The sequence below is a fragment of the Alkalimonas cellulosilytica genome, from assembly GCF_036325985.1.
GTDB lineage: Bacteria > Pseudomonadota > Gammaproteobacteria > Enterobacterales > Alteromonadaceae > Alkalimonas > Alkalimonas cellulosilytica.
Genome location: NZ_JAUHLI010000022.1, coordinates 1 through 48,807 on the forward strand (window position 1 = coordinate 1; position 48,807 = coordinate 48,807).

Annotated in this window: 42 protein-coding genes and 7 tRNA genes; 26 read left to right on the forward strand and 23 right to left on the reverse strand. The window is 51.2% G+C overall.

Annotated features, from left to right (window positions below; all coding sequences use genetic code 11):
* Window positions 1-76 precede the first annotated feature (76 nt).
* The 7 genes from QWY20_RS16690 (at window position 77) to QWY20_RS16720 (ending at window position 9,671) form a co-directional block, all read left to right on the forward strand.
* Complete coding sequence (locus QWY20_RS16690; RefSeq protein ID WP_330130148.1) at window positions 77-1,396, forward strand: PqiA/YebS family transporter subunit; 1,320 nt, start codon at window positions 77-79, stop codon at window positions 1,394-1,396.
* Window positions 1,393-3,036, forward strand: coding sequence for an intermembrane transport protein PqiB (gene pqiB, locus QWY20_RS16695; RefSeq protein WP_330130149.1), 1,644 nt, complete (start codon window positions 1,393-1,395; stop codon window positions 3,034-3,036). The genes QWY20_RS16690 and pqiB overlap by 4 nt, the downstream gene beginning before the upstream one ends.
* Window positions 3,033-3,593 (forward strand): PqiC family protein, encoded by a 561-nt coding sequence (locus QWY20_RS16700; RefSeq protein WP_330130150.1) that lies wholly within the window; start codon window positions 3,033-3,035, stop codon window positions 3,591-3,593. The genes pqiB and QWY20_RS16700 overlap by 4 nt, the downstream gene beginning before the upstream one ends.
* Before the next feature lie 277 nt (window positions 3,594-3,870).
* Entirely contained in the window at window positions 3,871-4,116 is a 246-nt protein-coding gene (locus QWY20_RS16705) for an OadG family protein (protein WP_330130151.1), read from the forward strand.
* 12 nt (window positions 4,117-4,128) lie between these two features.
* The gene (oadA, locus tag QWY20_RS16710) at window positions 4,129-5,907 is read left to right on the forward strand and encodes a sodium-extruding oxaloacetate decarboxylase subunit alpha (protein ID WP_330130152.1); all 1,779 of its coding nucleotides are present in this window, start codon (window positions 4,129-4,131) and stop codon (window positions 5,905-5,907) included.
* Between the two features lie 11 nt (window positions 5,908-5,918).
* Window positions 5,919-7,049 carry a sodium ion-translocating decarboxylase subunit beta gene (locus tag QWY20_RS16715; protein ID WP_330130153.1) on the forward strand — a complete coding sequence of 377 codons (1,131 nt, stop codon included), beginning with the start codon at window positions 5,919-5,921 and terminating at the stop codon, window positions 7,047-7,049.
* Window positions 7,050-7,151: 102 nt separating this feature from the next.
* Window positions 7,152-9,671, forward strand: coding sequence for a protein kinase domain-containing protein (locus tag QWY20_RS16720; protein ID WP_330130154.1), 2,520 nt, complete (start codon window positions 7,152-7,154; stop codon window positions 9,669-9,671).
* Window positions 9,672-9,694: 23 nt separating this feature from the next.
* Here the strand turns inward: QWY20_RS16720 and QWY20_RS16725 are convergent, their stop codons facing one another.
* The 3 genes from QWY20_RS16725 to QWY20_RS16735 all read right to left on the reverse strand — a co-directional run bounded on the left by QWY20_RS16725 (window position 9,695) and on the right by QWY20_RS16735 (window position 12,571).
* A complete protein-coding gene (locus tag QWY20_RS16725; protein ID WP_330130155.1) occupies window positions 9,695-10,075 on the reverse strand; it encodes a hypothetical protein in 381 nt (126 codons plus the stop codon).
* Between the two features lie 84 nt (window positions 10,076-10,159).
* The gene (locus QWY20_RS16730) at window positions 10,160-11,251 is read right to left on the reverse strand and encodes an anhydro-N-acetylmuramic acid kinase (protein ID WP_330130156.1); all 1,092 of its coding nucleotides are present in this window, start codon (window positions 11,249-11,251) and stop codon (window positions 10,160-10,162) included.
* Complete coding sequence (locus QWY20_RS16735; protein ID WP_407935441.1) at window positions 11,252-12,571, reverse strand: peptidoglycan DD-metalloendopeptidase family protein; 1,320 nt, start codon at window positions 12,569-12,571, stop codon at window positions 11,252-11,254.
* Between the two features lie 149 nt (window positions 12,572-12,720).
* On the opposite strand from QWY20_RS16735, the gene tyrS reads away from it, so the two are divergent.
* On the forward strand, window positions 12,721-13,923 hold the full coding sequence (tyrS, locus tag QWY20_RS16740; protein ID WP_330130158.1) for a tyrosine--tRNA ligase: 1,203 nt from the start codon (window positions 12,721-12,723) through the stop codon (window positions 13,921-13,923).
* Window positions 13,924-13,993: 70 nt separating this feature from the next.
* Here the strand turns inward: tyrS and QWY20_RS16745 are convergent, their stop codons facing one another.
* The 7 genes from QWY20_RS16745 to aguB all read right to left on the reverse strand — a co-directional run bounded on the left by QWY20_RS16745 (window position 13,994) and on the right by aguB (window position 19,460).
* The gene (locus tag QWY20_RS16745) at window positions 13,994-14,395 is read right to left on the reverse strand and encodes a hypothetical protein (protein WP_330130159.1); all 402 of its coding nucleotides are present in this window, start codon (window positions 14,393-14,395) and stop codon (window positions 13,994-13,996) included.
* A 2-nt stretch (window positions 14,396-14,397) separates the two neighbouring features.
* Window positions 14,398-14,691: a hypothetical protein gene (locus QWY20_RS16750; RefSeq protein WP_330130160.1), complete on the reverse strand. Its 294-nt coding sequence runs from the start codon at window positions 14,689-14,691 to the stop codon at window positions 14,398-14,400.
* A gap of 154 nt (window positions 14,692-14,845) precedes the next feature.
* A complete protein-coding gene (locus QWY20_RS16755) occupies window positions 14,846-16,138 on the reverse strand; it encodes a mechanosensitive ion channel family protein (protein ID WP_330130161.1) in 1,293 nt (430 codons plus the stop codon).
* A gap of 19 nt (window positions 16,139-16,157) precedes the next feature.
* Window positions 16,158-17,075 (reverse strand): AEC family transporter, encoded by a 918-nt coding sequence (locus QWY20_RS16760; protein ID WP_330130162.1) that lies wholly within the window; start codon window positions 17,073-17,075, stop codon window positions 16,158-16,160.
* A gap of 33 nt (window positions 17,076-17,108) precedes the next feature.
* The gene (locus tag QWY20_RS16765) at window positions 17,109-17,402 is read right to left on the reverse strand and encodes a GIY-YIG nuclease family protein (protein ID WP_330130163.1); all 294 of its coding nucleotides are present in this window, start codon (window positions 17,400-17,402) and stop codon (window positions 17,109-17,111) included.
* Between the two features lie 56 nt (window positions 17,403-17,458).
* Window positions 17,459-18,574, reverse strand: coding sequence for an agmatine deiminase (gene aguA / locus QWY20_RS16770; RefSeq protein WP_330130164.1), 1,116 nt, complete (start codon window positions 18,572-18,574; stop codon window positions 17,459-17,461).
* A gap of 1 nt (window position 18,575) precedes the next feature.
* Window positions 18,576-19,460: an N-carbamoylputrescine amidase gene (gene aguB, locus QWY20_RS16775; protein WP_330130165.1), complete on the reverse strand. Its 885-nt coding sequence runs from the start codon at window positions 19,458-19,460 to the stop codon at window positions 18,576-18,578.
* A gap of 53 nt (window positions 19,461-19,513) precedes the next feature.
* On the opposite strand from aguB, the gene QWY20_RS16780 reads away from it, so the two are divergent.
* Window positions 19,514-19,711 carry a hypothetical protein gene (locus tag QWY20_RS16780; RefSeq protein WP_330130166.1) on the forward strand — a complete coding sequence of 66 codons (198 nt, stop codon included), beginning with the start codon at window positions 19,514-19,516 and terminating at the stop codon, window positions 19,709-19,711.
* Window positions 19,699-20,850 carry an FAD-dependent oxidoreductase gene (locus QWY20_RS16785; RefSeq protein WP_330130167.1) on the forward strand — a complete coding sequence of 384 codons (1,152 nt, stop codon included), beginning with the start codon at window positions 19,699-19,701 and terminating at the stop codon, window positions 20,848-20,850. Before QWY20_RS16780 ends, QWY20_RS16785 begins: the two co-directional genes overlap by 13 nt.
* A 51-nt stretch (window positions 20,851-20,901) precedes the next feature.
* Here QWY20_RS16785 and QWY20_RS16790 read toward each other — a convergent pair.
* From QWY20_RS16790 to lolB, 10 genes are all read right to left on the reverse strand, one after another.
* A tRNA-Gln gene (locus QWY20_RS16790) sits at window positions 20,902-20,976 on the reverse strand.
* Between the two features lie 30 nt (window positions 20,977-21,006).
* A tRNA-Gln gene (locus QWY20_RS16795) sits at window positions 21,007-21,081 on the reverse strand.
* A gap of 27 nt (window positions 21,082-21,108) precedes the next feature.
* Window positions 21,109-21,193 (reverse strand) — tRNA-Leu (locus QWY20_RS16800).
* Between the two features lie 21 nt (window positions 21,194-21,214).
* Window positions 21,215-21,291: transfer RNA gene (locus QWY20_RS16805), tRNA-Met, on the reverse strand.
* A gap of 151 nt (window positions 21,292-21,442) precedes the next feature.
* Window positions 21,443-22,534 carry a redox-regulated ATPase YchF gene (gene ychF / locus QWY20_RS16810; protein WP_330130168.1) on the reverse strand — a complete coding sequence of 364 codons (1,092 nt, stop codon included), beginning with the start codon at window positions 22,532-22,534 and terminating at the stop codon, window positions 21,443-21,445.
* 37 nt (window positions 22,535-22,571) lie between these two features.
* Entirely contained in the window at window positions 22,572-23,168 is a 597-nt protein-coding gene (gene pth / locus QWY20_RS16815) for an aminoacyl-tRNA hydrolase (protein ID WP_330130169.1), read from the reverse strand.
* Window positions 23,168-23,791 carry a 50S ribosomal protein L25/general stress protein Ctc gene (locus QWY20_RS16820; RefSeq protein ID WP_330130170.1) on the reverse strand — a complete coding sequence of 208 codons (624 nt, stop codon included), beginning with the start codon at window positions 23,789-23,791 and terminating at the stop codon, window positions 23,168-23,170. The genes pth and QWY20_RS16820 overlap by 1 nt, the downstream gene beginning before the upstream one ends.
* A 154-nt stretch (window positions 23,792-23,945) precedes the next feature.
* On the reverse strand, window positions 23,946-24,890 hold the full coding sequence (locus QWY20_RS16825) for a ribose-phosphate pyrophosphokinase (protein ID WP_330130171.1): 945 nt from the start codon (window positions 24,888-24,890) through the stop codon (window positions 23,946-23,948).
* Window positions 24,891-24,973: 83 nt separating this feature from the next.
* Window positions 24,974-25,822 (reverse strand): 4-(cytidine 5'-diphospho)-2-C-methyl-D-erythritol kinase, encoded by an 849-nt coding sequence (ispE, locus tag QWY20_RS16830; RefSeq protein ID WP_330130172.1) that lies wholly within the window; start codon window positions 25,820-25,822, stop codon window positions 24,974-24,976.
* On the reverse strand, window positions 25,819-26,421 hold the full coding sequence (lolB, locus tag QWY20_RS16835; protein WP_330130173.1) for a lipoprotein insertase outer membrane protein LolB: 603 nt from the start codon (window positions 26,419-26,421) through the stop codon (window positions 25,819-25,821). The genes ispE and lolB overlap by 4 nt, the downstream gene beginning before the upstream one ends.
* An 82-nt stretch (window positions 26,422-26,503) precedes the next feature.
* Between lolB and hemA the strand changes: the two genes are divergently transcribed.
* The 5 genes from hemA (at window position 26,504) to kdsA (ending at window position 32,446) form a co-directional block, all read left to right on the forward strand.
* On the forward strand, window positions 26,504-27,751 hold the full coding sequence (gene hemA / locus QWY20_RS16840) for a glutamyl-tRNA reductase (RefSeq protein ID WP_330130174.1): 1,248 nt from the start codon (window positions 26,504-26,506) through the stop codon (window positions 27,749-27,751).
* Between the two features lie 36 nt (window positions 27,752-27,787).
* Window positions 27,788-28,876, forward strand: coding sequence for a peptide chain release factor 1 (gene prfA / locus QWY20_RS16845; RefSeq protein ID WP_330130175.1), 1,089 nt, complete (start codon window positions 27,788-27,790; stop codon window positions 28,874-28,876).
* A gap of 20 nt (window positions 28,877-28,896) precedes the next feature.
* Window positions 28,897-29,751: a peptide chain release factor N(5)-glutamine methyltransferase gene (gene prmC, locus QWY20_RS16850; protein WP_330130176.1), complete on the forward strand. Its 855-nt coding sequence runs from the start codon at window positions 28,897-28,899 to the stop codon at window positions 29,749-29,751.
* 83 nt (window positions 29,752-29,834) lie between these two features.
* A complete protein-coding gene (locus QWY20_RS16855; protein WP_330130177.1) occupies window positions 29,835-31,415 on the forward strand; it encodes a DUF3369 domain-containing protein in 1,581 nt (526 codons plus the stop codon).
* A gap of 182 nt (window positions 31,416-31,597) precedes the next feature.
* Window positions 31,598-32,446, forward strand: a complete 849-nt coding sequence (gene kdsA / locus QWY20_RS16860; protein ID WP_330130178.1) for a 3-deoxy-8-phosphooctulonate synthase — start codon at window positions 31,598-31,600, stop codon at window positions 32,444-32,446.
* A gap of 62 nt (window positions 32,447-32,508) precedes the next feature.
* Here kdsA and QWY20_RS16865 read toward each other — a convergent pair whose 3' ends face one another.
* Window positions 32,509-34,950 (reverse strand): hybrid sensor histidine kinase/response regulator, encoded by a 2,442-nt coding sequence (locus QWY20_RS16865; RefSeq protein WP_330130179.1) that lies wholly within the window; start codon window positions 34,948-34,950, stop codon window positions 32,509-32,511.
* Between the two features lie 205 nt (window positions 34,951-35,155).
* On the opposite strand from QWY20_RS16865, the gene QWY20_RS16870 reads away from it, so the two are divergent.
* The 5 genes from QWY20_RS16870 (at window position 35,156) to gpt (ending at window position 37,952) form a co-directional block, all read left to right on the forward strand.
* A tRNA-Phe gene (locus QWY20_RS16870) sits at window positions 35,156-35,231 on the forward strand.
* Between the two features lie 64 nt (window positions 35,232-35,295).
* Window positions 35,296-35,371, forward strand: a tRNA-Phe gene (locus QWY20_RS16875).
* A gap of 167 nt (window positions 35,372-35,538) precedes the next feature.
* Window positions 35,539-36,753 (forward strand): phosphopentomutase, encoded by a 1,215-nt coding sequence (locus QWY20_RS16880; protein ID WP_330130189.1) that lies wholly within the window; start codon window positions 35,539-35,541, stop codon window positions 36,751-36,753.
* A gap of 12 nt (window positions 36,754-36,765) precedes the next feature.
* The gene (gene deoD / locus QWY20_RS16885) at window positions 36,766-37,470 is read left to right on the forward strand and encodes a purine-nucleoside phosphorylase (protein ID WP_330130180.1); all 705 of its coding nucleotides are present in this window, start codon (window positions 36,766-36,768) and stop codon (window positions 37,468-37,470) included.
* A gap of 5 nt (window positions 37,471-37,475) precedes the next feature.
* Window positions 37,476-37,952, forward strand: coding sequence for a xanthine phosphoribosyltransferase (gene gpt, locus QWY20_RS16890; protein ID WP_330130181.1), 477 nt, complete (start codon window positions 37,476-37,478; stop codon window positions 37,950-37,952).
* 5 nt (window positions 37,953-37,957) lie between these two features.
* Here gpt and QWY20_RS16895 read toward each other — a convergent pair whose 3' ends face one another.
* Entirely contained in the window at window positions 37,958-39,073 is a 1,116-nt protein-coding gene (locus tag QWY20_RS16895) for an endonuclease/exonuclease/phosphatase family protein (RefSeq protein ID WP_330130182.1), read from the reverse strand.
* 373 nt (window positions 39,074-39,446) lie between these two features.
* Between QWY20_RS16895 and QWY20_RS16900 the strand changes: the two genes are divergently transcribed.
* The 5 genes from QWY20_RS16900 to QWY20_RS16920 all read left to right on the forward strand — a co-directional run bounded on the left by QWY20_RS16900 (window position 39,447) and on the right by QWY20_RS16920 (window position 45,796).
* Window positions 39,447-42,653: a TonB-dependent receptor gene (locus tag QWY20_RS16900; RefSeq protein WP_330130183.1), complete on the forward strand. Its 3,207-nt coding sequence runs from the start codon at window positions 39,447-39,449 to the stop codon at window positions 42,651-42,653.
* Between the two features lie 105 nt (window positions 42,654-42,758).
* A complete protein-coding gene (gene udk, locus QWY20_RS16905; RefSeq protein ID WP_330130184.1) occupies window positions 42,759-43,391 on the forward strand; it encodes a uridine kinase in 633 nt (210 codons plus the stop codon).
* An 18-nt stretch (window positions 43,392-43,409) separates the two neighbouring features.
* Complete coding sequence (locus QWY20_RS16910; RefSeq protein WP_330130185.1) at window positions 43,410-44,618, forward strand: NupC/NupG family nucleoside CNT transporter; 1,209 nt, start codon at window positions 43,410-43,412, stop codon at window positions 44,616-44,618.
* Between the two features lie 16 nt (window positions 44,619-44,634).
* Window positions 44,635-45,585, forward strand: coding sequence for an isopenicillin N synthase family dioxygenase (locus QWY20_RS16915; RefSeq protein WP_330130186.1), 951 nt, complete (start codon window positions 44,635-44,637; stop codon window positions 45,583-45,585).
* 124 nt (window positions 45,586-45,709) lie between these two features.
* A tRNA-Leu gene (locus QWY20_RS16920) sits at window positions 45,710-45,796 on the forward strand.
* Between the two features lie 111 nt (window positions 45,797-45,907).
* Here QWY20_RS16920 and QWY20_RS16925 read toward each other — a convergent pair.
* Window positions 45,908-47,374: a RimK family protein gene (locus QWY20_RS16925; RefSeq protein WP_330130187.1), complete on the reverse strand. Its 1,467-nt coding sequence runs from the start codon at window positions 47,372-47,374 to the stop codon at window positions 45,908-45,910.
* Window positions 47,375-47,531: 157 nt separating this feature from the next.
* Here QWY20_RS16925 and QWY20_RS16930 point away from each other — a divergent pair, with 157 nt between their 5' ends.
* Complete coding sequence (locus tag QWY20_RS16930) at window positions 47,532-48,659, forward strand: GNAT family N-acetyltransferase/peptidase C39 family protein (protein WP_330130188.1); 1,128 nt, start codon at window positions 47,532-47,534, stop codon at window positions 48,657-48,659.
* The last annotated feature ends 148 nt before the right edge of the window (window positions 48,660-48,807 follow it).

A 48,807-nucleotide genomic window follows, 5' to 3' on the forward strand; every position in this document is an offset into this window, starting at 1 on the left:
TCGCCTTCCCTTTACGATTTGCATCCTTAGTTGCCGCATGCTATTAGATCCTCTCTAAGTGAAGGATCCCAATGCTATGGCAAGCAGCCATTATCAACTGAATGCGCTAGGTGAACTGCAGCCAGCCGATGCAGATGGCGAATTGGTACTATGCCGTTATTGCGACTTACTGCAACACTTGCCGGAGCTGCAGCCGGGCGAAGAAGCTCACTGCAGCCAGTGTGGCCATCTGCTGGATAGCCGCCATCCGCAGCCTGTGCTTCGACCCGTGCTATTTGCTGGTAGTGCCCTTTTTATGTTGGTGCTTGCCAATCTGTTTCCCTTTATCAGCATTTATGCCGCCGGTAGCCAGCAGCAAATGAGCTTTCTGGATACCTCGTCCGTGCTCTTTACTGTGCACCATCCCGCCCTTGCTGTGTTGGTGTGGCTGTTTATACAGGCGATCCCCGCCTTTTGTATGGCCGCAGTGATTTATCTGAAACTGGGGATGCTCTGGCCGTTACCGGCTCGCATGTGGGTAGCCCGGGTGTTGTTTATGCTCAAGCCCTGGAGCATGGTGGATATCTTTCTGATTGGTTTATTGGTCAGCTTTGTCAAGCTAGCCAGTCATGGTGATTTGGCTTTGGGGTTTAGTTTCTGGGCATTTTGCTTGTTCTGCTTGTTGCACCTGCGTACCTTTCAGGTGATTGACCGCCGTGAAATGTGGTCTCGTATTGCTCCTAACCCCAAACCCCTGTTTATGGCTCAGCCCGGGTATGCTGGGCTCAGCCAGCAGTTGAAGGTCTGTGGTTGTTGTACTGCCCTGGTTCCGCTTAACGCAACCCATTGCAATCGTTGTGGTGATCGAGTACACAGGCGGATCCCTGCCAGTATTCAGAAAACGCTGGCTCTGACCGCAACGGCAGCCATCCTGTACCTGCCGGCCAATATTTATCCCATCATGGTGACTGTTTCGATGGGGCAAGAAACCCAATCGACGATTCTGAGCGGGATCCGTTTGCTGTGGCAAGATGGCGCTTATCCTGTTGCGGTGATTATTGCCCTGGCCAGTGTGGTGATACCTGTGCTGAAGATTCTGATACTCTTTGGATTATGCTATCTTGTGATGCAATCACAAAGCTATCGGCAAAAGGTCTCCACTACAGTGTTTCGCTGGGTCGATTGGATAGGTCGCTGGTCCATGGTGGATGTATTGGTGGTGGCCATCCTGGCAGCTTTGGTGCGTTTTGATTTGTTGATGAGTGTGTATCCAGGGCCTGCGGCGGTCACTTTTGCCGCTGTGGTGATTATCACTATGTTGGCTGCCCTGAGTTTTGATCCGCGCTTGTTGTGGGACCGCGTTGCACAGCCAGAAAATCCAGAATCAGTAAATTCAATGACGGAGCAGACTTCGTGACAACACCCGTTCAACGTCAGGCCAGTATTCAGCCTATAAAGCAATGGTCACCCATCTGGATCGTGCCTTTAGCCGCAATTGGTATTGGCATTTGGATGCTGTACTACAGTTATCAGAATCAGGGGCCGGTGGTCACTTTAATTGCCCCTCACGCTGAAGGGCTGGTGGCTGGGAAAACCCCGGTGAAAAGTCGCAGCGTCGATGTGGGCCAGGTGGTCTCTGTCGATTTAACGGCTGATCTGAAACAAGTTGAAATTAAAGTCCGGATGCGGCCAGACACAGAGCCCTTACTCAATGCCGAGTCGCAGTTTTGGGTGGTACGGCCACAGGTCAGCCGCTCTGGTATTACCGGGTTAAATACCTTGTTATCAGGGGCCTATATTGAACTGCAACCTGGAGACTCCGATCAGATCGTCTTGCACCATAATTTGCTGGAAACACCTCCGGTCGCTTCTGCGGAAGCGGCGGGGATCCGCATTCGTTTGCGCAGTGAAGACACAGGGGTGCTATCGGTGGGAGATCCGGTGCTGTACCGTGGTTACGAAGTGGGGACAGTAGAGCAAAGCCTGTTTGATATGGACGAGCGCCAGATGCTGTACCAGCTGTTTATTCGGGCTCCTTATGACAGCTTGGTGACTGAGAATGTACGCTTTTGGCAGGCCAGTGGCGTTAGCTTTGAGCTGACCCCGGATGGGGTGAGAGTGGATGTGGCATCGATTGCCAGTTTGATCAGCGGTGGGGTTAGTTTTGATGTCTTAGAAGGGTGGCCTGCAGGTGAACGGGTGCTATCCGACACCGAGTTTGCATTGTTTCCCAATAGAAATAGCATCCACGAAGGCATGTACAGTCAATTCGTCGAGTACTTACTTTTTTTTGAAGAGTCGGTACGAGGCCTTAAGGCCGGGGCTCCGGTGGAGTACCGCGGTGTAAGGGTCGGTACTGTGGTCAGTGTGCCATTCTTTTTCTCCATGTCGCATCCCCTGGAGACCTCTTTTGATAAAGGCGTGCCGGTATTGATCCGCATTGAAACCGGTCGTTTGTATGAAAACATCAGTACCGAACAAGTCAAGCAGCAACTAGCTCGAGGCGCAGAGCAGGGGCTTAGGGCTATCCTTAAAACCAGCAGCTTGTTGACGGGGGGCTTGTATATTGATCTGGATATGGTCGATGAGCTGGAACAACCCTGGCAAGCGATGGAGTACGCTGGCTATGCCGTACTACCGACCGCTCGTGGAGGCTTGAGTAATATAGAGCAGAAGGTTCTGATGGCGCTGGAGAAAATGATCCAGCTACCGGTAGAGCCCTTGCTGCAAGAGGGCACGCAAACGTTGGCGCAGGCGACTACTGTGATGGCAGAAATGGAGTTGGTGATGCGACAACTGGATAGCTATCTGGCTCAGCCTGCACTACAACAAGCGCCCGAACAGCTGAGTCAAAGCCTGGTGCAACTGGAGCAATTGCTGCAGGCTTTTGGCCCCGGGTCACAAACGCATCAACGCCTTAATAGCAATTTGCAGCAATTTGAGCAACTGCAGCGTGATTTACAGCCTTTGCTGCATACGCTTAACCAGCGGAGCAATGCGCTGATCTTTCAGGCTTCCCCTGCAGCTGATCCAGAACCAAAGAGAGCCCAACCATGAGATCACTCCTTTGTGCCACTTTTTTGCTATTGATCATGGCGTGCTCACAACAAAGTGTTCAGATTCAGTATTATCAGTTCCCCTATCCGGAGGTATTGCCGAAGGTAGAGGTTGCATCCCAGCCTGAGCGGGTACTTGTGCTGGAGGGGATTCAACTGGCACCTTTTCTGCAACAGCGGGGTATTGCCTTTCAGCAGAGTCCGACAGAACTGAACGTTGCCAGGCAGCATTTGTGGGCGGATGATCTGGCCACCCAGCTAAGCCGGCATTTGCTGTTGAACCTGGATGCACAGGCCCGCGGCTGGCAGTTGCAAAAGCAAGCGGATAAAACGGCGGTGCAGCTGCATATTCAACTGGACCGGATGGTGGGAACTACGGATGGTTATGCGCTGCTTAGTGGTGAGTACCGGCTATCACGGCAGCAGCACAGTCATCGACAGCGATTTTTGATTCAGCAGCCAATGCAAAGTGATGGCTACCCAGCCCTGGTACAAGCCATGGCCGAAGGTTGGCAGCAGCTGAGCCATGACATTGCCCGGCAATTGGAAACCTTTTAACTTGCGACTTGAGAAAAATGAGTGGTTTTGCATAAAAATGACAAAAATCAGCTTACTTTTGCATCGCAAGGCCTTAGAATTAATTTGGATGTCTGGACGTAAAAGTGTTTATACGTTTGCAGATTCATGCTATCTATAGCTGCTATCACAGGACTGAATTGTCGGTTCGAGGCAGAATCCGGATAATGAAGCTCCTGGCAACAAAGGTTTGCAGATGAAACTGTTGCGTATGGTGAAGCGGCAGATGACAACAGCAAGGGTTCGGTAAGGGGGAGTTATGGCAGTCAGCACCATGCTGCAACAGGCAGCGGAATTAATGGCTATCGGGATGGCTACGGTCTTTGTTTTCCTGACGGTACTGGTGATAATTATTCAGCTGATGAGCTTGAGTATACGGCGCTTTTTCCCAACCAAAAAGACAACAGCAACGACGGTGGAAGTGGTGGAGTCGGATGCGATTTCTCCCCGGGTAGTGGCTGCCATTAGTGCAGCCATTCATCAACACCGGCAGCAACAACATTAAAAGAGGACTGTTATGAGTAAGCCATTGTTATTAACCGAGCTGGTACTCAGAGATGCCCATCAATCCCTGTTGGCAACCCGGATGCGTCTGGAAGACATGCTGCCTATTGCTGAAAAATTGGATAAGGTCGGCTACTGGTCGATGGAGTCCTGGGGTGGAGCTACCTTCGATGCCTGCATTCGTTACCTGGGGGAGGATCCCTGGCACCGGATCCGGGCACTGAAAAAAGCCATGCCAAATACCAAGCAACAGATGTTGCTGCGAGGCCAGAATTTGTTGGGCTACCGGCATTATGCGGATGATGTGGTCGAAGCCTTTGTCGATCGGGCGGTTGAGAACGGGGTGGATGTGTTCCGCATTTTCGACGCCATGAATGATATTCGTAATTTGCAGACAGCTATTCAGGCCGCGGTCAAAGCCAATGCTCATGCTCAGGGCACCATGTCCTATACCGTTAGCCCGGTGCATACCATTGATATGTGGGTCGATATGGCGATCCAGCTGGAAGACATGGGCTGTCACTCCATTTGCATCAAAGACATGGCGGGCTTGCTCAAGCCCTACGTGGCCGAAGAGCTGATTACCCGTATCAAAGAAGCGGTGAAAATCCCACTGGCGATGCAATGCCACGCTACCACAGGGCTGAGTACGGCAACCTACCAGAAAGCCATCGATGCTGGCATTGATATGCTGGATACTGCGATTTCCTCGATGAGTATGACCTACGGTCATAGTGCGACAGAAACCATGGTCGCCATTACCGAAGGCACCGAGCGTGATACCGGACTGGATTTGGTGTTGTTGGCAGAAATTGCGGCTTATTTCCGTGAAGTACGGAAAAAATACGCCAAATTTGAAGGCTCATTAAAAGGCGTTGATGCCCGCATTTTGCTGGCGCAGGTGCCGGGAGGGATGCTGACCAATATGGAAAGCCAGCTCAAGGAGCAGGATGCGCTGGATAAGCTGGATACGGTATTAAAAGAGATCCCCAAAGTTCGCGAAGACTTAGGCTTTATTCCCTTAGTCACGCCAACCTCGCAGATTGTTGGCACTCAGGCGGTGCTGAATGTATTGACCGGTGAGCGCTATAAGACCATCACCAAAGAAACAGCTGGTGTACTGAAAGGCGAGTACGGTGCGACGCCTGCTGAGGTCGATGCTGAACTGCAGCAAAGAGTATTGGATGGCAGCGATGCCATCACCTGCCGCCCTGCCGATTTGCTGGAACCGGAGATGGAGCGATTAAGCAAAGAGCTGCAGGAAATCGCTAAAAAAGAAAGCATCAGCCTGGCCGATGCTCAGGTAGATGATGTGCTGACCTATGCCTTGTTCCCGCAAGTGGGCTTGAAATTCCTGAAAAACCGCAACAACCCGGCAGCTTTTGAACCGGTACCGGAGGCGCCTTCTGAAACCAGCAGCAGTGCAAGCACAGCGGTGACGGTAACTGGTGGCGTTGCGGCTTACAGCGTACGGGTCGATGGCAAGGTGTATGAAGTTGAGGTAGCGCCTAGCGGCGAGCTCAGTAGCATCAAGCCAGTGGTTGAAGAAAACATTCCTGGCCGCGCTTCTGTAACGGGTAGCGGAACTTTAACCGCGCCATTAGCCGGCAATATCTGGAAAGTGGTGACCAAGGAAGGCGCCCAGGTGAAGAAGGGCGATGTGGTGATCATTATGGAAGCGATGAAAATGGAAACCGAAGTGCGTGCTGCAGTGGATGGTAGTATTCAGAAGATCCATGTCAGTGCTGGTGATGCAGTCAGCAATGGCGATGTGTTGATCACCTACGCCTGAGGGATGTTTTGATGGACGCTTTTCAAACCTTGTTGCAATCGACCGGTGTATTGAACTTCACCGGGGGGCAGGTGGTGATGCTGCTGGTGGGTATCGGCTTGTTGTACCTGGCCATTGCGAAAAACTTTGAACCCTTACTGCTGTTGCCCATTGGCTTTGGTGCCATTTTGACCAATATTCCTCTGGCTGGCATGGGGGAAGTCGGTGGCTTGCTGCATATGTTTTATGAAGTGGGCGTGGGCACCGGCTTATTCCCCTTACTGATTTTCCTTGGCGTAGGTGCCATGACGGATTTCGGTGCCTTAATTGCTTATCCGAGGATGTTGTTTTTAGGGGCTGCAGCGCAGTTTGGTATTTTTGCGACCTTGCTGGGTGCCATTGCGTTGAACTGGATCCCCGGCATGAGCTTTACCTTTCGCGAGGCGGCAGCCATTGCCATTATTGGTGGTGCTGATGGTCCCACGGCCATCTTCCTGGCATCGCAATTGGCGCCTGAGTTGCTGGGGGCCATTGCCGTAGCGGCCTACTCCTACATGGCGCTGGTACCCATGATCCAGCCGCCCATTATGAAAGCACTGACCAGTCAGAAAGAGCGCGAAATTCAGATGACGCAGCTGCGCACGGTCAGTAAAAAAGAAAAGATACTGTTTCCACTTATTTTACTGATGCTGACTATTCTGTTCCTGCCTACGGCAGCCCCACTGATTGGGATGCTCTGCCTGGGCAACTTGATGCGTGAAGCGGGCGTCGTCGACCGGCTCAGCAAAACGGCGCAAAACGAGCTGATTAATATCGTCACCATTTTTCTGGGCTTGGCGGTAGGTTCAAGGTTAAGTGCCGAGCACTTCTTAACCACCCAGACGTTGGGTATTTTGATCCTGGGCATGGTGGCTTTTGCTATTGGCACGGCTTCCGGCGTAATTATGGCGAAAGTGATGAATAAGTTGTCCAAGCAGCCGATCAACCCACTGGTTGGTGCAGCAGGGGTTTCTGCGGTGCCAATGGCTGCGCGGGTAGTGAACAAAGTCGGTTTGCAGGCTAACCCACATAACTTTCTGCTGATGCATGCGATGGGGCCGAATGTGGCTGGTGTGATTGGTTCGGCGGTTGCAGCAGGTATTTTGTTGGCTCTGGTTGGGTAACCGCTAAGCTGTTTGCGCACTCTGTATGACTGGAAACAGCTGTTACATCCGCTGTTTCTGGTTATACTGGCCATTGTCTATTTATAACCTTAAGAGAGTACCGTGGCCTCGGAACTGAATAGCTTTCTCGATTCGCTTCCATTTCGCTTAGAATCCAAGATCAGCGAAGGCTTTGCAGGTACGATTTACAAAGCATTTGATCCTACTCTGCAACGACCTGTTGCTGTTAAAATCATCCCATGCAATGAAGCGTCCGCTCCGCATTTGCTCGAGACTGCAACTAAGCTAGCTTCATTGGACCACCCCGGTATTGCGACTGTTTACGGCGTTACTCAGGCCAATGGCCTGGCTTCTATTGCTACTGAGTGGGTGGAAGGAACTGCGCTGACCGATTACTTGCTGGATGCTCACTATGATCTCAGCGAGCGTTTGCTGATAGCACGGCAAATTGCCAGTGCTTTGGCGGCGGTCCATCAGCTAGGCGTTCTGCGTCGGACACTCAAACCATCTGATGTGGTGATCGATGGCCTGCAGCAGGTGAGATTGGTTGACTTCGGAATGACCAGTAGCCTGATGGATGATTTACAAACTTCTTTAACCGAGCAGCAGCTGGATGCAGTCAGCTCGCTGGACTTAGCTCAAAGCTCCAGCTTGCATGATGCGGCTTGCTGGGTAGCTCCGGAGTTATTACGAGGTGATACTTTAACTGCGGCAGCAGATGTCTTTAACTTTGGCATTCTGCTGTACCAACTTTGTTATCAGCAGCACCCTTACCGTGGTAAGGATCTGATTGCAACGACTACTGCTCTGACGGAAGGTTTGGTCAGGCCGATACCTAATGGCGTGCAAAAGCGGGTGCCGGCTAAAGTGCAGCGCATCATCCGGCAATGCCTGTCGCTCCATCCAGAGCAGCGCCCGGCATCCATGCAGCAACTTGTGGATCAACTGGATGGCTGCCTTGGCAAGCTAAATAAAAAGCAAGGACGATTCAGTGATCGTTACTGCCGGGTTGTAGCTGGGGCTGTTTTGCTGTTGTCGGTTGGAAGCGTCTGGTTCTGGTCAGATAGCTCCCCAAATAGCCACTCGCCGGTTGCTGGCTCAGTGCTCGCTGTGATGCCCTTTCAGGTTCTGTCTGATGAAGCAGAGTTGGTTACCCTTGGACGTGGATTAGGCTTTCATTTAAATCATCAGCTTGCCATACCCGGGCAAAAGGGGAGGCCCCGTTGGGTGATTCCACCATCCGAGCTTCGGCGCTATCAGGATTTAAGTGTTGAGCAGCTGCAGCAATACTTTGCTGCTGAGTATGTGTTGATGGCAAACATTGAACCGGTTGGTGGAGGGCTTCAAATGACGCTTGCTCTGCTGGATGGGAAAAATGGCCAGCAACTACGAAACATCGAGCTGGCGCTATCGGCATCGGATTGGGCTGGTAATGCGGAGCAACTGCAGCAAGCAACCTTTGCTGTTCTGGATATGCCCTCTCTGGCCTTAACCGGGCAAAGTACTCAGGAGCAGCAAGCATTTCCACTCTACTTGCAGGGGCTGGACTACATCTATCGAGATGCTGTCATCACCAATGTACAACAAGGGATAGAAACTTTGGAGCAGGCTATACAGCTGGCCCCGGACTTTGTTGAAGCGAAAATGGCGCTGGTACGTGCCTCTTTGTGGATTGCGCAGCGCGATACTGTGCAGTGGGTTGAACGGGCAGAGCAGGTTTTGGCAACCTTGCAGCAAGGTTCTGGTATGGACAGCCGCTTGTTGGTTCTGAATGGGCAAATAGCCATGTTGCAATCCAATTACTCGCAAGCAATATCACTGTTTCAGCAGGTTTTACAGCTGGACCCGGCTCAAACTGAGGCGCACTTTGGATTGGCCAATACGTACCGTCGACAAGGAGAGCTGCAACTGGCAGAGCAGGCGTACCTCATAGCTCTGGAGGAGCATCATAGCTGGTTTGTGCTCCACTATCTGGCCACTTTTTATTTGCGCACCGGTCAATCGGATAAGGCGGAGCAGAGCTATCGGCAATTATCGGAGTGGACACCAGAAAATGTCGCTGTATGGGAAGTATTGGGAGCTATCCAGTTTAGCCGGGCAAATTACAGTGAAGCGTTTTATGCCTTTCAGCGAGCGCTGCTACTTTCGCCAGTTGCCAGTAATTACTCCAATGTTGCAACTGCCCTATTTTATCAGAGGAAGTACGAAGAGGCGGTAGAGGCGTTTCAGGATGCGGTTGAGTTGGATCCGAAAAACTACTTGCTTTGGGCAAACCTGGCCGATAGTTATCGCCATAATCAGCAACCGGTGCAGGCAAAAAAAGCCTATCGACAGGCGATAGTTTTATTGCGCGAGCGATTGGAATTGGCGCCAAACCACACTTTACTCCGTTTAAGGTTGGCGGTGTATCTTGCTAAAAGTGGTCACTGCGATGTTTCTGAACAGATCATGCAAGCCCTGGATGATTTGGTAGAAAACAGACAAAAGGTTTTAGCGGCACATCAGGCTGTTGCCTGCGGTAATCATGATGAAGCAAGGCAGTGGTTACAACAAGCCCTGGACTCAGGTTATTCGTTGCTTTCGCTGTTGAATGAACCTGAGTTCAGCGGGCTGCAGCTATAACTTAGCAGTCAGGGCGATGCTTTTCAGTTATGAATATCGCCATTATTAATGATAATCTCCGGATCCAGCTGAAATAATTGCTGCTGGCCATCTTTAAGTTCCGCCACCAGATACAGCGCATAAGCGTTGTACATAGACACTTTAACTTTATCGGTATCTTGTGCAACCCGTTTTTCTGCCCGGTACAGATGTTCATGGCTGCTCTGACTACCAAACGAATAGCGAACGGAGCGCTCGGGTTCAAAAGGGTTATTAAAATACAGTCCCCAATCCAGCAGTTTTAAGCCACTCTTATTGGCGAGTTCAAAAGTAATGGTTTCGCCTTTTTCTGCATGGATTTCCTGCTCGTGTGGGGCGATGTGAATTTGCAAGCTGGAGGTAAAGGTAAAATGTTGGGTTGCCATCATGCGTCCTTGTGCAATGGTTTCAGAGCTAAAATGCCCATTCATACTAGCACAGCTGCATCGATGAGCAAGTCTTCGTCAGGTTCAGGGAGAATACGACACACCAAGCACGCAGGCCTTGCGTGCTCCGGTTACTGCCGGCACATTGCCTGGCAGCTGCTTATCAAAAGCCTGGGCCAGCCAGGCGAAAGCCATGGCTTCGACCCAGTCAGGATCTACCCCTGCACTGCTGCTGCTTTGCACCTTCGCCGGTGTCAACAGTTGCTGCAGATCTGCCATCAGCACCGGGTGATGGACACCACCGCCACAGATAAACACCTCACTCAGGTTTGGCAATTGCAGCTCGTTGGCAATACTGAGTGCGGTAAAGCGGCTTAAGGTGCGCTGCACATCGGCAGGAGCCTCCAGGCCGGTTAGTTTTTGCCGTAACCAACCCAGGTGGAAGTATTCGCGCCCGGTACTTTTAGGAGCGCTCAGCTGAAAATAATCATCGGCCAGCAGCTGCTGCAATAACTCGGGTAGCAGCTCACCTTCAGCACTAAAAGCACCGTCTTTGTCGTAGGGAAGCTGGCGATGCAGTGACACCCAATCATCCATCAGGCAATTGCCAGGGCCGGTATCATAGCCAGTGATGGTGCCATCCGCCTGCAGTAAACTGATATTGGCAATGCCACCAATATTCACGACCGCACGGTTTTTGCCCGCCTTGGCAAAAACCGCCTGATGAAAGGCCGGTACCAGTGGGGCACCCTGACCACCGTACGCCATGTCTTTACGGCGAAAATCAGCAATCACCCGAATACCAGTTAGCGCTGCCAACAGATGCATATTTCCAAGCTGCATCGTAAACGGTTGGAGCTGATTGGGGCGATGCCGAATGGTCTGGCCATGGCAGCCTATGGCGCTGATTTGCTCTGGTAGGTAATTGACTTGCTTGAGTAACTGCTTGACACCAGCGGCGTAGCACTCGGCCAGTTGATGCTCCGCCGGACCGATGCGCTCTACTTCATTGTTACCGGGTTCGGCCAGTGAGCGCAGCTCGCGTTGCAAGCTGGCTGGAAAGGGGATCAGGCAACTACCAAGCAAGCTGGGTTTGGTCGTAAAGTCTGTCAACACCAGATCAATACCATCCAGACTGGTGCCGGACATAATGCCAATATAGAGTTGTGGCACCATTTATGGCACCGCCGCAAGCAGTTGTTGCTGTTGGTTTTGCAGCTCAGCCAACACTTCAGTGGCTTTGGCGATAAAGTTCGTTTTATCGGCTCCGGTCAGCGCCTGTGCCTGCGGCAGTTGCACGGTTCTGGGATTGCGGTGCACGCCATTGACTACAAACTCGTAATGCAGGTGCGGGCCAGTGACCCGACCGGTAGCCCCCAGGCGGCCAATCACCTGCCCCTGACGGACCCGATCACCCACCTTCACCTGACGGCGAGACAGATGCAGGTACTTGGTGACGATGTTGTTGCCGTGTTGGATAAACACATAGTTGCCGTTCAGATTGTTGTAAGTCGAGGCGGTGACCCGCCCATCACCGGTTGCCATGATCGGGGTGCCAACCGGAGCGACATAATCAATGCCATTGTGCGGTGCTACCCGGCCCGTGACCGGGTGCTGGCGGCGCGGATTAAAATTGGAGCTGATACGGGTAAATTCGACCGGTGCGCGCAAAAATGCCTGTCGCATGCTGGTGCCATCCGGTTTGTAGTAATGACCATCGCTGTGGCGTACTGCCTGAATGACCCGGCCCTGATTGCTGAACTGCGCTGCCAGGATGCTGCCATAGCCAATAAACTCATCCTCGCTGTAGTTGCGTTCAAACAAAACGGTAAAGCTGTCACCAGCGCGGATATCCAGCGCAAAGTCGATATCCCAGCCAAAAATACTGGCCAGCGCCATAATTTGGTTGTTGCTAAGGCCTGCACTTAGACCAGCATGCCAAAAGCTGGATTGGATGGTGGCGGCTGCGTATTCGGTGCGTGTTTCTACAGTACGGCGCTGCTGCTCACTGCGAAAGCGGCCCTCGTCATCACGATAGACCAACAGCGACTCCAGCCGGTTGATGGCATAACGCAGTTCTTGCAACTGGCCCGTTTCGTCTAAACCAAACTCTAGTGTTTCTCCGGGAAACAAGCGGGTCAAGGTACGGGTGCTATCACCCAGCGCCAGTATGGCCAGCATGGTTTGCTGGCTGACATTGGCGCGGCGAAACAGGTTGGATAAGGCATCGCCACTTTGTACTGTGATGCTGTGCCATACCAGTTCCGGCCCTGCCGACTCTTCAATCTCAGGCTCAATCAATAGAGCTACTTCAGTGACTGCTGGGAAGCTGGTATCGATTTGTAACAACTCAGGGACATAAGGCTCGCTAAGCTCTGACAGTTCGCTGCTCTGTTTAGAGCCTGAAGTGTCCGCTGGCAGCAGAATCACCAGCGCGGACAAGACTAGTAAACCCAGAATAACCAGGCGATGAGCAAGTGGAAGACGTGTCACCAGTGTTTGCATGGATAAGGATCTGATTACTGCTTAAATTAGCAGCATAACGCTTTTTTTTCACTGTTGCCAGTATTGTGCAATTTCCAATGCGGGCCGCATCAGTTAAAATAACCGATCCTGACAATGACGATTACTTTTTGGAGACCACCATGACCAACTGGGAGCAGGCGTTTGCTGAGCTAAAACGCGGCTGCGAAGAGATTTTGCTGGAAGAAGAGCTGATTGCCAAGTTAAAGCAAGGCAAGCCGTTGAAAATTAAGGCCGGTTTTGATCCGACAGCACCAGATTTGCATCTGGGCCATACCGTATTGATCAATAAACTGCGTACCTTCCAGCAATATGGTCATGAAGTGATTTTCCTGATTGGTGACTTCACCGGCATGATTGGCGATCCAAGCGGCAAAAATGTCACCCGCAAGCCACTGAGCCGGGACGATGTGCTGGCCAACGCCGAAACCTACAAAGAGCAGGTGTTTAAAATTCTCGACCCGGCCAAGACCCGCATTGCCTTTAATTCGGAGTGGATGGGGGAGCTGGGCGCGGCTGGTTTAATTCGCCTCGCTTCACAGCAAACGGTGGCCCGGATGCTGGAGCGTGATGACTTTAAAAAGCGCTTTGCCAACAATCAGTCGATTGCCATTCATGAGTTCTTGTACCCACTGGTGCAGGGCTGGGATTCGGTGGCACTGGAGGCCGATGTTGAGATGGGCGGTACCGATCAGCGCTTTAACCTGCTGATGGGCCGTGAGCTGCAAAAAGAAGCCGGGCAGCGACCGCAGACGGTGATGATGGTGCCGCTGCTGGAAGGCCTGGATGGTGTGCAGAAGATGTCCAAATCCCTGGGCAACTATGTTGGCATCACCGATGCACCGAACGAGATGTTTGGTAAAATCATGTCAATTTCAGATGATTTGATGTGGCGCTACTTCGAGCTGCTGAGCTTCCGGCCGCTGAGCGACATCGATGCGCTGAAGCAACGTATTGCTGATGGGGGCAACCCGCGCGATGTGAAGATTGAACTGGCGAAAGAAATCATTGCCCGTTTTCACGATGCAGCCTCCGCCGATGCCGCTGAGCAGGACTTTATTCAGCGTTTTTCTAAAAATGCCCTGCCGGATGATATTCCAGAGCTGCAGCTAAGCTGTGATGGCGACGCCATGCCGATTGCCAATCTGTTAAAAGAAGCCGGCCTGGTCGACAGTACTTCGGAAGCCATGCGGATGATCAAGCAAGGCGCAGTGAAGCGCAACGGCGATGAAAAAATCGACGACAGCAAACTGGAAATCGCCAAAGGTAGCGAAGCCATCTACCAGGTTGGCAAGCGAAAATTTGCTAAAATCAGCTTGGTATAACGATGTAGGGCGTAATTACGCGCCCTACAAAAAGTATACTCTAAGGCGTTGAGTGCGCCTTAATGCATTCCTAAGTCGTCTCTTTTAAAGAGTTTTTAGTAAAGCTGAATGCATATTGAGATAGCGAAATGATGATCGGCGCAAAGAAAAATGCCATTACTAAGATTGTCACAATCGACTCAGCTAATGCTGTCGTTTTGCTATTTAGAATGAGTTGTAATGCAGGAAAAGTTATCAAACCAGCCAAAGCTAATGCGAGCATAAACCACAACCAGCTCGCACCTAATTGAATACACTTTACATGTGCATAGCAACCAACAGCACTGGCACCTAAAATTATGATCACCAGCAACCATTCAAGGAAGAGAAGAGTTGTTAACTCCTCAATACCCATAAGAAAGTTGTAGCCATTTGCACAAATGGTGAGCACAAGATAAACAATACTTAGTACGAGAGCAGTTTTCTTCAACATGTTTAATGCCAGAAACCAAAGGGAATTCTTTGTGGATCAGATGGCAGTTCTTTCCATCCATCTTGATTTTGAATATATCTGCGCGAAAAATTACGACGCTTAGCTCCACTTGGGGCCAGGCTCTCCAAGACGCTAAGCAAACTGATAGCCTCTCTGGATTTCCTTCCTTTTGTGGTAATAATGAATACTAGTGAGGGATAGATATGTTTATAGATCTGGTCCGCTGATATTTTACTGGTAAAAACACCTGTGATTTGATTACCTGCTTCCCAAAGCAAATTGACTACACCTGACATAACTCAATCTCTCCATGAAGAATTAATTGAATTTTAATTTATCATTTGGTTTTCATTGTGTCAACAATCTGTTTTGGTCCCATTCTAGGTTGTAGTTCAGGTGGAATAGTTGGGCGCACTGATGCGCCCACTGTCAATTGGAGCGTAGTTATGGTTAAGGCATATTGGTCGGCATGGATTTAATATGCAAATCGCGTTGTGGGTAAGGAATAGTGATTTTGTGTTCCTTAAACGCGCGCCAAATGGCTAAATTGACTTCCGACTTGACGCCACCGGTGCCGTTTTCCGGATCGGAAATCCAGGCGCGTAGCTGCAGTTCAATGCCGCTGTCGGCAAACTCCATCAAGCGCACCGAAGGAGCCGGCTCGGTCAAAATACGGGATGAAGCTTTGGCGCATTCCAGCATCAGCGCCATGGCTTGCTCTGGATCATCGTCGTAACTGATCTGTACCGGGATCACCACCCGGACATTGCGATCGGCATAGCTCCAGTTGATCACTTCCGACGTGATCAGGTTCTCATTGGGGATCAGGGTATCGACCCCTTCACGGTTGCGCACCACCACGTAGCGGGAATTTAACGCCTCGACCCAGCCAAATTTATCACCCACGGTAATGACATCGCCGGGTTTAATGGAGCGGTCCAACACCAGAATAAAGCCGCTGATAAAATTCGAGGCAATACGCTGCAAACCAAAGCCCAAACCGACACCAAGCGCACCGCCAAAGATAGCCAGTGAACTTAAGTTAATGCCAACGGCATTCAGCGCGATTAAAAAAGCCAGGGTCAGCAGAATAAACTTACTGAATTTGTTAAAGCCAACCCGCATGCTGGGAGAGATATTGGCCGAGCGTTGCAATTGTCGGCTGATTAGCTCTGACAACCAGATAGCGAGGGTAAATGCCAGACCAACCAGCAGTAAAAGCTTTATCACTGACAAGACTGAAATGCGGTTTTCGCCCAAGTTAAGTGCCATGCTGTCCAAAAAGCCCAGCACCGTTGGTAGCCAGCCCAGCAGATGCAGGACGACACCAAGCCAGATCAATACCGACAGGGCGCTTTCTGAAGACTTGAGCAGTGGGTTAATGGTAAAGGCTTTGCGCAGTAGATAGATGCTAAAACGGATCAGCGCCAACGCCCAGAGAATGGGGACAGCAATGCTGAGTAGTTGCAAGGGCAGCTCGTACCAATCCAATACGGCTTTGGCGGGCAATACCACCGCAAGCGCGGTTAACGGCCAGAGCAGGCGCTGCAAACTGCGTACTGCAATATGGCGAAAACCTTGCTGGTTGGCCGATGCCTGCGTTTCCAGCAGTGTCTGGATACGCCGGTTGAACAAAGAGGCGGCCACTGCTGCCAGCGCCAGTACCACCACTTGCCACCAGGTGGCAGGGCTTACCAGGCTTTCAAGATGCGGTTGCAACCAGGTGAGGGTCGATTCCAGCATAGATTCCCTTTAAAAACTGTTAATTTAGTAACCAGAACACCACTGGTAAGGTCAGAAAACTCAGCAGCACACCAAAGCCGACCAGGGCACTGACCAGACGGGGTGCCAACCCTGCCATAATCGCGATGGCGCCGGCGGAGATCATCGGTGGCATCGCTGCCATAAACACTACCGTTTGCCGCAAGCTAACATCAACGGAGCTGCTACTGGCTATAGCATAAGCCATCAGCGGCATCAGAACCAGTGTCACCAGCAAACCGAAGCCAAGCGGCTTGAGTTCACTGGCTTGCAGACGAAAGCGCAGGCTAAAGCCAACCGCGATCATCACCACTGGCACCAGGGTGGCTGCAACATTGTTGAGTAATTGACTTGCCAGCGCCGGATAGCTGCTGTTGCGTAGCATCAGTGCCAGCAGCAAGGCCAAGAGAGGCGGTGAGCTGAGTACTTTGCGCGCAATAGCTTTCATACTTGCTGATTGTTGCTGTTGGCCGTACAGACTGGCCAGAATGGTGGAGTAGGTAGCCAGTGCAATAAAAGATCCGAGCTGATCGTAAATAATGGCGACCGGCATGCGATCACTGCCCCAAAAGGCTTCCACCATCGGAAAGCCAAGAAAAGAGGTATTGCCAAGAGGCAATACAATAAGTAGGGCTACCTTGGTATCCCGGCTCCAGTTCAGCCAATGCCCAACCAGCAATGTCAGGCCTGCCACCAGCACGAGCAGCAACCAGGGGGTTAATACCGGCAGCCAGAGTTGGGCAGAAAACTGCAGTTCGGGGATTTTCAACAACACCAGTGCAGGCAAGGCGACATTCAGCACATAAGCATTCAATGATCGCGCACTGTCAGCCGGCATGGCTGGCACCAGTCGTAGCAGCAGGCCGATGGCCAGATAACCGAGGATCAGGGCGTAGTTGTCCAGTGGCAACACAGGCATCTGCAGGCCAGCTCCTTAGTGCAGGGAAAAGAGTTATTCTAGCGGGGAACTGGCCAGAGCTCCATCCGCCTTTAGGCGAATAAAGTCTTCTTTTTGTTGTTTGCTCAATTGCTTAAATTGATATTCCGCTTTGCTGGCACTGCTGCGACACGGGTAGGGCTCCTGGTACAACAACTGCAATGGCCGTTGGCCCCGTAATGCTTTGGCACCGCCAGCCAGCTCACCATTGTGTTGGCGTAACCGGCGTAGCGGATTGGTGGTGATGCCAGTATAGATCTGACCTGTGTTGCTACGCAGTAAGTACAAAAACCAATCTTGCTCCGGCATAGGACAACACCTTTGGTTCACAAAGTGATCGCAGAGAAAGGATCCCCTGCGATCGTTTAGCCAACTGGCTGCTGCTGGGTAATGCAGTGAATATTGCCACCGCCAAGCAGAATTTCCCGCCCAGGCACCAACACCACTTCGCGCTCCGGGAACAGGTCGCGCAGGATGGTTGCAGCAACTTCATCATTCGGATCGTCAAAAGCCGGCATAATCAGGCCGCCATTGCACAGGTAAAAGTTGATGTAGGAGCCAGCCAGCCGGGCATGGGCTTCGCGAGGAATGGTATGCAGTACCGAGTCAACACTGGCATACTCTTCCGGTTCCGCAATAATCGGGGCCGGTAATGGTAGCTTGTGCACTTTAATAGCACGGCCTTGGGCATCGGTGCTGTTTTCCAGTATCTTAAGTGCCGCCTGGGAGCGGGCGTACTGTGGATCGCTTTCATCATCGGTCCAGGCTAATAGCACTTCACCAGGACGGACAAAACAGGCCATGTTGTCGATGTGGCCATCGGTCTCATCCAGGTAGATGCCTTGTTCCAGCCAGATCACCTTGTTAGTGCCAAGATACTCATGCAGCATCTGCTCGATCTGCGCCCGGCTTAAATGCGGGTTACGGTTGGGGTTGAGTAAACACTCCTCGGTGGTGAGCACAGTGCCTTCGCCATCAACATGAATGCCGCCACCTTCCAGCACAAAGCCTTCAGTGCGATAACGCAGTTGCTGTTCGACACTGAGCACCTTGCTGGCGACCTGATCGTCCAGATGCCAGGGGAAGTACAAGCCGCCATTCAGTCCGCCCCAGGCGTTGAATGTCCAGTCGATGCCCCGTACTTCGCCCTTGCCATTCACCACAAAGCTGGGGCCGGTATCCCGGCACCAGGCATCGTTGCTGGAGAGCTCAATCACCCGGATCCGCTCTGCCAGCTCCGGGCTGCTGTGCAGCTGGGCCAGCGCATTGCCGTACTGGTTGGCCGACACGCCAACGGTGACCGGTTCAAAGCGGGCAATGGCCTGAATCACCCGGGTAAAAGCAGCCTGAGCCGGCTTGGCACCCAAGCGCCAGTTGTCGGTCCGCTCTGGCCATACCATCCAGGTCTGGCGATGCGGTTGCCACTCGGCAGGCATGTAAAAACCATCCTGCCGTGGGGTTGTGCTTAGTGTGCGCGCCAACTTAGTTGCCACCTTGTTGGGTGAAACCATCTTTGGTCAGCAGCGGCTGGTACAAATCGATACGGCGGTCACGGAATACGCCCCAGCCGCGCCGGTTTTGCGCCACTTCATCCAAATCAAAGGTGTGTACCAACACAGTTTCAGAGTTCTCATCCGCTTCCTGTACCTTGGCACCATACTCATTGGCAATAAAGGAGCTGCCGTAGAAGGTGATGGCAAAATCATCTTCGGTTTCTACGCCAATGCGGTTGGAGGCAATCAGTGGTACTAAATTGGCGGCTGCATGGCCTTGTTGGGTGCGCTGCCAGTGATCGCGTGAATTCACGCTGGCATCGTGTGGCTCACTGCCAATGGCGGTTGGGTAGAAGAGCAGTTCAGCGCCCATTAATGCCATGCTGCGGGCGCACTCCGGGAACCACTGATCCCAGCAGATGCCAATGCCGATTTTGGCATAACGGGTTTGCCACACTTTAAAACCGCTGTCGCCCGGTGTGAAATAGAACTTCTCGGAGTAACCAGGGCCATCCGGAATATGGCTTTTACGGTAAACACCCAGCAGGCTGCCATCGGCATCCAATACAGCGATGCTGTTGTAGAAGCAGTTACCGGCTTTCTCGTAGAAGCTGATGGGTAACACCACCGCCAGCTCTTTGGCAATGGCCTGAAAATGCCGAATAGCCGGGTTTTCTTCTACTGTGGTGGCAAAATCCAGATAGGCTTCTTTTTGTTTCTGGCAGAAGTAATTGCGTTCAAACAGCTCCTGCAGCAGGATGATTTGTGCGCCCTGAGACGCTGCCTGACGGACCAGTTTCTCACCACGGGCAATGTTTTCATCGACATTCCAACCACCGATCATTTGGGTGGCAGCAACAGTTACATTTCGCATTTAACTTCTCCGTTAGAGTAAGCCTGAGCCCCCGAATCAGTGTCGGAGAACCCTTGAATAAAGGCGCGCAAAATGCCGTATTTTTCAACAGCCGTCAACTGCTTTTCGTGGCAGATGTTGAATTCTGTCTGACCCATTTTGATCAGGCATGGCATCGTGACTTCTATCGTCTGCCGAAGCAGCACAGACCATCCATTTTAGCGTACAATAAAGCGGTTGAAAAATGCGAGGGCGAAAGATGTTTGATCTGACGGTGGTTGGTGGTGGCATGGTTGGTGCCAGTATTGCGGCATATATGGCGCAGCAGGGCTGGCAGGTAGCGCTGGTAGAAGCGCAGCAGCCAGAGCCCTATGACGCCAGCCAACCGGCAGATTTACGGGTATCGGCCATCAGCCAGCGCAGCCAGCAGTGGTTGGAGCAATCCGGTGCCTGGCAGGCGGTTGCTGCGATGCGATTCTGTCCGTATCGGCGTTTGCAGGCCTTTGAGCGGCCTGAGCATAGCGTGGAGTTTAACGCAGCCAGCATCAACCAGAGCGAACTCGGGCATATTGTGGAGAATCGTTTGCTGCAACTGGCTTGCTGGCAACAGTTTCCTGAAAGTTTGCAGCTGTTTTGTCCGGCAAGAGTAATCGCACTGCAACAGGATGCCGACAGCGCACAACTGACGCTGGATAATGGCGACTGTCTGCGTAGCCGTTTGGTCATTGCAGCCGATGGCGCCCGCTCGGCACTGCGTCAGCTGGCCGGAATTGGCACCCGCGGCTGGCGTTATGCGCAGGGCTGCCTGGTTGCCCATGTGGTGACTGAGCTGCCGCAGCAGGATGTGACCTGGCAACAATTTACTGAAACTGGCCCCAAAGCTTTCTTACCGCTGCCGGGCCAGCAAGGATCCTTGGTTTGGTACGACAGCTTGCCTAAGGTGCAGCAGTTGGCTGCGATGTCGCCGCCAGCGCTCAGTCAGGCCATGATGGCTGCTTTTCCAGCGCAACTGGGGAACATTGAAGTGCAAAGGGCGACCTGGTTCCCGCTGCAACGCTTGCATGCGTTATCCTATTATCAGCAACGGCTGGTATTGGTGGGGGATGCAGCCCATGCCATTCATCCGATGGCCGGGCAGGGGGTGAACCTTGGCTTTGCCGATGCAGCCTTATTGTGCCAGTTGTTGCAGCAAGCAGGTGTGGCTGCGCTCGAGCAGCCGCAAGCGCTACTGAGACGCTATCAGCAGCACCGTCAGCCGCAAAACTGGTTGATGATGAGCGGCATGGATGCACTCTATCAGGGCTTTGGCAGCCGGTGGCCACTGGTCAGGCAGCTACGACAATTGGGCTTGGTGCTGGCCGGGCGAAGTAGCTTGCTGAAAAAGCTGGTAACCCGTTATGCCACAGGCTAAGCGGGATATAGACAATAAGATTGAAATTCGTTGATGATTTACTGCTGAGAATGGCAGGGGTGCCAGGATTCGAACCTGGGCATGGCGGGATCAAAACCCGCTGCCTTACCGCTTGGCTACACCCCTAACAAGGATTTACAACCGGAGAAAGAGAAATGGCAGGGGTGCCAGGATTCGAACCTGGGCATGGCGGGATCAAAACCCGCTGCCTTACCGCTTGGCTACACCCCTGCAGTGTCTCTCCTTGCCTGGTACATATGGTGCGGAAGGAGAGACTCGAACTCTCACACCTTGCGGCGCTGGAACCTAAATCCAGTGCGTCTACCAATTCCGCCACTTCCGCGACATGTACCTGAAGAAAAAGTGGTGGCTACAGCGGGAATCGAACCTGCGACCCCAGCATTATGAGTGCTGTGCTCTAACCAGCTGAGCTATGTAGCCACGTTAACTTGTCTTCAGCAAGTGGCGCGTATTATCCGTATCTGCTTTGGCAGCGTCAACCGTTTTTTGCAATTTATGCCGGCTGCCAAAGGCCGTTTGCTGTTTTTATACACAAAGCAGCAAGCGGCTTGTGGATAGATGCGCCAGTTGCTTAGACATTGAACAGGAAATGCATCACATCGCCATCTTTGACAATGTAATTTTTGCCTTCCACCCGCAGCTTACCAGCCTCTTTGGCACCGGCTTCACCCTTGCAGGCAATAAAGTCGTCAAAGCCAATCACTTCTGCGCGGATAAAGCCTTTTTCAAAGTCGGTGTGGATAACGCCGGCAGCTTTTGGTGCGCTGGCACCAATGGCCACAGTCCAGGCCCGAACTTCTTTTACACCGGCGGTGAAGTAGGTTTGCAGGCTTAGCAGCGAGTAACCACCGCGGATCACCCGGTTCAGGCCGGGTTCTTCCAGGCCAAGATCCGCCATAAACTCCGCTCGCTCGTCGTCGTCGAGCTCGGCGATTTCAGATTCAATAGCGGCGCATACTGGCACCACGATGGCATCTTCTTTGGCGGCAATGTCACGCACGATGTCCAGGTAAGGGTTATTCTCAAAACCATCTTCGGTCACATTGGCAATGTACATGGTTGGCTTGATGGTCAGGAAGTTCATGTAGCTGACCAGCGCTACTTCTTCCGGCTCCAGCGCCAGTTGCCGCAGGGTTAAGCCTTCTTCCAGATGCGCTTTCACTTTGGCCAGGACATCCAGCTCAGCTTTGGCATCTTTGTCGCCCGATTTAGCTTTTTTACCAACCCGCAGCATGGCCCGTTCGGCACTTTCCATATCGGCCAGCACCAGCTCCATATTGATGGTATCAATGTCATCGGCCGGGTCGACTTTGCCGGCAACATGGATGATGTTGTCGTCGTCAAAACAGCGTACGACATGACCAATGGCATCGGTTTCGCGAATATTGGCCAGGAATTTATTGCCAAGGCCTTCGCCTTTGGAAGCGCCTTTGACCAGACCAGCAATATCAACAAATTCCATGGTGGTTGGGATCACCCGTTGTGGCTTGACGATGTCGGCCAGCTGGTTCAGGCGCTGATCCGGTACCGGTACCACGCCGGTATTGGGCTCAATGGTACAAAACGGAAAGTTGGCCGCTTCAATCCCGGCTTTGGTCAGTGCATTGAACAAGGTTGATTTACCAACATTCGGTAAACCGACAATTCCACATTTAAATCCCATGACAGTGTCCTATCGTTGTGCAGCGACATGCTGCCAGTTACGCGGTGGTGGCCTGAAAGCTATGCAAACGGCTTTGCGCTTTCACCAGACCATCCTTCAGCAGTATTGGCAGGCAACGCAGTGCCTCATCAATACTGGCTTCAATTAGTGTTTGCTCATTGGCTGGTGCTTTGCCAAGCACATAGCCGGTAACTTTGTGTTTATCCCCCGGATGACCAATACCAAGCCGCAAACGCAGAAAGTTGGCATCATTGGCCAGCCGTGCTGTGGTGTCTTTTAACCCATTGTGGCCAGCATGGCCACCACCGAGCTTAAAACGGGCAACGCCTGGTGCCAGCGCCATTTCATCGTGCGCAACTAAGATATGCTCGGTGGGGATTTTATAAAACTGTGCCACGGCTTGCACGGCTTTGCCGCTTAGGTTCATAAAGGTAGTGGGGATAAGCAGCTTGATATCGTGACCAGCCAATGGAATACGGGCTATATCACCAAAGAATTTGGGCTCATGTTTTAGCGACGTCTGAGCCTGTCGTGCCAGTTGCTCTACAAACCAGGCGCCGGCATTGTGTCTGGTCTGGCTGTATTCGGGGCCTGGATTACCCAGGCCCACGATCAGCTGGATCGGCTGGGACATTACTCAGCAGATTCGGCTGCATCACCTTCGTCAGCATCTACTGCTTTACCAGCAGGTTTGTTGACAGAAACGACAGCCAGGTCATGGCCTTCGCCTTTGCTCAACTGAGTGAAGGTAACGCCTTTAGGTGCAACCAGATCAGACAAGTGCAGAGTCTGACCGATTTCAACATTGCTCAGATCAACCTCGATGAACTCAGGCAGATCTTTTGGCAGCACGTTGATTTCAACTTCGTTAGCACCGTGAACAACCACACCGCCTTTCTTAATAGCGACGTCTTCGTTCAGGAAGTGCAGAGGCACAGTGGTGTGCAGTTCATGGCCAGCTTCAACACGTTGGAAATCGACGTGCATGATTTTTGGCTTGAACGGGTGACGCTGCATATCTTTAACGATGGCCTGGATCTTCTCTTTGCCGACATTCAAGGTCAGAATGTGCGAGTAGAAAGATTCAAAACTTTGAGCTTTCAACAGCTTAGAGTGCTCTAAAGTGATTGACAGAGCATCTTTGTGACCACCGTAAATGATGGCTGGTACTTTATCCTCGTGACGCAGGCGGCGGCTCGCACCTTTCCCCAGGTCAGTCCGGACTTCAGCATCTAATGTATAAATTGCGTCAGACATGGGCTTTCTCCAATAATTCATAAGGTTCCACAGCCCGCGACCAGACTGTGGGACGTTTACCCCCGAAAGGGGCGCGACATAATACCACCGGCAGGATCAGCACGCAATGAAAAAGGCACCCTGAGGTGCCTTCTGTCACTGCATCGACATGTTCTTAATCAAACATCGACGAAATGGACTCTTCGTTGCTGATGCGGCGAATGCACTCGGCCATCATTTCGCTCAGCGACAGCTGGCGCACTTTGGCAACTTTCTTCATCTCGACGCTGAGTGGAATGGTATCGGTGACGATCAGTTCATCGATCACAGAATTGGCAATGATTTGCGGCGCATTGCCGGAGAACACTGGGTGGGTTGCGTAGGCAAAGACCCGCTTGGCGCCTTGCTCTTTAAGTGCTTCAGCGGCTTTGCACAAGGTGCCGCCGGTATCAATCATGTCATCGACCAGAATACAGTCGCGATCCTTCACATCACCGATGATGTGCATCACTTGCGACACGTTGGCTTTAGGGCGGCGTTTGTCGATGATGGCCAGATCGGCATCGTTCAGCAGCTTGGCCACAGCACGGGCCCGTACTACGCCACCGATATCCGGTGAAACCACCACCGGCGATTGCAAGTCCTGCTTGCGCATATCTTCCAGCAGTACCGGGCTGGCAAAGACGTTATCGACCGGCACATCAAAGAACCCCTGGATCTGCTCGGCATGCAGATCCACGGTCAGTACCCGATCCACCCCAACGCTCGACAGAAAATCCGCCACCACTTTGGCGGTAATAGGCACCCGGGCAGAGCGAACCCGACGATCCTGGCGGGCATAACCAAAGTAAGGCAGTACCGCAGTGATCCGGCCGGCAGAGGCACGACGTAATGCATCCACCATCACGATCAGTTCCATCAGATTGTCATTGGTAGGCGCACAGGTGGACTGAATGATGAAAACGTCGGAGCCACGGACATTTTCATTGATCATGACGCTGACTTCGCCATCGCTAAAACGGCCAACGTCGGCATCACCGAGTTTGATGTAGAGCCGGCTGGCAATTTTGTTCGCGAGTTCTGGTACGGCGTTACCAGCAAAAACCTTCATATCGGGCACGGTAGGATCCTCAGGGCAGTTGGAGTCCGGTTAAACAGTTTTGACCCTGCCACAAGCAGGGCCCTGATGGTAATGATGCGGCATTACCTAAACGCGGCCAGAGCAGCCAGGGTTGGCGACTCATTGACCCCTCTGGCGACAAAGCCCCGGCAGAATGGGGGCAAATTGTGCAGAGCAGCTTCCGCTTGCATACGATCAGAAAACGCGGCGAACACACTGGCTCCGGTCCCTGTCATGCGGCTTGGGGCGTATTCTAACAACCACTGTAAGGTGAATGCAACATTCGGATAGAGCTGACTGACCAGCGGCTCGCAGTCGTTACGCCACTCGGATTCCAGCACCTGCTCCAGGCTGATTTTTGCAGTATTTCTTGGCAAATCAGGGTGTTGAAATATTTCTTTGGTGGAAATATGACAATCTGGTGTGGCCACCAGATACCAGTGCTCGGGCAACGCAACAGGCGTTAAATGCTCACCGACACCTTCGGCAAAAGCGGTGTAACCCTGTACAAAAACCGGCACATCGGCGCCCAGTTGCAAACCTAGATCGGCCAGTTGCTGTTGGCTGAGCCCCAGTTGCCACAGCTGGTTCAACGCCAGCAGGGTGGTGGCGGCATCGGAAGAGCCGCCCCCCAGGCCGCCTCCCATGGGTAATCGTTTCTCCAGTTGGATCTGTGCACCCTGAGTGCTGCCGGTGGTGCGCTGCAATAAATGTGCAGCTTTTAGCACCAGATTGTCGTCGGTCACCAGCTCAGCCTGATTGCAGCTTAAGCGGAGTTCTGCCGTGGGAAGGGCTGAAAAATGCAGGGTATCGCCATAATCCAGTAACTGGAAAATACTTTGTAGCTCATGGTAGCCATCGGCCCGGCGCCCGGTGATGTGCAAAAATAAGTTCAGTTTCGCCACGGCTGGCAGGCTCAGGGTGGGGCTCATAGCTGCCAGCTCCGGATCACCAGGCGGATGCGAATGTCATCCGATTGCACCACAATGCGCCTCGGCAGGGCCAGGCTATCGGAAAAAAAGCTTTCATAGCGCACCTGCCAGCGGTAACCACTACGATCCTGTAATGTAAACCCAATTAAGCGGTCCAGCTCATCGTACTCTTTGGCACTGGCATTACTACCCGCTAACCCTTTCAGCCATAGCGGCATCTCGTCCAGCGGCAGGCTCCAGCCTGTTAGTGCCAACATCAGCTCGCTGCTGTTACTGGCCTGGTAATCCTCGCCCCGGACTTGCAAGCGGGTGCTGCCAGCGCTGCTGTCCAGTCGGAAGATGCTGATACCAAAGGAGTTGTTCATACGAGCCTGGTAGTCGTCAGCCTGCTGCTGCCAGTGCAGGCTGCCACTGACGTTGTCGGCCGGGCTTTGGATCCCCATGGTGGCTGTCAGCTCAAAATGTTGCAACTGCTCAATGCGATCCAGCCGCTGCTGGGCTGTCAGTGCGGGGCCATCAGGCCGCGGTTTCAGGCTGCAACCACTGAGCAAGGTGGTCAGCAATAACAGGGAAAACAGGATTTTTACTGCTTTTGGCACACGAAAGTCCTCGTCTGAGCTTTTATTAACCTGGGCTTTTTCGTACAATTCGCCCCTTCAATATCAAGGTTATTACAGGTGAATGGCCATTTACGCATTAGGCATTAATCACAAAACAGCACCAGTGGCACTGCGTGAACAAGTGGCTTTCGCACCTGAACAGGTGCCGCAGGCGCTGCGTGAGCTGGCTAGCGTGGCGAATGTCACCGATGCGGTGATCCTGTCTACCTGCAACCGAACAGAACTGTATTTTAACGGTTCCACCGAGCAAGCGGAACAGGTGATTGCCTGGTTAGGCGAATTTCATCAGTTGGATAGCCAACTCTTGCAGCCGCATTTGTATCTGTATCAGCAGCAGGATGCGGCCACGCACCTGATGCGGGTGGCCGCAGGACTTGACTCGCTGGTGCTGGGCGAGCCGCAGATACTAGGCCAGGTGAAGCAAGCGTACAACCAATCGCGTCAGGCCGGTACCATCAATCCACAGTTTGAGCGCTTGTTTCAGAAAACCTTTGCCATCGCCAAGCAGGTTCGCACGGAAACCGAGATTGGTGCCAATGCCGTCTCGGTTGCATTTGTGGCCGTCAGCCTGGCGAAACAAATTTTTGGCCGGCTGGATAAAGTCTCGGTGCTGCTGATTGGCGCCGGTGAAACCATCGAGCTGGTGGCGCGTCACTTAAAAGAGCAGGGCGCCAGTAAGCTGACGGTGGCAAACCGCACTTATGAGCGCGGTTTGGCTCTGGCCGAAGCCTTTGGCGCCGAAGTGGTGACCTTAGCCCAGGTGCCTGCCGTGCTTGGTCGCGCGGATGTGGTGATAAGCTCTACTGCCAGTACTTTGCCGATCATTGGGAAAGGCATGGTGGAACAGGCACTGAAAGTGCGTAAACACAAGCCGATGTTTCTGGTGGATTTAGCCGTGCCGCGTGATATTGAGGCTCAGGTCGCCGAGCTGGATGATGCCTATCTGTATACGGTCGATGATTTGCAAACGATTATTGCGCAGAATATGGAGTCGCGCCAACAAGCTGCGCAACAGGCGGAGCAGATGATTGGCCTCGGCGTGGCGGAATTTCAGCAGTGGCAATTGCTGCAGGGCAATGTCGACTGGGTACGGGATTACCGCCAGCAGTGCGAACAGATTAAAAACGAGTTGTTGGCCAAGGCGGTCAATCAACTGGTCGCCGGTCAGGAGCCGGAAAAAGTCATGGCCGAGCTGGCCAATCGCTTAAGCAACCGGTTGATGCACAGCCCGACCAAGGCCATCCGTCAGCTGGTGCAGGATGAACAGCTGGAGCCACAAAGGCTGATTAACATTTTACTCGATCTCTGATTCAGAGCCGGATTTTCCCAAGGAACCACAGTTAACATGAAAGCATCGGTATACGGCAAGCTGGAAGCCTTGACAGAGCGCTACGAAGAAGTACAGGCGCTGCTGAGTGACGCCAGTATTATCGCCAATCAGGAACGTTTTCGCGAGCTATCCAAAGAGTACAGCCAGCTGGAAGATGTCAGCAAAGCCTTCTCTGAGTATCAACAGGTCGAGCAAGGCTTGAAAGACACCGAGCTGATGCTGCAGGACAGCGATCCTGACGTCCGTGAAATGGCACAGGAAGAGTTTAAAGACCTGAAGCAGCAACTCGAAGCGCGGCAGGCCGAGCTGCAAATTCTGATGTTGCCAAAAGATCCGAACGACAGCAGTAACTGCTTTTTAGAGATCCGGGCCGGTGCCGGGGGCGATGAAGCAGCGATTTTTGCCGGGGATTTATTTCGCATGTACAGCCGCTTTGCGGAAAACCGTGGGTGGCGTCTCGAAGTGATGAGTGCCAGTGAGGGTGAGCATGGTGGTTACAAAGAAATCATTGCGCATTTATCCGGTGAGGGCGTTTATGGCACCATGAAGTTTGAGTCCGGAGGCCATCGGGTGCAGCGGGTACCGGCGACGGAGTCGCAAGGTCGGGTCCATACCTCCGCCTGTACCGTGGCGGTGATGCCGGAAATTCCAGAAAGCGAAGCCATTGAAATCAATCCGGCCGATTTACGGGTCGATACTTACCGCGCATCCGGTGCCGGTGGTCAGCACGTCAACCGGACCGATTCGGCCATTCGTTTAACGCACTTACCGACCGGTATTGTGGTGGAGTGTCAGGAAGAGCGCTCACAGCATAAAAACCGTGCCAAAGCCATGAGCATGTTGCAATCGCGTATTCAGGCCGCTGAAGATGAAAAACGCCGTTTGTCCGAAGAGTCGACCCGCCGCCTGCTGGTCGGTAGCGGCGATCGCTCGGAACGGATCCGTACCTATAACTTCCCACAAGGCCGCTTGACCGATCATCGCATCAATCTGACGCTGTACCGCCTCAGTGAAATTATGGAAGGAAGTCTGGAGCTGGTACTGGAGCCGATTCAGCAAGAGCATCAGGCCGACTTGCTGGCCGCTATGTCTGAAGAGCATTAAATGGTAGCGCTAGCCCAGTGATGACCAGCCGCTCGCCTGAGACTATTGCCCACTGGCTAAAGCAGGCCAAAACGGTGCTGGCGCAAGTCACGGATGAGGTCGAGGCTGAAGCCAAATACTGCCTTGGCCATGTCCTTCAGTGCAATTACAGTTATCTGTACAGTCACGCTACGCAGGTATTGACCGAAGCACAACGGCAGCAGCTGGATGCCATCCTACAACAGCGGCAAAGTGGCACACCGCTGGCCTATGTACTGCAACAGTGGCACTTCTGGGATTTTGAACTGGCCGTATCGCCAGCTACTTTAATTCCGCGCGCTGATACCGAAGTTTTGGTTGAGCAAGCCTTGCAATTGCAACTGCGGGCAGATGCCAGAGTACTGGATTTAGGTACTGGCACGGGGGCCATTGCGCTGGCGCTGGCCAAAGAGCGCCTGGGTTGGCAGGTATGCGGTGTTGATCTGCAGCCAGAGGCTGTGGCCTGTGCCAATCGCAATAAAGCTGCTTTGCAGCTGACAAACTGTCATTTCCAACAGAGTAACTGGTTTTCAGCCGTTAGCTCGCAACGATTTGAGCTGATTGTTAGTAACCCTCCCTACATTGAACCGGATGACCCGCATTTGCAGCAGGGCGATGTGCGGTTTGAGCCTAAAACGGCCTTGGTTGCTGATGCCGAGGGGCTGGCCGATATTGAGCTGATTATCGCGGGCAGTGTGCTGCAATTACAGCCCGGTGGCTGGTTGTTGCTGGAGCATGGATATCAGCAGGCCGAGGCTGTCTGCGAGCGTTTACAGCAAGCCGGCTTTGTTCAGGTTCAATCGAAAAAAGACTATGGAGGTCAATGGCGTATTAGTTTTGCCCAGCGGCCCCTCTGAATCATTATCCTTGTTTTAACCTTTGACCAATCGCCATTCTGCACATATAACTTAAGGGTAGATCAGCCAAAGAGTATCTGTGCATGAGCGATGACTTTTTATTCGCCGATGAAATCCCGGAGCCAGAGCAGCCAGAACAAGCCAGCAGCCATGCTCGCTGGAAAGTATTGATTGTGGATGATGAGGCTGAGGTGCATGCGGTTACCAAGTTAGCGCTCAGCGATTTTAGTTTTCAGGGCAAAAACCTGGAGTTTATCAGCGCATTCTCTGGTGCTGAAGCCAAAGCGCTGATGCAGCAGCATCCGGATACGGCCATTATGCTGCTTGATGTGGTGATGGAAACCGACGACGCCGGTTTGCAGGTGGCGCGCTACATTCGCGAGGAGCTGTGCAATACCCATGTGCGGATTATTTTGCGGACCGGGCAACCCGGTCAGGCACCAGAGCGCCAGGTCATCGTCAATTACGACATCAATGATTACAAGTCCAAAACCGAACTGACTGCACAAAAGCTCTTTACCGTGGTGATGTCGAGCTTGCGCTCCTACCGCGATATTCTGGCCATTGATCACAGCCGGCAAGGCCTGGAAAAAATTATCAATGCCTCGGCGAATCTGTTTTCTGCCCACTCGATGGAGCAGTTTATTGATGGTGTGCTGCAGCAGTTAACTTCGATCCTGGGATGCAATGACGATGCGTTATTGGTTACATCCTCTCTCGTTGCTGGCAATCCGGGCGAAGATACCAACCCTGAGCACCTAATTGTTTTCGCTGGTATGGGAGAGTTCGAGAAAAAAGAAGGCGAGCCGGTCACCAAGGTGTTGGATCAACCGCTGCTGGATGCCTTTTATGCGGCGCTAAAAACCCGCAGTATTGTCTATAAAGAAAATTATCTGGTGGCGTATTGCACCAGCAAATTTACCCATGGTTCTTTGCTCTATGTGTCAGGATTACCTGGCCAGATCACCGATAGTCAAAAGAAGCTGATTGAGCTGTTCTCACAAAATGTGCAGATTGCCTATGAGAATGTGCAGTTGCAGCATGAAATTGAAGATACTCAGCGGGAAATTGTCTATCGCCTCAGCGAGGCGGTGGAGCATCGCTCCATCGAGACGGGCAACCATGTGAAGCGGGTAGCATTCATCTGCTACGATCTGGCCAAAGCCTATGGCTTACCGGAAGAAGAAGCCGAGAAACTGATGTTTGCCTCACCGCTGCATGATGTCGGTAAGGTTGGAATTCCTGATGGCATTTTAAATAAGCCGATGCGATTGGATGCGCGTGAGTGGGAAGTAATGAAAACTCATGCCACCATCGGCTATGACATTTTGAAGAACTCCAAGCGGGCCATTATTCAAGCGGGGGCTGTGATTGCGCGTGATCACCACGAAAAATGGGACGGCAGCGGCTATCCGGATGGTAAAAAGGGTGAAGACATCCATATCTATGGTCGTATTGCTGCTATCGCTGATGTGTACGACGCCTTACGTCACCGGCGGTGTTACAAATCAGCCTGGCCGCTGGAGAAAGTTGTAGCTCTGATAGAAAGTGAGTCTGGCAAACAGTTCGACCCTAAGCTGGTAGCGCTTTTCAAAACAAGGGTAGAGAAACTGGAAGCGATTTTAAAGAAATATCCGGATTCAGAGGAAGACGATATTCGGTGATGGAGCTAAATTACCGCATACTGTTCCAAGTGACTGCACTCACAGCGCCGGTTAGCAAAAGGCTGTAAACTGCCTGTTTAACGGATAGGGCTCCTGTTTTTCTTCTGCTTATGACAAAATAGCCGCTTTAGCGGTGCTCTTTGTTCTGCTTTGTTTGCACAGCATCAACCTCAAGGATTTTTATGACTCAACAGACCATTGCTTTTGGCAACGTTACCGTGAATAACCAGCGGCCTTTTGTACTCTTTGGTGGTATGAATGTGCTGGAGTCGCGTGATTTGGCGCTGCGCATCGCTGAGCATTATGTGCAGGTTACTGAGAAGCTGGGTATTCCTTATGTATTTAAAGCCTCCTTCGATAAAGCCAATCGTTCATCCATTCACTCGTATCGTGGGCCAGGATTGGATGAAGGGCTTAAAATTTTCCAGGAAATTAAGCAAACCTTTCAGGTACCGCTGATCACCGATGTGCATGAGCCCTGGCAAGCGGCTTCGGTGGCCGAAGTGGTGGATGTACTGCAGCTACCAGCATTTCTGGCGCGTCAGACCGATCTGGTGGTGGCGATGGCCAAAACCGGTGCGGTGATTAATGTAAAGAAACCACAGTTCCTGGCACCAGCCGAAATGCGCCATATTCTAACCAAGTTCAGCGAAGCTGGTAATGAGCAGGTGATGCTGTGCGAGCGCGGTTCCAGCTTTGGCTACAACAATCTGGTGGTGGACATGCTGGGCATGGACGATATGAAAGCCATGGCCCCGGTTATTTTTGATGCGACCCATGCGCTGCAGCGCCCAGGCGGCAGAGCAGACTCAGCCGATGGTCGACGGGCTCAGGCTGCACAATTAGCACGCTCTGGCATGGCGCTTGGCCTGGCAGGTTTGTTCATCGAGGCGCACCCGGATCCAAATCAGGCCAAGTGCGATGGTCCCTGTGCATTGCCTCTGGCGAAGTTGGAACCGTATCTGACCCAGATGAAAGCATTGGACGAATTGGTCAAAAGTTTTGCCGAGCTGGATACCTCGGCAGGCTAGTAAGGTTTTATACCCATATATGGATATAGTATAAAAGCCAGTAAAGCGTGCGCTGGCAGTGCTTAATAGCGCTGCCGGACATAGTTCTCTACACACTGATACTCTGCTTTGAGCTGCCGGAAATACTCTTGTAAACTGGCCCAGTCTTTTTCAGCACTCGCTTGCTCTAATTGCAAGGCATGAGCGGTGAGGCGTAATGCTCCCACACTTTTGGCCATCGCTTTTAACTGATGCGTTTGCTGGCGTACCAGCGAGCGCTCACGCTCTTGCAGCGCTGTTTCCAGGGTTTTTAGCAGTGGCTGCGCCTGTTGGATAAAGAAGTTTAAATGCTCCTCGTGTTTGGCCGGATCATTGCCCAAATAATTGGCAATGGTGGTAAAGCAAATAGGTGCTTGCGGGGTAGAATCCCGAGCCCCTTGCTGCTCAATCAATTCTTTGTTTGGTTTTGTTTGTTGTGGGAGCCAACGCTGCAACAAGCTCTCCAGAATATTCAGCTCAATTGGCTTGGTAATGTAACCATCCATGCCAATACTGAGGCACTTCTGTTCTTCGCCTTTTAACGCATTGGCGGTAATCGCAATGATGCGGGTAAACTGACTGTCGTCGTTGGCTTGCAAAGCTTCTTTGCGCACAGCCTCTGTTAAATCATAACCACTCATATTCGGCATATGCAGATCGGTCAGAATGAGTGGATAGCGGTAGTTGCGCCACATTTCCAGCGCAATGGCGCCATCATCGGCAACTTCTGCCGCATAGCCCAGGGCATTGAGTTGATCCAGGATCACTTTCTGGTTCATCTGATTGTCTTCAGCCAGCAAAATTAATTGTCCTTGCCGCCGGGCAGCTTCCAAACTGGGTGCTGCTTTAAAGGCTTGTTGTTGGCTTTGCGCTAACAGAACATTGGTTTTTTTACCGGCAGCTATCAGAATAGCGTCGATTACATGGCTGCGACAAATAGGTGAGCTGTGCAAATAAATGACCCGTTCATTGCTTTGTTCGGTCAACTCAATCAGGTTGGTAATGATCACAAAACAAACCTGCTGTAACTTATGATGCTCAATCAAGCGGGCAATCTGAGTACTGCTGATTTGTTCGTAGGTGGCATCGAGCAGCCACACCGCTCTGATTTTGGGTGGCAATAATTGCTGTTGCTCTGCACGCTCAAGCAAGGGTTCAAAAGCTTGGTAACTGTGATAATCAGCACCAAGATAGTCCAAATAGCAGCTCAGGTGTTCACTATTATCTTGATCGGTACTAAAGAGTACCAGCTGTACATCGCGTAACAGCTCAGGATCAAGCTGTTTCACTTCATCCGACCGGCGCAAAGGGATCTGCACCTTAAACTCAGTGCCTTTATCCAGCTCACTTTGTACTTCGATGTTGCCGTACATTAAAGAGGTTAACCGCTGGCAAATGGACAAGCCTAAACCAGTACCGCCAAACTTGCGGGTAATGGACCCTTCAGCTTGGTTAAACGGCTGGAATACATAGTTGATTTGCCGCTTGGTCATGCCTTTGCCGTTGTCCGTGATGCTAAACAGTACCTGGCAGTAATCGATGGTACTTTCCAGTAAATCCGCCCGGATCACTACCAAGCCGGTTTTCTCCGGGGTGGTACTGGTAAACTTGATGGCATTGCCTGCCAGATTGTAGAGAATTTGCCGTAACCGCACCGGGTCGCCATAGAGGCCATCGGGAATACGTGGGTCGATAAAGAGTTTTAAGTCGATTTGTCGCTGATGGGCCACGGATACCAAAATTCGTCCCACAGCTTCAATGATGTCTACCAATGACAATGGAATACTTTCCAGTTCCAGTTTGCCGGCCTCAATTTTCGAGAAATCGAGAATATCATCCAGAATGCGCAGCAGTGAGAACGACGACTCCCGGATGGTATCGGTCATGCGAAACTGGGCATTATTCAGCGGCGTTTTGCGCAATAAATCCATGGTGCCGATAATGCCATTCATTGGGGTGCGGATCTCATGACTCATGGTGGCCAAAAAGGTGGACTTGGCTTCATTGGCTTTTTCTGCGGTAAGTTTGGCGGTTTCCAGAGCATCGGTGCGCTCTTTGATGCGTTGTTCTATTTCCTGGCGCAACTGGGCAATGTTCTGTTCAGCTTGCTGAGCATTGTGCTCACCAAGCTCAATACGCTGAAACAGCCGGTTAATCAGGCCAGCCAATACGCCAAAGTCATGTTCGCGGTGTTCGTCCAAACGAAGCTGATAGTGTTCATCACGAACTGCAGCATGCAAGGGCCTTAGCAGAGGATCTAAATAACGGTGCAACAGTCGGTTGCAAAGAACGCTGATAGCGATGGACATCAGCGTAGTCATCAGCAAGGTGAGCAGCAGGCCGCTTATCAGACTAATAATCGACCAGGAGCTGTCCGGGGCTTTGGGCAATAAAAAGAAAGCCATCACCATCAAGAGCGAGCTAAATAACAAGCAAATCGGAAAGCTTCGCCAAAACAGGGGTGCAAAAAACGATGATTTTTCCATGCGGTTACCAAGTCTATGAACGATTTAGGGTATTTGCCTGCTTTTGGCTGATTGTAGCATAGGCCAGCTTCGCCTGAGAAATGAACTCTGTGGCTGCTAATATTCAGGTTAAGGTCCACCTTTGCTCAGAGAATAAGCGAACGCTTTCGGCCAGAAAAAAAATGATTGACTTGCATTGTCAAAATCCGTTTAATACCTCCCCGTTGCCCAGATAGCTCAGTCGGTAGAGCAGAGGATTGAAAATCCTCGTGTCGGTGGTTCGATTCCGCCTCTGGGCACCATTCTTTCCTGCTAAGACTGGTGCACGCAACAAGCTAAACGTTTTCGCCTTTACAGGCACTGTATGCCCAGATAGCTCAGTCGGTAGAGCAGAGGATTGAAAATCCTCGTGTCGGTGGTTCGATTCCGCCTCTGGGCACCATTCCCCTCTAAGCACTATCAAGTTCAATTTGTTTCCAACTAAGTCGCTTTAAGGCGCAATCTCTTATCTTCAATCCCTGTTAACATCATTTTTTTCGGAAACTTGATATACTGTGGCAATAATCCCATCAATGCTGATATCAATCCATTCAGCAAAGCGAGGCGATGATGACAAAGGCTGTGATTCTGGTACTGGATAGTTTTGGTGTAGGTAGTGCGCCAGATGCTGCTCGCTTTGGCGATGTCGGCGCCAATACCTTAGCCAGCATTGCCAGAGAGTTTGCTAAAATCAAAGGCCGCCAGCTGGAACTGCCTAATCTGGCGGGTCTTGGTTTAATTCGTGCGGCAAAGGCGGCATCCGATCAAACGATTCTGGTGCAGGATGCAGATAAAGTAGCAGGGGCCTATGGTTATGCTGCGGAGTTAAGCAGTGGTAAAGATACCCCGAGTGGACACTGGGAAATTGCTGGTGTGCCGGTGTTGTTTGACTGGGGCTATTTTGATCAAAAAACAGCTAGTTTTCCGCAGGCATTGATCGAGCAGCTGTGTGCCGAGACGGGTGTCCCAGGTATTCTGGGTAATTGCCACGCTTCCGGTACCGAAATCCTGAAAAAGCTTGGCGATGAGCATGTGCAAACAGGCAAACCTATCTGTTATACCTCTGCCGACAGCGTGTTTCAGGTAGCCGCGCATGAAGAACATTTTGGCCTTGAGCGACTACTGAATTTTTGCCAGGTTGCACGTCGTTTGCTGGATGAATACAACATCGGGCGGGTGATTGCTCGGCCATTCTTAGGGGATGGCCCGGATAGCTATGCCCGTACCGGCAATCGCCGTGATTACTCCGTACTGCCGCCAGCGCCTACTGTGCTTGATAAACTGACGCAAGCAGGAGGGGAAGTCATCAGCATTGGTAAAATCGCCGACATTTATGCCCATCAGGGCATTAGCCGTAGCTTGAAAGCGACTGGTTTGACCGCTTTGCTGGATACTACGCTACAGCAGATGCAACAAGCTGACAGCAACAGCCTGATTTTTACCAATCTGGTAGATTTTGACCAGAATTATGGTCACCGACGCGATCCGATAGGCTATGGTGAGGCGCTGGAGTATTTTGATAGCCGTTTGCCTGAGCTGATCGCAGCGCTGGATGACGATACGCTCTTGCTGCTGACCGCTGATCACGGCTGTGATCCTACCTGGCCAGGGACCGAGCATACCCGGGAGTTTATTCCGGTCTTGTGCTACCGCAAAGGAATGGCTGACGTTGATCTTGGCCAGAGGAACAGTTTTGCGGATATCGGCCAGACCTTAGCTGACCTCTTTTCGCTGGAAGCCATGTCCTATGGCGATTCATTTTTTAAGCAATTAACGACCAACTAAGAGAATATCCGTATGACGACTCCCCATATTGCTGCCAACCCAGGTGATATTGCTGCCACCGTGCTGATGCCGGGTGACCCGCTTCGTGCCAAGCACATTGCCGATACGTTTTTACAGGACGTTCGTTGTGTGAATGAAGTACGAAATATGTATGCCTATACCGGCAGCTATCAGGGCAAGGAAGTCACCGTGATGGGATCGGGCATGGGGGTGCCATCGATGTCCATCTATGCCACCGAGTTGGTGAAATTTTACGATGTGAAACGCATTGTGCGCATCGGCTCTTGCGGCGCTTTACCTCATGCCGTAAAAGTGCGGGATGTGGTGATTGCGATGGGTGCCAGTACGGATTCAGCGGTGAACCGCAACCGGTTGCAAGGCATGGATTTTGCTGCCTTGGGTAGCTTCTCATTGATTGAGAAAGCAGTTGCTGCGGCCCGGCAAAAGCAAATTCCGGTACAGGTCGGCAATGTCTTTACCTCAGATTTATTCTACAACCCAAATCCGACACTTTTTGATACGCTGGAAAAGTACGGCATTTTGGCGGTTGAAATGGAAGCCGCCGGCCTTTATGGTGTGGCTGCCGAGTACGGCATCGAAGCGCTGAGTATCTTGACGGTGAGCGATCATATTCGTACTGGGGAGTCTCTGAGTGCTGAGCTGCGCCAAACCTCGTTCAATGATATGGTTGAAATTGCCCTGGGCATGTTGGATTAAGTCGTATGTCAATGACCAACCACAAAATGTTCTATGTATCCTGGGAAGCGTTTCACCGGGCCAGCCGCGAGCTTGCCGCTAAACTGTTAGCTGGCCGCTATGACCGTATTCTGGCGGTAAGCCGGGGAGGCTTGGTACCTGCGACCATCCTGGCCCGCGAGCTCAATATCCGCTTGCTGGATACCATTTGCATCGCCAGTTACCAGCACGATCAGCAAGGCAACTTGTCGGTTTTGAAAGCCTGTGACTGGCAAGATGATGCCAGGCTACTGATTGTGGACGATCTGGTGGACACCGGTGAGACCGCAAAAGTGCTCAAGCAACAGTTTCCCCAGGCGACCCTGGCGACGGTGTATGCCAAGCCGAAAGGCAAGCCGTTGGTCGATGTGTACGTCACCGACATTGAACAAGATACCTGGATCCAACTGCCTTGGGATACCGAGCTTAGTTACAGCGCGCCTTTGGTGGAACAACAAGGCTAAAGCTTTTATTTTAGCTGTAAATCTACCCAGACCAGCCGGTGATCCGAGCTGGTCTGGCGCGTCTTCACCAACTGGTAATCGGCTTCATCCGGGGCTGGCCAGAAAACACCACTGTCGATCACTTCAATGCCACATTTGCCTGGCAGTACATAATCAGCCCGCATCCGCCATGCAGCCGTGTGCTGAGCTGCATGCGGGTTGTCCGGGCTGTGCTCCATGCCACCTCGGCTGGCAGGGTTTGGATCCTGCACGCGCGGGTGCGCCAATAAGCGTTGGATCCCGGCTTTTATGGCATCGCCTTCCACCGGCGAAGCATTTAAATCACCTACAATAACAAAAGGTGCCTTGCTGTCAAAGCTGCCCGCCACACCTTGATCGTCGTAGATATAATTCCCTTGTTCGCCGCTGATGTAATCAACCCAGAAACGGATTTCATCATGATTGCGTTTGGCGTTGCGGCCTTCTGGTCCGTCAAATACTGGCGGGGTGGGGTGACTGGCTAAAAGATGCAGCTGTTTGCCTGCCACCTGAACTGGAATATCCCAGTGTGACTTGGACGACAGTGGGAACTGCTGCCAGGCAGTAGTCTCATACCAGGGGCGGCCATCGGCCAAAGTCGTACTCAGATGCCCAGGCATATCTTTCCATTTGAACTGACGAAACGTCCTTATTTCACTTTCAATGATTGGGTAGCGCGATAATAGCAGCATGCCAAATTGTCCCGGATAAAAGCCAAAGCCCCAGGCATCAGCACCTACCCCCGTAGCTTTGCCATCCCGGTTTAAATCATAAGGGCTGGGTTGGCCGCTATTGACCGGGGCATAAAAGTAGAAAGGAAAAGCAATGGGATCTGCCCCTTGTTGTGAGACTGCCAGGTAATTGTTGAAAAAGGCTTCAACACCCTGGGTAGGGGATTCAATGTAATCAAACTCGGTGAGTAAAATGACATCGGGTCGGGTTAACTGGATAATACGGGCAATGGCTTGAATTTGTGGTTCTGTGCCGGTGGCTAAGTGTTCAACCAACACCTTGTGGTCACCGTGCTGACCAGCTGGCAGGTAGTTGCCAGCTTCCATGCTAACGTTGAAGGTAGCTACACGAACTAAGGTGCTATCAGCCATGTGGAAATTCCGCTAAATGCAGTGAATCATCGAGGCGATGGTAGTGTTTTTTGCTTCCCATGACCAGTGGGTACTACTTTTGCGAAGAGCCTGTTTTGAAGGGGGCTGCCATTGGCAATGTTGCAAAACTATTCGATAGATGAAGAAAATTTCTGCGAAATTATTGCATTAGCAAGTACGCAACTCAGACCAGTCATGTTACAATTGTATGACCAAACGAGTTAGATGCGCCGTTAGGAAAAAAGTTCCTCAGCTGTTCGGTTCGGCGTAAAAAAAACGTCACAATCATTCGTTAGGATATCTACCCAAATTGAACACAGTCTATGTATTCAAATGGATTGGGTATAAATTCGAAACTACCAGGTGAAACGATATGAAAATTAAACATTTAGCTATGGCTGTAGCCCTCGCTATGGGTGCTAGCCAATTTGCCATTGCAGAAACGTCCTCATCTATGCGCGGACAGATCCTGAGCCCGACTGGCACCGCAGCACCAAATACACGCATCATCATTGAGCACATTCCATCCGGTACCCGTACCGAAACCGTAACCAATGCTTCAGGTAACTTCGTGGCATCAGGTTTGCGTGTTGGTGGTCCTTACCGTGTGATTATTGATTCGAGTGTGCACCAAGATGCGGAAATCCAAGATATCTTCTTATCATTGGGTGAGCCTTATCGTTTAAATACTCAGCTCGAAGCCTCAAATATTGAGCGTATCGCTGTTCAAGGTACTGTGATTAATCCAGCCTCTTTTCAAGCAGGAAGCTCAAGCACCTGGGGTGAGCGTGAAATTCAAACCTTGCCTTCGTTTGATCGTGACTTAAAAGATATCGTTCGTCAAAACCCGTTAGCTACAGACTTGGGTGACGATAACCGCTCTTTGAGCGTAGGTGGTAATAACCCGCGTTTTAATACCATTACTGTGGATGGTATTACTCAGAACGATGACTTTGGTTTGAACAGCTCAGGTTATCCTACCAACCGTTCTCCAATTTCTATCGATGCGATTGAACAAATCTCTATCCAATCGGTACCATTCAATGCCCGTTACAGCGGCTTTGCGGGCGCGCGAGTGAATGCAGTAACGCGCTCAGGTACCAATGATTTGCGTGGCTCTGTTTTTGCTGAGTACTCTAGCGATAGCATGGCAGGCAACCCGAAAGCCAACAAATATGTAGAGGGAGCGGAACGCCCGCCACTGGATTACACCGAAAAAACCTATGGCTTTAGCCTTGGCGGCCCAATCATGCGCGATCGCTTGTTCTTTTTCCTGAACTACGAAGCCTTTGATAAATCTGAGCCTGTTCAGGAAGGACCTTTCGGTAGCAGTGTGATTCAGGCTAAAACCGTTGGTGCGGACGCTGTACAGCGTATTCAGCAAATTGCTCAGCAGCGTTATGGTGTTAATCCGGGGGACTGGAATATTGCACCAGACTCTGATGATGAGAAGTTGTTGGTTAAGATTGACTGGAACATCAATAACGATCATCGTGCTGCGTTTACTTATCAGTTTGCTGAAGACAACGCCATCAATGGTATTCGTCGTAATAACCTAAATGAGCTAACTCTGGACTCATTCTGGTACGATCGTAACCAGAAAATGAACAGCTTTGCGACACAGGTGTATTCAAATTGGAGCAACAGCTTCAGTTCTGAAATTAAACTGTCATACAAAGACGTACAAACCCGTCAAGATCCTCGTCAAGGTCGTAACTTTGGTCAGGCTCGTATTGCCGTGCCTGCTGCTGAGAATGGTCGTGATAATGCTGCAGTGGTTTGGTTAGGCCCGGATCGCTCGCGTCATGCCAACCGTTTGGGCACTGAAACCACAGAATTGCAATTTCATGGTGAGTACCTGACTGGTGACCACCAGATCCAGTTTGGTACTGAATACACCAAAATTGATGTTTTCAACGTATTTATCCAGGATGCACTGGGTAGCTTTGAATTCAGCAGCATCGAAAACTTTGAAGCTGGCAACGCTGCTCGGGTTTCATACCAGAATGCTTTTACCAACAATCCGGATGATGCCGCCGCTGAGTTTGGTTTCTCTACCTTTGCTGCTTATCTTCAGGATACCTGGGATATCAGCTGGGATCTGACGGTAAGTATTGGTCTGCGTTACGAGCGGATGCTGGCAAGTGATAAACCAACGCTGAACAATAATTTTGCCCAGCGCTATGGTTTTGACAATACCTTCAATCTGGATGGGCTAGACTTGTGGTTGCCACGGATAAGCTTTAACTACAATCTGACCGATGAGATCACCATTCGCGGTGGGATGGGGCGCTTCTCTGGCGGCCGTCCAAATGTTTGGATTTCAAATGCGCATACCAACGATGGTGTGAACCTGGTTACAGCGCCACAGCTAACCAATCTGGAGGGTTTAACCTCGCTTACCGTGCCTCAAGCGATGCGTGATTCATTACAGCCTGGCGATGGTAATACCACTCCAATTGATCCAAACTTCAAGATGCCGGTAGATACACGCTTCAATTTAGCGGTAGATTACGACGGCTTGGATCTGGGCTTCCTGGGAGATGGTTGGTTCACATCGGCGGAAGTGATCTATACGGATAAGGATCGTGAAGTTGGTTGGGTGAACCTGGCTAAAGTTGCCTTGCTGGATGACTCTGGCAACCAGATTACCTCAAAAGGTGGTCGCCCACTCTATGTAAGCTGGGATCCTCTGGCAGGTGATCGTCCAACCACCATTGGTGGCTTTAACACCAACCGTCACGACTTATTGCTGACCAATGTATCTGGTGGCCGTAGTGTAGTTTCAACCCTGACCTTGGGCAATGCCTGGGACAATGGCCTGAGCTTCCGTACTTCTTATACTCATCAGGATGTGCGTGACATCACTTCTGGTGGTTCATCCACTGCGAGTTCAAACTACAACTTCCAGACCGCTGTTGATAAACAGCATCCTGTGGTTGGTCGTGCATCTTATGAAATTCGTCATCGCTTTATGGCAACGCTGAACTACAGAACAGAGCTGTTTGAAGGCTATAACTCAACCTTCAGCCTGTACTGGGACCGTGCTTCAGGTCGTCCATACAGCTATGCGCTGGATGCATTTAACTTTGGCGGTTTTGGTGATCGTCAGGGTTTAAACAGCTCAACGAACTATTTGCCATACATTCCTTCAGGTCCAGACGATGATGCGGTTCGTTATGTCGGTGGTCTGACATACGAAGAGTTTGCAGAATATGTCGCTGCAGCCAACCTGAGTAAGTACGCCGGTGGTTATGCGCCTCGTAATGAAGGCAATCGTGGCCCATGGAACACTAGCCTGGACTTCCGCTTCGAGCAGGAAATCCCCGGCTTTATGGAAGGTCACCGTGGTGCATTCTACATTGATGTACAGAACGTGTTGGCTATCTTCGGTGATAATCAGCGCCATAGTGTCAGCTTCTCAGATACAGGGGTACGTTTAGCCAGTATCAACATTGATGAAGATGGTACCTATGTTTACGGTCGACCATTTGGTGGTTTCACTACCGCACCACCGACCAACTACAACGTGCGTGCATCAACCTGGTCTGCGAAGATTGGTGTTCGTTACCGCTTCTAATCAGGCTTTTTCCTGACAAAACCGGCCTTTTGGCCGGTTTTTTATTTCTATATCGGGCTTTTTTAGCGATAATTGCTCTTTGTGTGTATTGGAAAGTGACAAAACGTGGCTAAGAACACCATCATTGCCATTGCAGGCGCATCGGCCTCAGGTAAAAGTTTATTTGCATCAACGGTTTATCAGGAGCTGGTAGAGGAGCTGGGTGGCGAGCGCATTGCCATTTTGGCGGAAGATGCCTACTACCGCGATCAAAGTCATTTGTCGTTTGAGCAGCGTACTCTGACCAACTATGACCATCCGTCGGCGTTTGAGCATAAATTGCTGGGACAGCATTTGCAGGAGCTTCGAGATGGCAGTGCCATTGATATGCCACAATACTGCTACAAAACCCATACCCGATTGCCGGATACTATCCGGGTGCAGCCAGCCAAGGTTATTCTGGTAGAAGGCATATTGTTGCTCAGCGATCCACTGCTGCGCGATGAGTTTGATATCAGTGTCTTTATGGACACACCGCTCGATATTTGTTTATTGCGCCGTATTCGTCGTGATTTGGAAGATAGAGGCCGAAGTTTGCAGTCGGTGGTCGAACAATACGAAGATACCGTGCGGCCGGCCTTTTTTGATTTTATTGCGCCATCAAAGCAATTTGCCGATTTGGTGGTGACCCGGGGTGGTAAAAATCAGATTGCTATCGACATTATAAAAACAAAAATTCGCCAGTTACTGGCGGAGTAATTAAAAAGGACCAGGGGAATGATGGGATTAGTTGGTATAGCGGTGCTATTGCTGGTGGCCTGGCTGGCATCGAATAATAAAAAACACATTAATTGGCGCACCGTGGGCGGTGCTTTTGCCATCCAGGTCGCTATAGGCGCTTTTGTGTTGTACATTCCTTTTGGTCAGGAGGTGTTGTACAGCATCTCACAGGTGGTGGCCAATGTGATTGGTTATGCCAACGCCGGTATTGAATTCCTGTTTGGTGATCTGGGCCGCTTCTCCCAAGGCTTTATTTTTGCCATCCATGTACTGACCATCATTATCTTCTTTTCATCCCTGATAGCCGTGCTTTATCACATAGGCATTATGACCTGGGTCATTCGCCTGATTGGTGGTGGCTTGCAGAAGCTGCTGGGTACCAGTCGTCCCGAGTCGATGTCGGCAGCGGCCAATATTTTTGTCGGGCAGACGGAAGCGCCATTGATTGTCCGGCCTTTTGTGCCAACCATGACCCGCTCGGAGCTTTTTGCCGTGATGGTGGGTGGCCTGGCCTCAGTAGCCGGCTCGGTACTGGCTGGCTATGCTGGTCTTGGTGTGGAATTAAAATACCTGATTGCCGCCAGCTTTATGGCAGCGCCCGGTGGTTTTTTGATGGCGAAAATGATATTGCCGGAAACCGAGCAGCCGAAAAATGAACTGACCGAAATTACCCAGGAAAAACCCCATACCAATGTGATTGATGCTGCGGCAGCGGGGGCTTCCAGCGGTATGCAGTTGGCGTTGAATGTCGGCGCCATGCTGTTGGCCTTTATTGGTTTGATTGCGCTGATCAATGGCATGGTCGGTGGCATTGGCGGTTGGTTTGGCATGGATAACCTGACTTTGCAGCTGATCTTCGGTTATGTGTTCCAGCCCCTGGCATTCATCTTAGGGGTATCCTGGGACGAAGCCCGCATGGCGGGCAGTTTTATTGGCCAGAAATTGGTGATTAATGAGTTTGTCGCTTACCTTGACTATGTTCAGGTGAAAGAGCAATTGAGTGCCCATACCCAGGTGATTGTGACTATTGCCTTGTGTGGCTTTGCCAATTTCTCTTCCATTGCGATCCTATTAGGTGGCTTGGGTGGTATGGCGCCCGGCCGTCGGGCTGATATTGCGGCACTGGGTTTAAAAGCCTTGCTGGCAGCAACATTGGCCAACTTAATGAGCGCTGCCATTGCAGGGTTCTTTTTTTCTTTAGGCTAAAAAACAGGTCTTTTATATGACACAGCAAGTTCCAACGTTAGATATAAGACGGTTTGCCACCGACAAAGATAACTTTGTTGCCGAAATTGGCAAGGCCTACACTGAGTTTGGATTTTGTGGCATTAGTGGTCACGGGATCTCAGATGACGTGGTAGCAGATACATACACCGCAATTAAGCAGTTTTTTGCGCTGCCCAATGAAGTGAAAGCCAAGTACCACATGCCAGGGCAAGGCGGTGCCCGCGGTTATACCGGCTTTGGCGTTGAAAAAGCCAAAGACAGCAAGCATCCGGATCTGAAAGAGTTCTGGCATGTTGGCCGTGAGTTGGACGGTCCTGCACCCCACCCCAGTTTGTACCCGAATGTGTGGCCCACCGAAGTGCCGAACTTTAAAGAAGCTACTTATCGGCTTTACAGCGAGCTGGAAAAGCTAGGCAACCGGGTGCTGGAAGCGCTAGCGCTCTTCTTAGGGCAGCCACAGCACTATTTTGCCGATAAGGTCGATTTCGGCAATTCGATCCTGAGGCCTATCCATTATCCACCAATTCAGGATACCAGCACTCAGTCGATCCGGGCAGGTCAGCACGAAGACATTAATTTGATCACCTTACTGGTCGGCTCGAACGAAGCCGGGCTGGAAATACTGCGTCGTGATGGCAGTTGGCTGCCGGTCACGACCATTGAAGGCACCATCGTAGTGAATATTGGTGATATGCTGCAGCGCTTGACCAACCATGTGCTGCCATCCACCACCCATCGGGTGGTGAATCCGGCAGGCATGGCTGCGGGCGAGCCTCGTTACTCCATCCCTTTCTTTATGCATCCTAATCCGGATTTTGTCATTGAGACGCTACCAAGCTGTATCAGTGCCGAGCGCCCCAATCGTTATCCGGAGCCAATTAATTCCAACGACTACCTCATGCAGCGTTTGGAAGAGATTGGTTTATTGAAAAAGAGCGGAAAATAACCGCTTTGCACAGCAAATAAGCGAGTGACACAAAAGCCATTAAATTGTGCCATATTGCAGTTGACAGCTTTTTGGAACTCGCTATACTGTGCGCCATGTTGAGCAGCGATGCTTAACATACCACGCAGATGTGGTGGAATTGGTAGACACGCTAGCTTCAGGTGCTAGTGCTCGAAAGGGCGTGAGAGTTCGAGTCTCTCCATCTGCACCAAATTAACCGGCTTAAAGCCGGTTTTTTTGTGCCTGCTATACCCGCAGGCATCCCTCCGGGACTAGCCATTGGCTGTCCAAAAGCACTCCCGATGCTTTTGTGTTTTTAGATTTAACGTTTTAGTTCTATGCGGCGAATAAAGTCTTCTACCAATAAGTCATAAAGCTTGTTGCCTAAATACAAATCTTCCACTCCATCATCGATATTTGGGTTGTCGTTTACTTCAATCACGTACACCTTATCCCCATCTTGCTTGATGTCGACACCATACAGACTGTCGCCAATCGGAGCGCAGGCTCGAATAGCAGCATCAAGCACATGAGCCGGCACCTCGTTCACGGCGCAGGTGGTAAAAGCACCGCTTTGAGTTTTACCACTGCCGTGCTTGTAAATTTGCCAGTGATTACGCGCCATAAAGTATTTGCAGGCAAAAAGCGCCTGACTATTTAACACGCCAATACGCCAGTCAAACTCTGTGAAGGTATAGCGCTGGGCCAGGATGATGGCGCTTTGTTCAAACAGCTCGGTCATTTTTTGCCGCAGTTCGGTCATGGTTTTTACTTTCACCACCCCTCGGGAGAAACTACCATCCGGGATCTTCAACACCATGGGTAATCCCAGTACATCAGCCGCCCGCTCCAGGTTATCGGTATCGTATTTAAACAACATTAAACCATCCGGTACCGGCACCTGATGCTGTTCAAACAGAGTTTGCAGGTAAATTTTATTGCTGCAGCGTAAAATCGAGTTCGGATCATCAATCACTGCCAGCCCTTCGCGTTCGGCTTTTAATGCCATTTTGAAAGTATGGTGATTGACAGCGGTGGTTTCACGAATAAAAAGGCCATCAAACTCCGCCAGCCTTTGATGATCGCGGGCACCGATGATCTCGGTATCCATGGCCGCCTTTTTGGCCGCTTTGCAAAACAGCTCAATGGAGCGGGGTGTGCAGGGCGGGAACTGCTCCTTTGGATCCATTAACACAGCCAAATCGTATTTAAACTGACGCTTACTTGGCTCCAATCGCCAGATTTTATGGCTAAAGCGTTCCAGCGCTTCGGCAAACTGCGTTTGTTGCGACTCCGTCAGTTTGTGCAAACTGCCGATACGAATCGTTTTCACCTGCCATTGTTGTTTCTTGATCAAATCAACGTGCAGGATAGGAACGGAGAATGCTTCAAACAGATAATCGGCTACTTTTTTTAGCGAGCGCTCATTGGTTTCGCCAAAATAAAGCTGAAAAGTAAGTTGCGTTTCCGGGTTATCAGCCAGTGCTTTATTTAACTGCTTCGTTAATGCGACCGGGATATCATCAATGACATCGGCAATTTCGTCCCGGTTAAACTTATTAAATACCTTAATGGACGGGATGGCATGGTGATTACGCGCTTCGGCCAGCAACGAACAGTAATAACCCGAACCCAGGTACTGGGATTGTCGACAAAGGTTAATAAGCCTTACGCGCTGGCGGGACTTGCCCTGCCACTTCAGATAATCGGCCAGCGTCATCACGCCATCGTATTGAAAGAAAGGTCCCCAATCTTGCAGCTTATCTACTACGATTAATAACTTAGACATATCCTGTTCCGGAAAAACGTATTTCTTGTATTGTAGACACTAGTGTTGATTGCTGCCTAATGAAATCCTTTACTCGTCAGCAGCAAAATAATTGTCTTGCAAGATAGCTGGAAACAACGTGCAATGCCTGGCGATGAAACAAGGGATTAAGGTGCCTATGCAGAACAAAGATCTTTGTATCCGTGATGCTTTGTTGGCGGATTTAGCTGATTTAGTGCAGCTGGAGCAAGCCTGCTTTGATGCTGATCGTTTGAGTCGTCGCAGCTTCAGGCACTTTATTTTGGATAAGCGCAGTGATCTGCAGGTACTGGAGAAGAATAACCAGCTGGTCGGTTATTTTCTGGTGCTGTACCGTCGGGGCATTAGTCTGGCCCGGTTGTACTCACTTGCCGTATTACCCACCGAACGAAAGCAAGGTTTTGCACAGCTGCTGTTAAATCAGGCCGAGTTATCTGCCCGGCAGCGGCGTTGTGTGTTTTTGCGTCTGGAAGTCAGGCCGGATAATGACAGCGCTATTGCCTTGTATCGGCGTCAGGGCTATCAGGAATTTGCTATCCGCCATGATTTTTATGAAGATCATTCGGATGCACTGTGCATGCAGAAGCGTGTGTTCAGTTATCAGCAGCAGGGGACGGATAAAGGCATACAGTTTATCCAGCAAACAACACCTTTTACTTGTGGCCCGGCCGCTTTATTGATGGCAATGAATTACTTCGAACCGAATACCTACGATCCCTATGCAGAGGAATTAGAAATCTGGCGTGAAGCAACCACTATTTTCATGACTTCAGGTCACGGCGGTTGCAGCCCAAGAGGCCTGGCCCTGGCTGCCTGGCAACGTGGCTTTGACACTGAGGTGATGCTAAATCAGTCGGGGCCACTTTTCGTCGACTCGGTGCGTCATATACAAAAGAAACAGATGTTGGAGCGGGTCCATCAGATTGAGCAGCAAAAATGTGCTAAGGCCGGTATTGCGGTTCATATCACCGAGTTTACGCTCAATGATGTGCTGGAAAAACTCCATCAGGGTTGTTTGGTGTTATTACTGATAAGTACCTGGCAATTTGATCGAAGCAAAGCACCGCACTGGGTATTGTTGTGTGATGCCGATGACGACTTCGTTTATTTAAACGATCCAGATGTCGATACCGAAGCAGGCCAAAATGCTGCGGATTACCAGTATATCCCGGTGAATCGTGACATCATGACCAAGGCCTTCCTCTATGGCAAGCAGCGCTTAAAAGCCGCTGTTGCGCTGAAAAAGTACAAAGAGCCCGCTTTTTAGGCAAACAAACCAAAAGGATCAAATAAGGCTTGCAGCTTTATCTTAGCTCCCTATAATGCCGAACCAAGCCAGCAGGGCAGCGAATAAGCGCTCTGCAGCGGGATGAAAAAAGTGCGGTAAATGCTGAGATTCAGCCTTGACAGCAGGA

Excerpts from the sequence above, each read along its gene's own strand:
- ispE (WP_330130172.1), bottom strand. The coding sequence starts at position 25,822 with ATGAGCCCCACCCTGAGCCTGCCAGCCGTGGCGAAACTGAACTTATTT.
- QWY20_RS16730 (WP_330130156.1), bottom strand. The coding sequence starts at position 11,251 with ATGGTGCCACAACTCTATATTGGCATTATGTCCGGCACCAGTCTGGAT.
- pth (WP_330130169.1), bottom strand. The coding sequence starts at position 23,168 with ATGTCCCAGCCGATCCAGCTGATCGTGGGCCTGGGTAATCCAGGCCCC.
- deoD (WP_330130180.1), top strand. The coding sequence starts at position 36,766 with ATGACGACTCCCCATATTGCTGCCAACCCAGGTGATATTGCTGCCACC.
- QWY20_RS16855 (WP_330130177.1), top strand. The coding sequence starts at position 29,835 with ATGAGCGATGACTTTTTATTCGCCGATGAAATCCCGGAGCCAGAGCAG.
- QWY20_RS16900 (WP_330130183.1), top strand. The coding sequence starts at position 39,447 with ATGAAAATTAAACATTTAGCTATGGCTGTAGCCCTCGCTATGGGTGCT.
- QWY20_RS16880 (WP_330130189.1), top strand. The coding sequence starts at position 35,539 with ATGACAAAGGCTGTGATTCTGGTACTGGATAGTTTTGGTGTAGGTAGT.
- QWY20_RS16750 (WP_330130160.1), bottom strand. The coding sequence starts at position 14,691 with ATGTCAGGTGTAGTCAATTTGCTTTGGGAAGCAGGTAATCAAATCACA.
- QWY20_RS16785 (WP_330130167.1), top strand. The coding sequence starts at position 19,699 with ATGTTTGATCTGACGGTGGTTGGTGGTGGCATGGTTGGTGCCAGTATT.
- QWY20_RS16755 (WP_330130161.1), bottom strand. The coding sequence starts at position 16,138 with ATGCTGGAATCGACCCTCACCTGGTTGCAACCGCATCTTGAAAGCCTG.
- QWY20_RS16700 (WP_330130150.1), top strand. The coding sequence starts at position 3,033 with ATGAGATCACTCCTTTGTGCCACTTTTTTGCTATTGATCATGGCGTGC.
- gpt (WP_330130181.1), top strand. The coding sequence starts at position 37,476 with ATGTCAATGACCAACCACAAAATGTTCTATGTATCCTGGGAAGCGTTT.
- QWY20_RS16930 (WP_330130188.1), top strand. The coding sequence starts at position 47,532 with ATGCAGAACAAAGATCTTTGTATCCGTGATGCTTTGTTGGCGGATTTA.
- ychF (WP_330130168.1), bottom strand. The coding sequence starts at position 22,534 with ATGGGATTTAAATGTGGAATTGTCGGTTTACCGAATGTTGGTAAATCA.
- QWY20_RS16725 (WP_330130155.1), bottom strand. The coding sequence starts at position 10,075 with ATGGCAACCCAACATTTTACCTTTACCTCCAGCTTGCAAATTCACATC.
- prfA (WP_330130175.1), top strand. The coding sequence starts at position 27,788 with ATGAAAGCATCGGTATACGGCAAGCTGGAAGCCTTGACAGAGCGCTAC.
- kdsA (WP_330130178.1), top strand. The coding sequence starts at position 31,598 with ATGACTCAACAGACCATTGCTTTTGGCAACGTTACCGTGAATAACCAG.
- QWY20_RS16865 (WP_330130179.1), bottom strand. The coding sequence starts at position 34,950 with ATGGAAAAATCATCGTTTTTTGCACCCCTGTTTTGGCGAAGCTTTCCG.
- QWY20_RS16820 (WP_330130170.1), bottom strand. The coding sequence starts at position 23,791 with ATGTCTGACGCAATTTATACATTAGATGCTGAAGTCCGGACTGACCTG.
- QWY20_RS16690 (WP_330130148.1), top strand. The coding sequence starts at position 77 with ATGGCAAGCAGCCATTATCAACTGAATGCGCTAGGTGAACTGCAGCCA.
- hemA (WP_330130174.1), top strand. The coding sequence starts at position 26,504 with ATGGCCATTTACGCATTAGGCATTAATCACAAAACAGCACCAGTGGCA.
- QWY20_RS16910 (WP_330130185.1), top strand. The coding sequence starts at position 43,410 with ATGATGGGATTAGTTGGTATAGCGGTGCTATTGCTGGTGGCCTGGCTG.
- aguB (WP_330130165.1), bottom strand. The coding sequence starts at position 19,460 with ATGCGAAATGTAACTGTTGCTGCCACCCAAATGATCGGTGGTTGGAAT.
- QWY20_RS16705 (WP_330130151.1), top strand. The coding sequence starts at position 3,871 with ATGGCAGTCAGCACCATGCTGCAACAGGCAGCGGAATTAATGGCTATC.
- tyrS (WP_330130158.1), top strand. The coding sequence starts at position 12,721 with ATGACCAACTGGGAGCAGGCGTTTGCTGAGCTAAAACGCGGCTGCGAA.
- QWY20_RS16895 (WP_330130182.1), bottom strand. The coding sequence starts at position 39,073 with ATGGCTGATAGCACCTTAGTTCGTGTAGCTACCTTCAACGTTAGCATG.
- QWY20_RS16715 (WP_330130153.1), top strand. The coding sequence starts at position 5,919 with ATGGACGCTTTTCAAACCTTGTTGCAATCGACCGGTGTATTGAACTTC.
- QWY20_RS16915 (WP_330130186.1), top strand. The coding sequence starts at position 44,635 with ATGACACAGCAAGTTCCAACGTTAGATATAAGACGGTTTGCCACCGAC.
- QWY20_RS16745 (WP_330130159.1), bottom strand. The coding sequence starts at position 14,395 with ATGTTGAAGAAAACTGCTCTCGTACTAAGTATTGTTTATCTTGTGCTC.
- prmC (WP_330130176.1), top strand. The coding sequence starts at position 28,897 with ATGACCAGCCGCTCGCCTGAGACTATTGCCCACTGGCTAAAGCAGGCC.
- QWY20_RS16760 (WP_330130162.1), bottom strand. The coding sequence starts at position 17,075 with ATGCCTGTGTTGCCACTGGACAACTACGCCCTGATCCTCGGTTATCTG.
- QWY20_RS16765 (WP_330130163.1), bottom strand. The coding sequence starts at position 17,402 with ATGCCGGAGCAAGATTGGTTTTTGTACTTACTGCGTAGCAACACAGGT.
- oadA (WP_330130152.1), top strand. The coding sequence starts at position 4,129 with ATGAGTAAGCCATTGTTATTAACCGAGCTGGTACTCAGAGATGCCCAT.
- QWY20_RS16925 (WP_330130187.1), bottom strand. The coding sequence starts at position 47,374 with ATGTCTAAGTTATTAATCGTAGTAGATAAGCTGCAAGATTGGGGACCT.